The sequence below is a fragment of the Burkholderia sp. ZZQ-2 genome (assembly GCF_050768715.1).
GTDB classification, from domain to species: domain Bacteria; phylum Pseudomonadota; class Gammaproteobacteria; order Burkholderiales; family Burkholderiaceae; genus Burkholderia; species Burkholderia cepacia.
The window spans coordinates 1-42,335 of record NZ_LDVA01000300.1 but is presented as its reverse complement, the minus strand read 5'-3'; the positions used below and the strand labels follow the sequence as shown (position 1 = coordinate 42,335).

The 42,335-nt window shown below is 65.5% G+C and carries 38 protein-coding genes; 22 read left to right on the top strand and 16 right to left on the bottom strand.

Annotated features, from left to right (window positions below):
* Together ABY44_RS27240 and ABY44_RS27235 are read left to right on the top strand one after the other, a co-directional pair.
* A partial coding sequence (locus ABY44_RS27240) for a ferritin-like domain-containing protein (RefSeq protein ID WP_431642724.1) occupies positions 1-682 on the top strand: 682 nt, incomplete at its 5' end.
* 613 nt (positions 683-1,295) lie between these two features.
* Positions 1,296-2,288: a LysR substrate-binding domain-containing protein gene (locus ABY44_RS27235; protein ID WP_027792905.1), complete on the top strand. Its 993-nt coding sequence runs from the start codon at positions 1,296-1,298 to the stop codon at positions 2,286-2,288.
* 350 nt (positions 2,289-2,638) lie between these two features.
* On the opposite strand, the gene ABY44_RS27230 is transcribed toward ABY44_RS27235, so the two are convergent.
* Positions 2,639-2,944, bottom strand: a complete 306-nt coding sequence (locus tag ABY44_RS27230; RefSeq protein WP_059699639.1) for a DUF4148 domain-containing protein — start codon at positions 2,942-2,944, stop codon at positions 2,639-2,641.
* Between the two features lie 278 nt (positions 2,945-3,222).
* On the opposite strand from ABY44_RS27230, the gene ABY44_RS27225 reads away from it, so the two are divergent.
* The 4 genes from ABY44_RS27225 (at position 3,223) to ABY44_RS27210 (ending at position 6,584) form a co-directional block, all read left to right on the top strand.
* Positions 3,223-3,432: a hypothetical protein gene (locus ABY44_RS27225; RefSeq protein WP_060174508.1), complete on the top strand. Its 210-nt coding sequence runs from the start codon at positions 3,223-3,225 to the stop codon at positions 3,430-3,432.
* Positions 3,433-3,753: 321 nt separating this feature from the next.
* Positions 3,754-4,431: a response regulator transcription factor gene (locus ABY44_RS27220; protein ID WP_021160456.1), complete on the top strand. Its 678-nt coding sequence runs from the start codon at positions 3,754-3,756 to the stop codon at positions 4,429-4,431.
* 13 nt (positions 4,432-4,444) lie between these two features.
* On the top strand, positions 4,445-5,842 hold the full coding sequence (locus ABY44_RS27215; RefSeq protein WP_060174507.1) for a sensor histidine kinase: 1,398 nt from the start codon (positions 4,445-4,447) through the stop codon (positions 5,840-5,842).
* A 58-nt stretch (positions 5,843-5,900) separates the two neighbouring features.
* On the top strand, positions 5,901-6,584 hold the full coding sequence (locus tag ABY44_RS27210) for a response regulator transcription factor (protein ID WP_060174506.1): 684 nt from the start codon (positions 5,901-5,903) through the stop codon (positions 6,582-6,584).
* Between the two features lie 60 nt (positions 6,585-6,644).
* Here ABY44_RS27210 and ABY44_RS27205 read toward each other — a convergent pair whose 3' ends face one another.
* Positions 6,645-6,800 (bottom strand): hypothetical protein, encoded by a 156-nt coding sequence (locus ABY44_RS27205; RefSeq protein WP_162923038.1) that lies wholly within the window; start codon positions 6,798-6,800, stop codon positions 6,645-6,647.
* 69 nt (positions 6,801-6,869) lie between these two features.
* A complete protein-coding gene (locus ABY44_RS27200; RefSeq protein WP_060174523.1) occupies positions 6,870-7,142 on the bottom strand; it encodes a DUF4148 domain-containing protein in 273 nt (90 codons plus the stop codon).
* A 323-nt stretch (positions 7,143-7,465) separates the two neighbouring features.
* Here ABY44_RS27200 and ABY44_RS27195 point away from each other — a divergent pair, with 323 nt between their 5' ends.
* Positions 7,466-8,641 carry a porin gene (locus tag ABY44_RS27195; RefSeq protein WP_060174505.1) on the top strand — a complete coding sequence of 392 codons (1,176 nt, stop codon included), beginning with the start codon at positions 7,466-7,468 and terminating at the stop codon, positions 8,639-8,641.
* Positions 8,642-8,724: 83 nt separating this feature from the next.
* Here the strand turns inward: ABY44_RS27195 and ABY44_RS27190 are convergent, their stop codons facing one another.
* From ABY44_RS27190 to ABY44_RS27170, 5 genes are all read right to left on the bottom strand, one after another.
* Complete coding sequence (locus ABY44_RS27190) at positions 8,725-10,191, bottom strand: efflux transporter outer membrane subunit (RefSeq protein ID WP_060174504.1); 1,467 nt, start codon at positions 10,189-10,191, stop codon at positions 8,725-8,727.
* Complete coding sequence (locus tag ABY44_RS27185; RefSeq protein ID WP_059699632.1) at positions 10,184-11,389, bottom strand: efflux RND transporter periplasmic adaptor subunit; 1,206 nt, start codon at positions 11,387-11,389, stop codon at positions 10,184-10,186. Before ABY44_RS27185 ends, ABY44_RS27190 begins: the two co-directional genes overlap by 8 nt.
* On the bottom strand, positions 11,379-14,633 hold the full coding sequence (locus ABY44_RS27180; RefSeq protein WP_060174503.1) for an efflux RND transporter permease subunit: 3,255 nt from the start codon (positions 14,631-14,633) through the stop codon (positions 11,379-11,381). The genes ABY44_RS27185 and ABY44_RS27180 overlap by 11 nt, the downstream gene beginning before the upstream one ends.
* A 157-nt stretch (positions 14,634-14,790) precedes the next feature.
* Positions 14,791-15,465, bottom strand: a complete 675-nt coding sequence (locus ABY44_RS27175; protein WP_060174502.1) for a response regulator transcription factor — start codon at positions 15,463-15,465, stop codon at positions 14,791-14,793.
* A gap of 22 nt (positions 15,466-15,487) precedes the next feature.
* Positions 15,488-16,396, bottom strand: a complete 909-nt coding sequence (locus ABY44_RS27170; RefSeq protein ID WP_027792894.1) for a LysR family transcriptional regulator — start codon at positions 16,394-16,396, stop codon at positions 15,488-15,490.
* A 422-nt stretch (positions 16,397-16,818) separates the two neighbouring features.
* On the opposite strand from ABY44_RS27170, the gene ABY44_RS27165 reads away from it, so the two are divergent.
* Positions 16,819-17,193: a hypothetical protein gene (locus tag ABY44_RS27165; RefSeq protein ID WP_027792893.1), complete on the top strand. Its 375-nt coding sequence runs from the start codon at positions 16,819-16,821 to the stop codon at positions 17,191-17,193.
* A 75-nt stretch (positions 17,194-17,268) separates the two neighbouring features.
* Here the strand turns inward: ABY44_RS27165 and ABY44_RS27160 are convergent, their stop codons facing one another.
* Complete coding sequence (locus tag ABY44_RS27160) at positions 17,269-18,357, bottom strand: porin (RefSeq protein ID WP_060174501.1); 1,089 nt, start codon at positions 18,355-18,357, stop codon at positions 17,269-17,271.
* A gap of 232 nt (positions 18,358-18,589) precedes the next feature.
* On the opposite strand from ABY44_RS27160, the gene ABY44_RS27155 reads away from it, so the two are divergent.
* Positions 18,590-18,970 (top strand): hypothetical protein, encoded by a 381-nt coding sequence (locus ABY44_RS27155; protein ID WP_155638008.1) that lies wholly within the window; start codon positions 18,590-18,592, stop codon positions 18,968-18,970.
* 257 nt (positions 18,971-19,227) lie between these two features.
* Complete coding sequence (locus ABY44_RS27150) at positions 19,228-19,902, top strand: lytic polysaccharide monooxygenase auxiliary activity family 9 protein (protein WP_060174522.1); 675 nt, start codon at positions 19,228-19,230, stop codon at positions 19,900-19,902.
* A 98-nt stretch (positions 19,903-20,000) separates the two neighbouring features.
* Here the strand turns inward: ABY44_RS27150 and ABY44_RS27145 are convergent, their stop codons facing one another.
* The gene (locus ABY44_RS27145; protein WP_060174500.1) at positions 20,001-21,404 is read right to left on the bottom strand and encodes a GGDEF domain-containing protein; all 1,404 of its coding nucleotides are present in this window, start codon (positions 21,402-21,404) and stop codon (positions 20,001-20,003) included.
* 671 nt (positions 21,405-22,075) lie between these two features.
* On the opposite strand from ABY44_RS27145, the gene ABY44_RS27140 reads away from it, so the two are divergent.
* Positions 22,076-23,284: a chitinase gene (locus ABY44_RS27140; protein ID WP_408580755.1), complete on the top strand. Its 1,209-nt coding sequence runs from the start codon at positions 22,076-22,078 to the stop codon at positions 23,282-23,284.
* Positions 23,285-23,338: 54 nt separating this feature from the next.
* Here ABY44_RS27140 and ABY44_RS27135 read toward each other — a convergent pair whose 3' ends face one another.
* Positions 23,339-24,217: an SDR family oxidoreductase gene (locus ABY44_RS27135; RefSeq protein ID WP_060174498.1), complete on the bottom strand. Its 879-nt coding sequence runs from the start codon at positions 24,215-24,217 to the stop codon at positions 23,339-23,341.
* 185 nt (positions 24,218-24,402) lie between these two features.
* Between ABY44_RS27135 and ABY44_RS27130 the strand changes: the two genes are divergently transcribed.
* Positions 24,403-25,365, top strand: a complete 963-nt coding sequence (locus ABY44_RS27130) for a GlxA family transcriptional regulator (RefSeq protein WP_060174497.1) — start codon at positions 24,403-24,405, stop codon at positions 25,363-25,365.
* A gap of 76 nt (positions 25,366-25,441) precedes the next feature.
* On the opposite strand, the gene ABY44_RS27125 is transcribed toward ABY44_RS27130, so the two are convergent.
* Positions 25,442-26,374, bottom strand: coding sequence for a LysR family transcriptional regulator (locus ABY44_RS27125; RefSeq protein WP_060174496.1), 933 nt, complete (start codon positions 26,372-26,374; stop codon positions 25,442-25,444).
* Positions 26,375-26,582: 208 nt separating this feature from the next.
* On the opposite strand from ABY44_RS27125, the gene ABY44_RS27120 reads away from it, so the two are divergent.
* The 3 genes from ABY44_RS27120 (at position 26,583) to ABY44_RS27110 (ending at position 29,062) form a co-directional block, all read left to right on the top strand.
* On the top strand, positions 26,583-27,449 hold the full coding sequence (locus ABY44_RS27120) for an NmrA family NAD(P)-binding protein (RefSeq protein WP_060174495.1): 867 nt from the start codon (positions 26,583-26,585) through the stop codon (positions 27,447-27,449).
* Positions 27,450-27,668: 219 nt separating this feature from the next.
* Positions 27,669-28,076: an MAPEG family protein gene (locus ABY44_RS27115; protein WP_060174494.1), complete on the top strand. Its 408-nt coding sequence runs from the start codon at positions 27,669-27,671 to the stop codon at positions 28,074-28,076.
* A 47-nt stretch (positions 28,077-28,123) separates the two neighbouring features.
* Positions 28,124-29,062, top strand: a complete 939-nt coding sequence (locus ABY44_RS27110; protein WP_060174493.1) for a PLP-dependent cysteine synthase family protein — start codon at positions 28,124-28,126, stop codon at positions 29,060-29,062.
* Between the two features lie 637 nt (positions 29,063-29,699).
* Here ABY44_RS27110 and ABY44_RS27105 read toward each other — a convergent pair.
* Entirely contained in the window at positions 29,700-29,897 is a 198-nt protein-coding gene (locus ABY44_RS27105; RefSeq protein WP_155638007.1) for a hypothetical protein, read from the bottom strand.
* Positions 29,898-30,021: 124 nt separating this feature from the next.
* Here ABY44_RS27105 and ABY44_RS27100 point away from each other — a divergent pair, with 124 nt between their 5' ends.
* The 5 genes from ABY44_RS27100 to ABY44_RS27080 all read left to right on the top strand — a co-directional run bounded on the left by ABY44_RS27100 (position 30,022) and on the right by ABY44_RS27080 (position 36,716).
* On the top strand, positions 30,022-30,621 hold the full coding sequence (locus tag ABY44_RS27100; protein ID WP_060174492.1) for a LysE family translocator: 600 nt from the start codon (positions 30,022-30,024) through the stop codon (positions 30,619-30,621).
* Positions 30,622-31,118: 497 nt separating this feature from the next.
* A complete protein-coding gene (locus tag ABY44_RS27095; RefSeq protein WP_060174491.1) occupies positions 31,119-32,735 on the top strand; it encodes a tryptophan halogenase family protein in 1,617 nt (538 codons plus the stop codon).
* Entirely contained in the window at positions 32,735-33,820 is a 1,086-nt protein-coding gene (locus ABY44_RS27090; protein WP_060084748.1) for a monodechloroaminopyrrolnitrin synthase PrnB family protein, read from the top strand. The genes ABY44_RS27095 and ABY44_RS27090 overlap by 1 nt, the downstream gene beginning before the upstream one ends.
* 58 nt (positions 33,821-33,878) lie before the next feature.
* Entirely contained in the window at positions 33,879-35,579 is a 1,701-nt protein-coding gene (locus ABY44_RS27085; RefSeq protein ID WP_060174490.1) for an NAD(P)/FAD-dependent oxidoreductase, read from the top strand.
* A 24-nt stretch (positions 35,580-35,603) separates the two neighbouring features.
* Entirely contained in the window at positions 35,604-36,716 is a 1,113-nt protein-coding gene (locus ABY44_RS27080) for a Rieske 2Fe-2S domain-containing protein (protein WP_027792879.1), read from the top strand.
* A gap of 274 nt (positions 36,717-36,990) precedes the next feature.
* Here the strand turns inward: ABY44_RS27080 and ABY44_RS27075 are convergent, their stop codons facing one another.
* Positions 36,991-37,248, bottom strand: coding sequence for a DUF4148 domain-containing protein (locus tag ABY44_RS27075; RefSeq protein WP_027792878.1), 258 nt, complete (start codon positions 37,246-37,248; stop codon positions 36,991-36,993).
* A gap of 199 nt (positions 37,249-37,447) precedes the next feature.
* Here ABY44_RS27075 and ABY44_RS27070 point away from each other — a divergent pair, with 199 nt between their 5' ends.
* A complete protein-coding gene (locus ABY44_RS27070) occupies positions 37,448-38,125 on the top strand; it encodes a heavy metal response regulator transcription factor (protein WP_021160488.1) in 678 nt (225 codons plus the stop codon).
* Positions 38,122-39,621 (top strand): heavy metal sensor histidine kinase, encoded by a 1,500-nt coding sequence (locus tag ABY44_RS27065; RefSeq protein ID WP_060174489.1) that lies wholly within the window; start codon positions 38,122-38,124, stop codon positions 39,619-39,621. Before ABY44_RS27070 ends, ABY44_RS27065 begins: the two co-directional genes overlap by 4 nt.
* Here ABY44_RS27065 and ABY44_RS27060 read toward each other — a convergent pair.
* Positions 39,602-41,143, bottom strand: a complete 1,542-nt coding sequence (locus ABY44_RS27060; RefSeq protein ID WP_431642725.1) for an efflux transporter outer membrane subunit — start codon at positions 41,141-41,143, stop codon at positions 39,602-39,604. The genes ABY44_RS27065 and ABY44_RS27060 overlap by 20 nt on opposite strands.
* A gap of 30 nt (positions 41,144-41,173) precedes the next feature.
* Positions 41,174-42,335, bottom strand: a 1,162-nt coding sequence (locus ABY44_RS27055) for an efflux RND transporter periplasmic adaptor subunit (protein WP_431642712.1), incomplete at its 5' end; no start/stop codon positions are given.

Genomic DNA, 42,335 nt, shown 5'->3' with positions numbered 1-42,335 from the left:
GCACGACAGCGACTTTTCCGCGTTCATGAGCGTGTGGTTCTTCGAGGAGCAGAAGCATTCGCTCGTGCTGATGGAATACCTGCGCCGCTTCCGGCCGGAGATGGTGCCGACCGAAGAAGAACTGCACGCGGTGCGCTTCGAATTCGACCCGGCGCCGCCGCTCGAGACGCTGATGCTGCACTTCTGCGGCGAGATCCGCCTGAACCACTGGTACCGCTGCGCGGCCGACTGGCATACCGAGCCGGTCATCAAGCAGATCTACGAAACGATTTCGCGCGATGAAGCGCGCCATGGCGGCGCCTACCTGCGCTACATGAAGAAGGCGCTGAACAACTGCGGCGACGTCGCGCGCGCGGCGTTCGCGAAGATCGGCGTGCTGATGGCGTCGGCGCGCCGCACCGAGAAGCCGCTGCACCCGACCAACCTGCACGTGAACCAGGCGCTGTTCCCGCGCGATACCGTGCAGTCGCGCCTGCCCGATCCGGAATGGCTCGAGCGCTGGCTCGACGAACAGATCCGGTTCGACGGCGAGTGGGAAAAGAAGGTCGTCGAGCGGATCCTGCACAACCTGTCGATCCTGTTCGGGCGCACGTTCACGACCGCGCAGGAGCTGAACCGCTATCGCCGCGAAGTGACCGCGCGGGCGAACCGTGTGGCGGATGGCGTGGTGGACGGCGTATAGCGGATGTGCGTCCCGTCCAGCGTGGGCGGAACCGATTCCGGCCGGCAAGATGGCGTAGTGCGCACGATGTCCCGTATCCGGCCGGCGGGATATTCATTTCCGGACATAATGGGTTCATCAATTTCCTGTTATTGCATGATTCAATCGAATTTCATGCGTTTAGTATATTTTCATAAACATGAAATTCAGGATTTAAATGGTATTTCGCGTGTATGTTGGCGTGTGTTTTCTTTCCGTAATGCGGCAAATGAAATGATATGTCGGGTGATTGAAATTGTATTGTAGGCACGAGGCGCGATTCCGGTGTGGCGTCGAGATGTCCGCCGTGACATCGATTTCTGCCCGCAATACCATGTTTTGGTTGGTATTTTTCGGCCATTCCTCGCGTCATTCCACCCGGATAGTCATTTACAAAACCACTACTTAATAATGTTAATGTAAGAATATCGGGCCGACTAAAATCGATAGATAAATACGAGTGTCACGATTGAAAATAAGAATGATCAGCATCCATTCTTCAATATAAAATCGCTTCCGAATCCAAATAGGAGAAACGATTCAGGGGAACGAAAGGCGACTTGCCTGTCGATGGGTGCAACTTTGAGGCGGCGGTATGGCTAATGTGAGATTGGCAAAACGATTGAGAAGTATGCCTTCGCTGGATTTCCTGAGAGGCTTCGAATGCGCGGCGCGTCATTTGAGCTTTACACGCGCCGGGCAGGAACTGAACGTCACGCAATCTGCCGTGAGTCGGCAGGTCAAGGCACTCGAGGAGCAGCTCCGGATCGAGCTCTTTCACCGGCACATTCGATCGCTGACGCTGACCGACAAGGGACGGGAGCTGTACGACGCGATCTCGTTCGCGTTGTCCGACCTCGAATCGGTGATCGGCAAGCTGTCGTCGAGCGTGGGACAGCGCGCGATCTCGTTGTCGACGACCGTATCGTTCGCGGCGCTGTGGCTGATTCCGCGCCTCGGTTCGTTCCGCGCAAGCTACCCCGACATCGACGTGCGCGTATCGGCAACGAGCGAAATTGAGGATCTCAAGCGCAAACGTTTGCATTTGGCCGTGCGATATGCGGGGCCGTATACGTCGACGGACGATACGGACGTGCTGTTTCGCGAGCGCGTCGTGGCGGTCTGCAGCCCGAGCCTGATGGCGACGGCGGGCGACGCGGCGTCGATGAAACCGGAGGATCTTGAAAAGCACGTGCTGCTGCATCTCGACGATCCGCGCTGCGAATGGCCGTGGCACGGGTGGAGCCATCTGCTGAAGGAACTCGGCGTGCCGCGCCTGCGGCCCGCCGGCGCGCTGCATTTCAGCCAGTACGACCAGCTGGTGCAGGCGGCGGTCGACGGGCACGGCATCGCGATCGGGCGGCGGCCGCTGGTCGACGGGCTGCTGAAGCAGGGCCGGCTCGTCGAGTTGTTCGCGCACTGCACGGTCGCATCGGGCAGTTACGTGCTGGTGCAGAACCCGGATGCGTGCAATGAGTTCGACATCGCGGTGCTGACCAACTGGCTGCTCGAACAGGCGCACCATCCGCTCGCGTCGGGCCAGGAAGCGGCCGGCAGCAACGTGCTGCCGATGTATCGCGTCGGATAGGACGGCACGTGGCGTGCCGCCGCGCACGACGCCGGGGTGATTGACGCGCCATGCGGCGACGAGCGGCGGCGTGCCGCCGAACAGCGACACCGACACGTTGAAGCCGATCACGAGCGCGTGCGTGCTTGCCATACGGGGACAACACGCGATCGCGGCGGCCCGTGGTACCCGGTGAAATCGATCGTGCCGATCGTCGTGCGTCCGGCGACGTTCACGATCACGACGTTGCCTTCCGTCGCGATCCGCCCGTCGTTGGAAAAAACGGTCGCGTAGCGTGCACGGCATCGACGAAAAAAACGCGCGGCCGCGAGGCACGCGCGCAAACTCGGAGATCGTTCGCCGGTGGCGAGTCAGTTGCCGTTCGACGCGACGGTGTTGGCTGCGCCCGCGCAATCCTTCTGATACTCGTTCATCAGGCGCGCCTGCGCCGAATCGATATCGTCCGGATAGCTGCTCTCGTCGCCCGACGACGGGTTGTAGCCGACGGATTCCAGCTCGTTCAGCTCGTTGATCAGTTGCCGGTGGGAGACCGGGCCGTGCGTATGCACGAACGGATAGTCGTGGCATTGCGCCGGCGTGAGTGTCGGTGCGGCGTGCGCGGCGAAGCTCATCACGAGCAGCGCGGAACAGGCGAGGTAACGGGCGGGATGTTTCATCTTCGACTCCTGGGAAGCGTTGGGAACCGGCCGTACGGTGGATTGCCAACGTCGACCTCACGACACAGGTTAGGCACCGTGGACTATCGAAACGGCCGCGCGAAGATGAAACTAGTTTTATCCGGATCGACCGCGCGCGGAGGCGATCGTCGTCGTACGCATCGAACCTTAAAGAAACCTTCATGCACGCGCGACCGAACGGTTAGCCGTGCGGGCGTATCGTCGAACCCGTGATCAATCGACGCTGCGCACGGCGCGGCCCGCATCGGGGTAATGCAATGAAAGAGACCGTCAGGATGGCCGCGCTCGTCGCGCTGGTGTGCTCACCGGTGCTGGCGTTCGCGAAGGTGCAGGGAACGGGGCTCGCGATTGCCGACGTGACGCTCGCGCACGAGAAGGTCGAGCGTACGCAGCGTGTGGAGAACGCGGCACATCGTGTCGCTTCGCATCGCGTCGACCAGCCCGGCGCGGAGCCGCACCGAAGCTGATGCGCGATTCTTTACCGATACCTTTCGACGCGATCGGTTGCAACCGTCCGTGCGCGAAGGCGAAGGGCCGTGCGGCATCCTGTCGCAACAACGCGCGCCGGTAGCCCCGGCGGGCGTTGCCGCCGTATATGAAACTTTCTTCATGAAGTCGACGCGCACGATTTACGCGCGCGCGTGTAGTCTCCATCCGAACGCGCTCGCCCTTCGGGTGTCGAAGCGCGTGCGTCCCTTCGCTGAAGACGAGAATCGTAAATGGCATCATCAGTTTCCCCCGGTAACACGCCGGCCCTGCCCGACCGGCCGGCCGAGAGCGGTACGGCCATCGCGCACGTACTGACGATCGAAGACGACGAAATCACCGCGAACGAAATAGTCAGGGAGCTGCAAGGGCGCGGCTTCACGGTCGAATGGGTGGCGAACGGCCGCGACGGCATGGCCCGCGCGCTCGGCAACGAGTTCGACGTGATCACGCTCGACCGCATGCTGCCGGTCGTCGACGGCCTCACGATCCTGACCACGATGCGCAGCGTCGGCGTGCGCACTCCGGTGCTGATGCTGAGCGCGCTCGGCGATGTCGACGAACGCGTGCGCGGCCTGCGCGCGGGCGGCGACGATTACCTGACCAAACCGTTCGATCCCGAGGAAATGGCGGCGCGCCTGGAGGTCCTGCTGCGCCGGAGCCAGACCGCGCCGGCGCCGTTCGCCACGACGCTGACCGTCGGCCCGCTCAGGCTCGACCTGATTTCGCGCAAGGTGTTTCGCGACGGCGACGAAATCGCGCTGCTGCCGACCGAATACCGCGTGCTCGAATACATGATGCGCAATGCCGGCCAGACCATCACGCGCACGATGCTGTTCGAGGCCGTATGGGGCTATCACTTCGATCCCGGCACCAACCTGATCGAAGTGCACATGGGCCGGCTGCGCAAGAAGATCGATCCGCCCGATGCGAAGCAGATGATCCAGACGGTACGCGGCGCGGGCTACATCCTTGGCTGAGTCCGCAACCTTGATGTCCTCGACGGATCACGTCCAGCCGGCGCCGAAGCGTCACTGGTATTCCAGCACGTTCCGGCTCGTGTCGGTCTACGCGGTGACGTTTTCCGTGTCGGTGATGCTGCTGCTCGGCTTCATCGCATCGATCATCACGCACGACATGGAGCGCGAAACCGACGTGGTGATCGACTGGCAGATGATCTACTTCGATTCGCTCCAGGACAACCAGCTTGCCGCGGCCATCCAGCACCGGATCGAGCACGAGCGGATGCACACCAACTACTACGGGCTCTTCACGGCCGACGGCAGGCATGTCGCCGGCGACGTGCTGGCCATGCCCGACGGCATCCGGCCGGATCGCACCGGCGTGACGCTCGACCACACGATGACGATCGCGGGCGACCAGGTGCCGCCGGTCGTCCGCACGATGGCGGAGCGGCGCGCCAACGGCAACGTGCTGGTGCTCGGGCGCGACCTGACGCACATCCTGCGGATTCGTGCGGCGATCATCCAGGCGCTGGTCGGCGGCGGCCTGTTCTGCCTGGGCGCGGGCGTCGTCGGCGGCCTGATTCTCAGCGTGCGGCAGATGCGGCGCCTGAAGGAAGTCCGGCGCATCACGCAGCGCATCGCGCAGGGCGACCTCGGGCAGCGGCTGCCGATCGGCGGGCACGACGAGATCGACCTGCTGTCGCATCTGGTCAATCACATGCTCGAGGAAGTCGAGCGCCTGATGAACGAGGTGAAGGGCGTCTGCGACGGTATCGCGCACGACCTGCGAACGCCGCTCGCGCACGTGCATACGCTGCTTGCGCATGCGGCGGAGCGCGCGGACGGGCTCGACGATGCCGCGCTGGCGACGCTCGTCGCCCGCGCACGCAACGAGACCGACGTGCTGCTCAGCCGGTTTCGCGCGATGCTGCGCATCGCCGAAATCGGGTCGCTGCAGCGGCGCGGCGGGTTCGCCGAACTCGCGCTGGAAGATCTCGTCACGGACGTCGGGCAACTGTTCGAACCGCTCGCCGACAGCCGTGCCATCCATTTCGTCGTGCTCGTTGAACCGGTCGCGCGGATTCACGGCGATCGCGCGCTGCTGTTCGAGGCGCTCACGAACCTGCTCGACAACGCGCTCAAGTACACGACCTCGGGCGACACCGTGCGCCTCGAACTTCACGATACGCCGTCCGGTCCGCGTATCGACGTGGTCGACAACGGCCCGGGCATCGCGGCGAACGAGCGCGAGGCCGTGCTGCAGCATCGTTACCGCAGCCGCCGCACCGGGCACCTCGCCGGGGCCGGGCTCGGCCTGAGCATCGTGTCGACGGTCGTCAACGTGCACGACTTCACGCTGCGCATCGGCAATGCCGAGCCCGGTACGCGCGTGACGATCGAATGCTGGCCGAGGTCGCTCGCATGACGGTTGTCCGCATCCGGCTGCACGTGCGCGCGCATTGCCGCCGCGAAGGGGGCTGACGATGCGCGTGCTGCTCGTGACTTCGCCGCACCCGGAAGCATCGTGGCTGTACAAGGCGCTGCAGGAGAGTGGGCACAGCCTGCAGCGTGCGGACGATCTGCGCGACGGGTTGTTCCTCGCGTCGCAGGAGACGTTCGACGCGATCGTCGCGACCGCGTTCGAGCCGGGCAGCGATGCCGCGCTGATCGCGATGCTGCCGCGTTTCGTCGCCGACGGCGGCGGTGCGGCACTGGTGGTGCTGATCGGCCAGGCGTCGGCGCGCGAGCGCATCCGCGTGCTGCACGCAGGTGCCGATGCGTGTTTCGGTGCGCCGTATTCGTTCATCGAGCTGCACGAGCGCCTGCAGGCGTTGCAGCGGCTGGCCGGGCCGCGCGACACGGAAGGCCCGGTCGCGGCGGTGTCTATGCTGGAGACGCTCGCGCGCGAACTCAAGGACGGCAAGCTGCGCCTCGCCGTGACGCGGCGCGAATGCCTGCTGCTCGAATGCCTGATGCGCCATCCGAACGCGCCGGTGCCGCGCGACCAGTTGATCCGGTATGTGTGGCAGGACAAGGACGATGTCGACCCGTCGAGCGTCAATCTCGTGGTGTCGCGGCTGCGCCGCAAGCTCGCGCGGCATCTGCCCGATGTCCGGATCGATACGGTGAGCCGCTACGGCTACCAGGTGACGCTGCCGGACGCATAGCCGCGCGGCCCCCCCTGTACGAACGGGCGCGTTGCCGATGGCAGCGCGCCCGTCGTGCGTTTACGAGCCGAAGAACGGCACACAGAAATCGGGCGGGCCGACGCAATCGCCGGGGCCGTCGGGTTGCGCGCCGGCGCAGCCGGACAGCATCACGCCGGCCGCGATCGCGACGAGCGCAACACGGGCGGAACGAACGAGCAAGGGACGAAGCTTCATGAATGACGGGTGATGCGAGGGGTGGGCGGCGCGCGCCGGGCAGCACGCCCGGCCGCACGGCGGTGCGCATCAATGCGAATAGAGCGTGGAGTCCAGGTACTTGATCTGCCCGTCCTGTTCGGCGTGCACGAGTTCGGCGTAGACCTGGGCACGCGTTTTCTCGTGGATCGGCTGTCCGTACGGCGGCACCCACTGGCCGGCGGCCTGCGCGCCGGGCACGCCGTCCTTGGTGGCGGCCGGCGTCATCTGCATCGCGTGGGTACTCGTTTGCGCGAACGCGGGAACGGACAGCGCGGCACACGCGGCGAGCAGCGTGGAAGCGACGATCGTGGCGGTTTTCATGTTCGGAATCCTCATGATGATTGACTGGATCATCCCCGGTGCGGCCAGTCGATGCCGCGCATCGGGTTGAGGACAAGCATAGGGGAGGGGGGCTATCGGATCGGCATACGCAACGTGAAAAGAAATTCATGCGCCTATGCGTTCCGCACGGACATGAATGTGGCGTATCGCGAGGATGAAGAAGGTTTCATTTTTCGGGCCGTTTCGATAACGGCGCTGTCACGCCCGCTGCCTAAATTGTGCGCCATCGCATCGCGGACGGAGCGGCCGTTCCACACCGGGCCGGCGATGCGAGAAGACCGATCCACTCTAGCGAAACCATCATGAAGAAACTTCTGGCAATCCCGGCAGCGGTCGCGTGCCTGCTTGCAGGCGCGGCGCATGCACAGAGCAGCGTCACGCTGTACGGCACGATCGACGCGGGCCTGGACTACATCAGCAACCAGAAATCGGCGGCCGGCGCGGGGCCCGCTTACGGCGTGCAGAGCGGCAACGTCAGCACGTCGCGCTGGGGGCTGCGCGGCAACGAGGATCTCGGCGGCGGCCTGGCCGCCGTGTTCACCCTCGAGAACGGCTTCAACGTCGCGAACGGCAAGTTCGGCAACGGCGGCGACGAGTTCGGCCGTCAGGCCTGGGTCGGCCTCGCGAGCCGCCAATGGGGCACGGTGACGCTCGGCCGGCAATACGATTTCCTGGTCGACTTCGTCGCGCCGCTTTCGGCGACGGGCTCGGGATTCGGCGGCAACCTCGCCGATCACCCGTACGACAACGACAACCTCGCCAACGACACGCGGATGAACAACTCGGTGAAGTTCCGCAGTGCAGACTATGGCGGCTTGACGTTCGGCGGCGCGTACGGCTTCAGCAACCAGGGCGGCGGGTTCAGCAACAACAACGCGTACAGCGTCGGCGCGCGGTATGCGAACGGTCCGCTCGACGTGGGCGTGGCGTACCTGCAGTCGAACCAGCCGGGCGGCGTGAATGCGCCGAAGAACACCGGCGGATCGCTGAGCAGCTCGGACGGCGATGCGATGCTCGCGGGTGGACGCTGGCGCTCGTTCGGCGCCGGCGCGCACTATGCGTTTGATCATGCGACGATCGGCTTCGTCTATACGAGAACGATCCTGAACGACCCGCGCGAACTGTCGCAGGGCGGCGCATACGGCACCGTGAACGGCCAGTTGCTGACCTTCAGCAACTACGAACTGAACGGGCGCTACTTCCTGACGCCGGCCTTCTCGCTGGGCGGCTCGTATACGTTCACGCAGGGCCGTTTCGACGATGCGGGCCGCAGCATCGCGCCGAAGTGGAACCAGTTCATGCTGCAGGCCGACTATGCGCTGTCGCGCCGTACCGATCTCTATCTCGAAGGCGTGTATCAGCGCGTGACGGGCGCGGACGGTGTCGCGGTGCTCGGCAACGAGGGGATCTTCAATCTGGCCGCGTCGGGCAACGATCGCCAGGCGGTGGTCGCGGCCGGCATCCGTCACAAGTTCTGACCGGCCGGGCCCGCGAAAAAAAGCACCCGTCGCGATGACGGGTGCATCCAAACGCGACACGCTCCCCACGTGCCGCAACGGGCTCAGGTCGTCGAACGAGCCGGCGTCGCGACCGGCGCTTTCGCGCCGGACGCTGCGTCGTCGGCTGACCACCCTCCGCCCAGTGCCGCGATCAACCCGACCGCCGCCAACTGCCGGCGCGTATTCAGTTCCAGCATCGCCACCTTCGTCTCGAGCTCGGTGGTCTGTGCGGTCACCACGTCGAGATAGCTGACGACGCCGTCCCGATAGCGCGACATCGACAACTGCAACGTGCGTTCGGCCGCGTCGAGCGCTTCCTGTTGGCGATCGGCTTCGTCGCCGAGATGGTGCGTGAGTGCGAGGTTGTCTTCCACCTGCTGGCACGCGTCGAGTACCACCGCGCGATATTTCGCGCCGTTCTCGGCCAGCTGCGCGTGCGCCTGGGCCGTGAGCGCCTGGCGGCGGCCGCCGTCGAACAGCGTGAGCGCGAGGCTGGGCCCGATCGACCAGATCTCGTTCGGCGCCCTGAGCCAATGGCCGAGCCCCGAACTCTGGTAGCCGCCGATCAGCCCGAGCGTGATGTCGGGGAAGAACGCCGCGCGCACCACGCCGATCCGCGCGTTGGCGGCCGCCATGCGGCGTTCGGCGGCCGCGACGTCGGGCCGCCGTTGCAGCAGCGTGGCGGGAATGCCGGCCGGGATCGCCGGCAGATACGCCACGCTCAGGTCCGGCGCGAGCGAGAACGACGAGGCCGGTACGCCGGTGAGCGTCGCGATCGCGTGCTCGTACAGCGCGCGCCGTGCCCGCACGTCCTCGGCCGACGCGCGGGCCGAGTCGAGCTGCGTCTGCGCGCGCGAGACGTCGAGATCGGATGCGATGCCGCCCGCGTGCCGGCTCATCGTGAGTTTCAGCGCACGCTGGTACGTGTCGATCGTGTCGGACAGCAACTGCTGCTGCTGGTCGAGCCCGCGCAGGTTGAAGTACGCGTTCGCGAGGCTGGCCTGCAGGCTCAGCTGCACCGACGCGAGATCGTCGGCGCTGGCCTGCGCGTTCGCGCGCCCGGCCGCGACCTCGTTGCGCACCTTGCCCCACAGGTCGAGGTCGTAGTCGAAGCCTGCGTCGAGCGTGTTCGAGCCGTACACGTTCGGCTGGTTCGCGCCGCGCAGCGGGCGCGTGGCCGATTGCCGGTTGCTCGAGACCTGCGCGCCGAGGCCGATGGTCGGGAACAGCCCCGCGCGCGCCTGATCGAACAGCGCGCCGGCTTCGTCATGGCGGGCCACCGCGGCGGCCACGTCGGGGTTGGCGGCCGCCACCCGCGCTTCGAGCCGGTCGAGCACCGGATCGCGGAACGCCTTCCACCAGCCGTCGCGTGCGATGCGGTCGGCCGGCTGTGCCGGCTGCCAGCCGCCCGCTTCCTTGAATTGGGCAGGCAGCGCGGTCTGCGGCGGATGATAGACGGGCGCGAACGAGCAGGCGGAGAGGAACGCGATACTGGCGAGCATCGCGCAGAGCCGACGCGGGTTAGCCATTCGCACGCTCCGTGTCGCGCACGGCCGCCGCGACGGTGCCGGCCGGCGTCGCGAGCCGGACGCGGTCGCCCGCGGACAGCGAGTCGGGCGGGTTGTCGATCACGCGATCGTCGGGCGCGAGGCCGGTCGCGATCTGCACGTGCGTGCCGAGGTCGGTCGCGATCGTGACGGGCTTGAGCACCGCGCGATCGTCCTTGCCGACCACGGCGACCTGCAGGCCGGCCTGGCGGAAGATCAGCGAGCTGGCCGGAATCGTCAACGCGTGGCTGCTGCCGGCCGGCAGCGCGAAATGCACCTCGGTGTATTCGCCCGGAATCAGCTTGCCGTCGCGGTTGTCGACCATCAGCTGCACGAGCAGCGTGCCGGTCGAATCGGCGATCGAATCGTCGGTGTCGGCGAGCGTCGCATGGAAGGTCTCGTCCGGATGCTCGGGCACGGTCAGCGTCGCGCTCATGCCGGGGCGGATCGCGGCGGCCTCGTTCTGCGGCACGCTCACGTAGACACGCATCCGGTGCACGTCGGACACGGCGAACAGTTCGGGGCCGGCGCCGCCGCCGGCCGAGATCAGCTGGCCGATGTCGGTCTTGCGCGCGGTGACGACGCCGTCGAACGGCGCGACGATGCGCTTGAACGCCTCCAGCGCGTCGAGACGCCGCACGTTGGCCTCGTTGGCCGCGACGATCGCCTGCTTGGCGGCGAGGTCGCTGGTCTTCTCGTCGGTTTCCTGCTGCGACACGGAATCCTGCGCGAGCATCCTGGTCCAGCGCGCGGCCGTGGACGCGGCCAGCTTCTCGTTGGCGAGCGAGCTCTGCAGGTCGGCGCGCGCCTGCTGAAGCTGCTGGTCGAGCTCGGGCGTGTCGATCAGGCCGAGCAGCTGGCCCGACTTCACGTGCGCGCCGATATCGGTGTACCACGCGTGCAGGTAGCCCGACACCTGCGCATGGATCGGCGCGCTTTCGAACGCGGACAGGTGGCCGGGCAGCACGAGCGCGGCGCCGTCGCCGCCGGTCGTCGGCGTGTAGGCGACCACGGTCGGCACCGCCTGTTCGGCGGACCATCGGGTCATTTCCTGTTTCGCGTGCGCGCGGCCTGCGATGCCGGCCGTCACGATGCCGACCGCGACCAGCGCGGCGATCGTGGCGACGAGCTTGAGGTTGGGCAGCCGTTTCGGCGACTTGATTTCGATCTCAGTGGACATGGGAAGCTCCGGACGCGGAAGGGAAGGAAGCGCGGGGTGCGTCGTGTTTCAGCGCATCGCGCCGATGCACGAGGCTGAACACGACGGGAACGAAGAACAGTGTCGCGATCGTCGCGCACGCGAGGCCGCCGATCACGGCGCGGCCGAGTGGCGCGTTCTGCTCGCCGCCGTCGCCGAGGCCGAGCGCCATCGGCGCCATGCCGATGATCATCGCGAGCGCGGTCATCAGCACGGGGCGAAAGCGCGTGAAGCCGGCTTCGAGCGCCGAGGCGAGCGCGTTGCCGGTTTCGGCGAGGCGCTCGCGCGCGAAGCTGACGACGAGGATCGCGTTCGCGGTGGCCACGCCCATGCACAGGATCGCGCCGGTGAGCGCGGGCACCGACATCGGCGTGTGCGTGGTGAACAGCATCCAGACGATGCCGGCCAGCGCCGCCGGGAGCGCGGAGACGATCACGAACGCATCGGCCCACGAGTGGAAGTTCACGACGATGAGCAGGTAGATCAGCACGATGGCGCCCGCGAGCCCGAGCAGCAGGCCGGTGAACGCGCTGTTCATGGTCTGCACCTGGCCGCGCAGCGTGACGGTCGAGCCCTTGGGCAGGTCCTTCGCGGTGGCCTTGACGATGCTGCCGATGTCGGCGGCGACGGCGCCGAGGTCGCGGCCCTGGGTGGTCGCGTAGATGTCGAACAGCGGTTCGATGTTGTAGTGCGACACCACCGCGTTGCCGACGCCGCGCGTGATCGTCGCGAGACCGCCGAGCAGCTGCGACTGGCCGTTCGCGCCGGTGACCGGCAGGTTCTGCAGCGCCGACAGCGTGGTCATCCGGTACTGCGGCGTCTGCGCGACGATCGGATAGGACACGCCGTTACGCGGATTGAGCCAGTAGGTCGGGTCGACCTGGCTGGTGCCCGCGAGCGTCGCGACCACCGAGTTCGTCACGTCCTGCTCGGTGATGCCGAGCTGGTCGGCACGCGTCCGGTCGACCGCCACCGTGAACTGCGGATAGGTGCTGGCCTGCTGGATGCGCGGGTCGGCCACGCCGGCGATCAGGCGCAGCTTGCGGTACAGCTCCCGCGCATAAGCGAGGTTGGCCTGCTGGTTGGGGCCGGCCACCTGCAGGTCGACCGGGGCCGGTGCGCCGAAGTTGAGGATCTGGCTGACGATGTCGGCAGGCAGGAACGAGAACGTGGTGCCCGGATAGGCGCGCGGCAGGCGTTCGCGCAACTCGCGCACGTAGTCGGCGGTCGGCGCGTGGTCGTGCGACAGCGAGATCAGGATGTCGCCGTCCTGCGGTCCGAGCGTGCCGCTGTTGTTGTAGGTCAGGTTGATCCCGCTGTTCGGCAGGCCGATGTTGTCGACCACTTCGCGCAACTGCGCGGGCGGGATCACGCCGCGAATCGTGTTTTCGATACGGTCGAACTCGGCGGCGGTTTCCTCGACACGTGTGCCGACCGGCGCACGCACGTGCAGCGAGATCTCGCCCGAGTCGATCGTCGGGAAGAAGTTGCGGCCGAGCCACGGGACGAGCAGGAACGATGCGGCCACCACACACAGGAACGCGACGACGAACGGCTTGCGGCGCGTGAGCGCGAGGCCCAGCAGGATCCGGTACGACGCGCGCACGGACTCGAAGCGGCGCTCGAATGCACGCTGGAAGCGCACCAGCGGATTGCGCGACGGCGGCGCGTCGTGCGCGCCGGCATGGCCCGCATGCGAATCCATGATCGCCGCGAGCTCGCCCGACGCATGGCCGGCCGACGCGTGCGGCTTGAGCAGGTATTGCGCGAGCATCGGCACGAAGGTGCGCGACAGCACGAACGACGACATCATCGAGAAGATCACCGCCTTCGCCATCGGCACGAACAGGAAGCGCGAGATGCCGTCGAGCATCAGCATCGGCACGAACACGATGCAGATGCACAGCAGCGAGACGAGTGCCGGCATCACGATCTGTTTCGCGCCGTCGACGATCGCGGTGCGCGTGTCCTTGCCCTGTTCGAGGTGCCAGTTCACGTTCTCGATCGTCACCGTCGCGTCGTCGACCAGAATCCCGACCGCGAGCGCGAGGCCGCCGAGCGTCATCACGTTGAGTGTTTCGCCGGTCGCCGCGAGCAGCGCGATCGCCGAGAGCACGGCCAGCGGGATCGACGCGGCGATGATCAGCGTCGAGCGCCACGAGCCGAGGAACAGCAGGATCATCAGCGAGGTCAGCGCGGCGGCGATGATGCCTTCGCGCGCCACGCCGCTGACGGCGCCGTTCACGAAGGTCGACTGGTCGCCCATCGTGACGAGCTTCAGGCCCGGCGGCAGCGTCTGTTCGACCAGCGGCAGCTTCGCCTTCACGCCCGCGATGATGTCGAGCGTCGATGCCGAGCCGTTCTTCAGGATACTCATCAGCACCGCGCGGCGGCCGTCCACGCGCACGATGTTGCCCTGCGGCGGATAGCCGTCACGCACATGCGCGACGTCACGGATATAAATCGTCGTGCCGTCGACCGACTTGATCGGCAGGTCGTTCAACGCGTCGAGCGAGAGCGGGCTGTTGTTGAGCTTGATGTTGTATTCGAAGCGGCCGATCTTCTGCGTGCCGGCCGGGATGATCTGGTTCTGCTGCGCGAGCGCGTGCGCGACGTCCTGCGCCGACAGCCCTTTCGACTGCAGCGCCTGCGGGTCGAGGTCGATCTGCACTTCACGTGACTTGCCGCCGTACGGCGTCGGAATCGCGACACCGGGCACCGACAGCAGCTGCGGTCGAATGAAGTTGACCGCGTAATCCGCCAGCTTTTGTTCGTCGAGCGTGTTGCTGGTCAGCGCGATCTGCAGCACGGGGACGGTCGACGCGTTGTAGTTGAGGATTTGCGGCGGCGTGGTGCCGGGCGGCATCTGTTTGAGCACGGTCTGCGAGATCGACGTGACCTGCGCGGTCGCCGTGCGGATATCGACGGTCGGCTGGAAGAAGATCTTCACGATGCCGTAGCCGCGGAACGATTGTGACTCGATATGCTGGACGTCGTTGACCGTCGTGCCGAGCGTGCGCTCGTAATACGTGATCACGCGTCCGGACATGTCGTCCGGCTGCAGGCCGGCGTAGTTCCAGACGACGCTGATCACCGGAATGCGGATATCCGGGAAGATGTCGATGGGCGTGCGGAGTGCCGCGAGCGGACCCGCGATCAGGATCAGCAGCGCCAGCACGACGAACGTGTAGGGCCGGGTGAGCGCGAGCCGGACAATTTTCAGCATGGGGTGCTGCTCCGTTCAAAAGCGTCGTGAAGAAGAGCCGGATGCGCGCGGCTTCGGGAAAACACCGATACGCAGCCGATGACCGCATTCTGCGGAGCGGCCCCTAACAGCCGGTCGCTAAAAAGATGAAAGAAGTTTTAGGTGGCGGCGGCCGGATTCAGCCGAGCATGTAGCCCGAGCCGCGGATCGTGCGGATCAACGGTGCCGCATCCGGACGGTTCACCTTCTTGCGCAGGCGGCCGACGTGGACGTCGATCAGGTTGGTGCCCGGATCGAAGCGGCAGCCCCACACCGCCTCGAAGATCATCGTGCGCGTGAGCACGCGGCCGGCGTGGCGCATCATGAATTCGAGCACGCGCAATTCGGTCGGCAGCAGCGCGAGCTCGCTCGCGCCGAGCGTGACGCGGCGCCGCACCAGGTCGAATGCGAGCTCGCCCGCGCGCAGGACCGTCTCGACCTGCGCGCCGCGCGGCCGGCGGCGGATCAGCACGTCGATGCGCGCGCACATCTCGTCGAGCGAGAACGGCTTGACGAGATAGTCGTCGCCGCCCGCGCGCAGCCCCTGGATGCGCTGGTCGACGTCGGACATCGCGCTCATCACGAGCACCGGCGTGTCGAGGCCGACGCCGCGCATCGTCGCGAGAATCGTGAGCCCGTCGAGATCCGGCAGCATGCGGTCGAGCGTCACGACGTCGTAGTCCGCACTCATCGCCCTGGCCATGCCATCGCGGCCGGTGCGCGCGACGTCCACCTGGTGGCCGGCGGCGCGCAGCGTCTGGGTGATGTGATCCGCGATCAGCGGATCGTCTTCGATCGTCAGGATGTGGGGCATGGACGGAGCGGCCCGGGCGGAATCAGGCGGCGGCGCGCTCGGGCGCGCGATAGTGTTCGACCACGTAGTCGATGAAGCTGCGGACCTTGGTCGACAGATGGTTGCGGCTCGGGTAAAGCATCGAGATGCAGCGCGCGCCGCCGTTCACTTCGTAGCGTTCGAGCAGCGGCACCAGCGCGCCGCGTGCGAGATCGTCGGCGACGAGCGGGTGCGGCAATTGCGTGATGCCCATGTGATTGAGTGCCGCGATCCGCACCATCATGCTGCCGGTCGAGGCCAGCGCGTTGCCGGTGTAGACGCGGTAGGAGCCGTCGACGTCCGAGAACTCCCAGCTGCGCGCGGTGCCGTTCGACACGGTCAGCAGGCTGTGTTCGTTCAGTTCGACGGGATCGTTCGGCGTGCCGTGGCGCGCGAGGTACTCGGGCGACGCGACGACCACGTCGCGCACGCTCGTCAGCATCCGCGACACGAAGGTCGCGTTGACGAGGCGGCGATCGTCGCAGAAGCAGACGTCGTAGCCGCCCTCGACCATGTCGACGTGCGTGTCGAACGTGGTCACGTCGAACCGGACGCGCGGATGCCCGTCGCGATACGCCGACAGCAGCATGCCGAGGCCGGCCGCGACGGAGGTCGCCGACGCGGCGATCCGCAGCGTGCCGCGCGGGTCGCGCGTGACCTGCACGAGGTTCGATTCCATCTCGTCGAGCTTCTCGATGATCGAGCGGCAACCGTCGAGATATTCGCGGCCGGTCTCGGTGAGGGACAGGCTGCGGGTCGTCCGGTTCAGCAGTCGCATGTTCAGGTGCGCTTCGAGCATGCCGACGCTGCGCGTGACCGCGGCCGCCGACATCCCGAGCTGGCGCGCGGCGAGATTGAAACTCGACAACTCGACTACACGCGTGAACACGCGCATCGCTTGCAGTTGGTTCATGGTCCGCCGAAGGAAAGAATTGACCGTTCGCATGCGCCGCCGACGCATCGCTCGATGCGTGCCGCCGCGCGTGACCGGCGAGGTAGCGAGCCGATTATGGGATGCGGGCCGGCGCCGGACGCTTAAAAAACGACGCGGAATGGATGAAATTTCGTTTAAGGAAGCGGCGGACGAGGCGGGGGGCGAGGCGTGCGCGAGCGGGGCGGCGTTCTCGCCTGACGCTGCGATTCACTGAACACGCGTGTCGTCGAAGGTATCGACCATGCCATCGAGATCGTCGTGCGTCGTGACGGCGAATACGCGATTGTCGCAACGGCAGTCAACCTAAAAATAAATTCATGAAGCTGCATCAAATCTTCAGGTGCGCGCGCGACGCGGCTGCCGATAATGGGCCGATACGAGTAGCCACGAGGAACGCAATAATGACGCAGCCGCTGAGTATCAAGATGATCCAGGAGCACGGCAAGCCGGTGGTGCTGGTGTCGGTCGAACGGGGCGCCGCGGTGCTCGATCCGGAGGACGTCGACGCGGTCATCCAGTATCTGAGCCTGTTGCGCGCGTCGATGCAGCCGGCCGTGCCCGAGATGCCGCCGCGCGCGCAGCAGTTCGTGACGGAGATGGACCCGTGCTGGTATGCGGAGCGCCATCCGCTGTACGGCGGCGCGGTGCTGTTGCTGCGGCACACGGGGCTCGGCTGGGCGAGTTTCGCGCTGCCGCCGCGGAGCCTCGAGCGTCTGCACGGGTCGCTCACGCAACTGCTGGAGGACGAGCAGATGGTGGTCAGCCTGCCGAACTGATTCGGCGCGTGGGTCGATCGCGCCGGCCGGGGCCGGCTTCCGGTACACGGGAAGCCGGCCCCTTCGCGCGATCGCCTAGAACGTGTGGCGCAGCCCGATCCGGCCGACCGCCTGCCGGCCGCTCGACGACGGATCGAAGCCCGCGACCTGCGCGACGGCGCCGCCCGACGCCATCTGCAGTGCCGCGAGTGCATAGATCGCCGTGCGCTTCGACAGCTCGTACTCGGCGCTCGCGTTCAGTTGCCGGTAGTCGGGTTCCTGGCCGGTCGCGTGGTCGCGGCCGGTCGTGTAGGTATAGCCGAGGCCGAAGTTGAGCTGGCTCGTGGCGGCGAGCGTGCCGGCGATCTCGTAGTTCTGGAACTTCACGTCCTGCGCGTCGTCGCCTTGCTGGAAATCGACGTTGGTGAAGTTGCCCATCAGCTTGACGTTGCCGATCTGGTACGACGCGCCGGCCGCGAAGATGTTCTGGCTGCGCGCGTTCATGAGCGCGTCGCCGTACACCGCGTTCGTGTATCCGCCGCCGTTCTGGTAGCTCTGCACAGCCTGCTCCGGATCGTTGACGCGCAGGTAGCCGACGCCGGCCGAGAACGGCCCGTTCGTGTAGGCGAGCGCCGCGCTGTACGCGGCGTTGTCGGAGAAGCGGCCGGGCTGCCCGCCGAACGAGTAGAGCGCCTCGGCAGTGAAGCCGGCGATCGTCGGGCTCGTGTATTTCACGGCATTGCTGATCGCGAAGCCGTTGTCGAGGTTGTCCATGTCGTTCGGGTGCGAGAAATACCAGCCCCCGTAATAGTCGTTCAGCGAATACGGCTCGATCAGGTCGACGATCGGATCCCACTGCCGGCCGAGCGTCAGCGTGCCCATGCGTTGGTCGGACAACCCGACGTAAGCGTTGCGCGAGAACGCGAGGCCGCTGCCGAGCCCGCCGTTCGTGGAATTGAAGCCGCTTTCGAGATCGAAGATCGCGGCGAGCCCGCCACCGAGATCTTCCTTGCCGCGCAGCCCCCAGCGGCTGCCGGCGCTGACGCCGCTCGCCATCTGCCACAGGTGCTGGCCGTCGACGTTCGACGCGAAGTCGATCCCGGTGTCGATGACGCCGTACAGCGTGACGCTGCTTTGCGCATGCGCGTGGGAGAACAGGCCGCAGCAGGCGAGTGCGCACGTCATGCGCAGCAGCCGTGTCGTTTTATTCATGGATGAAGGTCTCGAACGTAGGTTGACGGATATTGTTCGCAGTCCTTGTTTAAAGGGCTGGTCGTCGAGAATATAGCTGCGTCAAAAGCGTGCGGATCGGCAATTCAGTCTTTCAGATTTTGCGTTGGTTTCGTGCCTGTGGGCGGTCGACAACGCGGGCGTTGGGCGCTGTGGGTTGTTCGCTTCGGGGTGGGGGCTTGGGGGGATGACTCCGCGCTTCGCAACGCGACCGACATTGACGACATCGATGCGCAGCGCGCCAGCGTTTGAATATGCCCGGATCTGGAGGCTCCCGGTCGACGATGGCCTGCGAGCTATTTTCAGATCAGGCGTAATTTTCAGCGAAACAATGATTCGTCCCGATCCGGATTTTGAATTATTGGCGGGTTTTATCCAGTTCAAATATCAATCGACGAATCAAATTATTGAGCAATGGAGTCGGCCATTCCGGTGGCCTCCGAACGCGAAATTCCGGGATCGATCATTCACGATCGTCAAACACCAGAATCCGCGTTACGTCAGGGTTGAAGGGCGAAGAAACCAGGAATGGATGATTCGATGCCGCGAATCAAATGATTATCAATGACGGACGTTTATTTTTCCGGTTTTTGCGGATAAGGTTCGACTCGGTGAAAGTGATTTGTCAGGAAGCACGGCGATTGATCATTGCTTGCCGCGGTTTCATTCGACCGCCGCTTTCGCCGATCAGCATGCGCGACGATGCGTCGACAGGAATCTCTTCGCGGAATCCTGCGACAGGCTCGATGTGCGCATATCCGTTTCGACATTCATGCCATGAGAGGGCTCATGAACCAGAACATCCGCAGCTACGTTGCTTTCGTCATGCCACGCGCGCTGGCCGGTGCGGCACTGCTGGTCGCGGCGGCCGGTGCGCACGCGCACGGCCGTTTGACCGAACCGCCTTCGCGCATCGTGCTGTGCACGCAAGGCCAGAATCCGAACTGCCCTGTCGACGCGTGGCACGCGAACGCGATGGAGAACGGCAAGTTCTTCCCCGCGACGCAAAGCGGCCTGCCGGACCCGTTCGCGCCGGACGACGCGAAGAATGCCGCACCACCGAAGGACGGCGAAATCGCCGGCGCCAGCACGAATGGCCCGCTGCCCGTGCTGAACGAGCAGTCGCCGGGCCGCTGGCAGAAGATCCCGCTACGGCCGGGCGCGGTGCAGAATTTCAAGTGGGAATTCAGCGCCGTGCACAAGACGCGTCGCTGGAACTACTTCATTACACGCGCCGACTGGAACCCGTCGGAAAAGCTCACGCGTGCGCAGTTCGAGCCCACGCCGTTCTGCACGATCCAGAATCCCGGCCAGCCATACTGGAACCCGAACGCGAACCTGGTGCCCCAGCAGCCGACCATTCACGCGTGCCGGCTGCCGATGCGTAGCGGCTACCACGTCATCCTTGCAGTCTGGGAAGTCGCGGATACGGCGATGGCGTTCTATCAGGTCGTCGACGCGATCTTCACCAATGGCGATACGACACGCAGCCCGTTCTGATCCGGCCGCGACATGACGCGCCCGGCGATGCCCGGCGCGTCATGAGTTGAAGAACCCGTGTGAGGAGCGCGGTGAGCGGCACTGACACGGCAACCGGCTTACCCGGCGACCACCTGGTTGCGGCCTTGATGCTTCGCGCGGTACAGGCGTTCGTCGGCCTTGCGCAGGATCGCGTCGATCGTCTCGCCGTCCCGGCCGAATTCGGAGGCGCCGACACTCACGGTGACCTTGATCGGTTCGCCGATGCCTGCTTCGAACGGCGCGCCGGCGATTGCCGCGCGGATGCGCTCGCCGATCGACCGGGCCGTGTCCAGCGCGGCTTGCGGCAGCAGCACCATGAATTCCTCGCCGCCTACCCGCGCGACGCCATCGTACGGCCGGATCGCATCGGTGCATTTGTCGACGAAGCGTTGCAACACCTGATCGCCCGCCTGATGCCCGTAACTGTCGTTGATCGCCTTGAAGTGGTCGAGGTCGAGCGCGAGCAGCGAGAACGGCGCGCCGTTGCGCTTGGCCCGGTTGATTTCCGCTTCCACGCTTTCGATGAATTGCCGCCGGTTGGTCGCGCCCGTGAGCGGGTCCGTGGCCGCCAGGTGCTCGAGCTTTTCGTTGGTCCGTTGCAGCGCCTGCAACGCACGCTCCGTCCTGGCCATCGCGTCCCTCAACCGGGCAAACAGTTCTGCCTGGCTGTAGATCTTCGAAAACGAACGGGTCGTTTGAAAGGCCTGCACCACGCCGAAACTGAGCAGGAAGAAGCCGGCTGCGAAAATCGCATGCGCGAGCCACCACATGTGATTCCACGGCCGCCCGAGGATGAAGGCGAGCGACGAGAGTGCGAACGACGTGACCGAAATGCCGTAGATCGTCATCAGCGGCGAGCGGATGCGGCGTACGACCAGCGCAACGACGTTCACGGCCGAGAGCAGCAGTGCGCCGCCTTCCATCGACAGGCGCACCCACAGGTTGCCGGCCACCGGCGAGAAGGCGATCACGGCGACCGCGACGTCGACGAGTCCGAACAGCGCGAGCCAGGGCAACCAGATGCGGGGATCGGCGCGGGTCGTTGCGCTGTCGGCCTTGTGACTATAGGTGAGCTGCCCGACAAGGATCAGGATCGACATGGTCAGGCGCGATGCCGGCCCGTACAGCAGGAACAGCCAGATGTTGTGATGCGCCATGCCGGTGAACAGGCCGTGCAACGCATAGATGACGGAAAAGCCCAGAAAGCCCAGCGTAAGCCAGCGAAGCAACGGCTCACCCGACAGGCGATAGCAGCGCCAGCAGACATACGTGACGAACGCGCCTTCGAGCGTGGCGGCCGCGATCGCCAGCTCGTGAAAGGCGTGATTCTCGAATTTCAGCGACGGGTCCTGGAAGAAGTACAGGTAGGCGATCAGATAGGCGGGCAGCAGCGCGAAGCCGACCAGCAGGAGCCTCGCGTACACCCGGGTGACCAGTTGGGTGGTGCGGGTCGACGCTTGGGGGGCGAGATCGACAGTCATGTTCGGCCTCCGGGTTCGGTGGATGCATCAAGGACGGCTACGTGACGTCATCGCGGGTCGGCAGCCAATACGATGAAGCCCGATCGCGTCGCCTGAATTTCGTTGTTTTGAACAATCAGCCAAATGGCTGCGGGATATCCGGTTAAATTATCGAATGGCGATAATTGCAATATGGCAATGCGATCGCGTGAATATTTCTGATTTCGATACGGGTGAAAATACTCGATTCAAGGGTTGATGCCTGACGATTATGTAGTATAACCAAACGAAACGCGGGCGTCGGATTGAAGCATCACTACATCGGCCGTCGAAAGACCGGTATCCGCCGCCGCGTGGCAGGCACGCTATCCCAGGCCTGCGTGACGGCTTCACGTACCGCCTGCATCGCGCGTGTGACGGGCATCCGGTCTTGCGCGAAAGTGGCGTGTACATGCTTCACCAGCATAGACCGAAGTCGCAGTTTTTTCGTCGTAGATATAAGAACAAAATCAATATCGAAATTTGTCTTCGGATGGCAATTTGTAAGGTTGATTTCTCTTGAATTCGACCTGGGCGGAGCGTTGTCAATCGAAAGTGGAAGCCGCCGGGTGGAGGAGTCGAAAGGCTGATCTGATCACGATGTTGATTCGGTAGTCCGTATCAATGGTGCAGACGCTTGCCGTCCGCATGACGTGGCGGGTTTTCGTTACGCCCGTGTGGACGGAGCGCGTCTTCCTGAAATCTTCCCCGGCATGTATCGCGTGAAAGACCGATGCCGGCAATGCGTAAAACGCAATGAGGGCGTGAAAATGAAGAGCAACCGATCCGGAATCATGCAGCGATCGACCTTGAAGGGCGCGCTGGCGCTTCTGCTGGCATGGTCGTCCTTCGGCACCGGCACCGCCGCGGCAGCCGGGACGGGTACCGGCACGGCGCCGGCGTTCGTTTATAGCCCGTACAAGGACGCGACGATTTCGATGAACTGGAACACGAACGTCATCTCGTCGAACGTCACCGGTCAGATGCGCCCGGTGCTGTCGGTGCTGCCAGCCGGTGTCCGCACGCTGACGCTCGCGTTTGCGACCGGCGAATGCGGCAGCGAGAACTGGGCGGGCGTCGACGGCGGCGCGATGGCGGCCGCCAATGTGCCGCTTTTCACTGCTGCCAATGTGAATTACGTGATTTCCACCGGCGGCGCGGCCGGCATGTTCACGTGCGGGTCGGATGCGGGCATGGCGGCCTTCATCAATCGTTATGCGTCGAACAACCTCATCGGGATCGACTTCGATATCGAGGGCGGGCAGACACAACAGGTGATCGACGATCTCGTCCGGCGCGTGGCGGTCGCCCAGCAGAATTATCCCGGCCTGCGCTTCAGCTTTACGCTCGCGACACTGGCCCCTTCCCAGCAGGGCGCGACCACGGCCGGCTCCTGGGGCGCTAGCGCCCCCGACAGCTTCAACGTGTATGGAGACTGGGTCATGCAGGCGATCCAGGCGTACGGCCTGAAGAACTACACCATCGACCTGATGACGATGGACTACGGGTCGGCGGGGGCGGGGAACTGCGTGGTCGCGAACGGCACCTGCCAGATGGGACAGTCGGCGATCCAGGCGGCGATGAACCTGCACGATCACTGGGGCGTGCCGTACAGCCAGATCGAGCTGACGCCGATGATCGGCGGCAACGATGTGAGCGGCGAAACCTTTACGCCGGCCGATGCGGACACCGTTGCGCAGTTCGTGAAACAGAATGGCCTCGTGGGTGTCCACTTCTGGTCGTTCGACCGTGACGTCGATTGTCCGCCCGGCGCCGCATCGTCGACGTGCAACTCCATCGGCGGCGTCGGTACGCTCGGTTATACGAACCGGTTTGCCAACGACCTCGCGCCCGGCAATTGAACGAAGCGGGGGCAGCGCGTCGGATCGGTGTCGGCTTCCGCGTCGAGCGTACCTTCAGGCCGCGGCGGATCGCCCTTTCGGCTCGGCGAGGTGTGCCAGCCCGAGGCCCTCGAGCACCTGCGCCTGAATCGATGCCGCTTGGGCGTTGAGGGCGTCAGCGCCGAATGACTCGCCCACGATCAAACGCGGCGGGCGAGTACCGTTGGCTTGTGCGACAAGCTGCACGATCGCGTCGGCGACGTCGTGCGGGTTCGGCGCGTGGTCGCTCGCGAACAGCGCCATGAGCGTCTCCACCATCTTGTCCGGAATCGCGCCGGCCTCGCCGTAGCCGGGTATGCGTGCGGCGTCGGCGGGCCGCTGCGCGCTGGCGAAAATATTCGTCGGATAGTTGCTGGGTTGAACGAGAACGACGTCGATGCCCGACGTCGACAACTCGTAGCGGTAGCTGTCGGTCAACGCTTCGAGCGCGAACTTCGATGCGCCATAAAGACCGAAGAACGGAAACGTCACGCGGCCGAGTATCGAGCCGATGTTCACGATCAGGCCTTCGCCCAGTTTCCTGAAGGTTGGCAGCACCGCCCTCGACGTTCGCTGGATGCCGAATACATTCACGTCGAAGAGCGCCTGTACCTGCTGTGTCGTGAACGCCTCGGAAATACCCGCTGATCCGATACCTGCGTTGTTGACGAGGACGTCGAGATGCCCGGCATTTTCCAGCACGGAAGCCACGCCTCGCTCGACGGACGCATCGTCCGCCACATCCAGTTCGATGACGTGCATGCCTTTCGCTTGAAGGGCTTCGGCATGCGGCCGGTTTCGGCCGGCGATGTCGCGCATCGACGCGAATACCCGGTGCCCGGCCGCCGAGAGCCCTTCTGCAGTGTGGCGGCCGAAGCCGCTGCTGGCGCCGGTTATCAGAATAGTTTTGGTCATGTCGAGTGTGTTCCAGCAAAACAAGGTTGGAGAGCCGCAACCGAATCAGCGCGAGCATGTCCGACGCGGTCGAGATGAAATGGGCGACGTCATTGGAGAACTCTTCGCCGCATTGCAGTGCAGTCTAGGTTTTTCACGGAAAGCGGGCTATAGTCGCAAATGACATTAATGGATGCGTTTACGACATGAGATTGTCCATTCTGGCGCTCGAAGGGCTGTTCGACACCGGCCTGACGGTGCTTTTGGATACCTTCGCGATGGCCAACGAACTGGCTGCCGCTCAGGGCTTTGCCGCGCCGCCCTTCGACGTCGGAGTGGTCGGCGTACGCAGACGCGTCCGTACCGCGCACGGACTGTCCATGCTGGCGGAGCCCGCAAGCAGCGCACGCCATGCCGACTGGGTGGTCGTGCCCGCGCCTGGCATCAGGCAGCCGGAGCGCCTGATCGAGGCGCTGGAGCGTCCGGACGTGCGCGATGCAATGGCGCACCTTCGGGCGTGGCATGCCGATGGCGTCGGCGTCGCCGCCGCTTGCATCGGTACGTTCGTGCTGGCGGAAGCCGGGCTTCTGGATCATCGCGAGGCGACGACAACCTGGTCGCTCTCGCCCTTCTTTCGTCAACGTTATCCTGCGGTCGATCTGAACGATTCACGCATGGTCGTCGCCGCGGATCGCTTGGTGACGGCGGGATCGGCCATGGGTCATCTCGACCTTGCGCTGTGGTTGATGCGTCAGGCGAGTCCCGAACTGGCCACGCTCGTTGCCCGTTTCATGCTGATCGACAAGCGTTCGTCGCAGGCCGAATACATCATTCCGGATTACCTTGCCCATGCGGATCCGCTGGTCGCTCGATTCGAGCGATGGGCCCGCGAGCATCTTTCCGCGGGTTTTTCGCTTCAGGCGGCGGCCGCCGCATTGGCCGTCGGACCGCGCACGCTGCAGCGCCGTACCGAGGCGGTACTTGGGAAGTCGCCATTGGCGTTCGTCCAGGATCTCCGCATCGAACGGGCACAGAATCTCGTGTCGATGGGTTACGACCTGGAGACGATTGCGAGCGAGGTCGGCTACGCGGATGCGGCGACGTTGCGGGCCTTGTTGCGTCGCAGGCTCGGCCGTGGGGTGCGGGAATTGCGCGCCAGCAATCGGTAGCGTCCGGCCTTGAAAAGCGGCGTGCCGTACGCGGCGAATGCCGAGCCACGGGGCCGTGGGCGCCGCCGGAACGGGACTAGCGCCTGCCGGCGCGCCCGTGAATACCCGTCAGTTCGACCATGAAATCCAGGAACGCCCGGGTCTTGGCCGGCACGTGATGCCGGGATGGGTAGTACGCATATAACGGATACCGCTCGTCGGCCCATTCGGGAAAGAGATCGATCAACCGGCCGTCGGCGATCAGCGGCTCGGCACCGAGCAGCAGCATCTGCGCAATGCCGGAACCGGCGAGGCACGCGCTGAGCAGGGCGCCTGGATCGTTGACCGTGAGGCGTCCCCGGGTGTCGACCACGATGCGTTTGCGCCGACGATGGAATTCCCAGGCGAACGGCTTGCCTGTCTCCGGGTTGCGAAATTCAAGGCACCGGTGGCTCCGGCTTTCGAGGTCCTCGGGTTTGGCCGGCCGTCCCCGGCGAGCGATGTACGAGGGCGCCGCGACCGTCACGACGCCGGTATCGAGCAGCTTTCTCGCAATCAGGCTGGACGATCGCGGTTCGCCGAATCGCACGGCGAGGTCGAAGCCGTCCATGACGAGGTCGCCCAGGCTGTCTCGCGCGATGAGCTCGATTTCGAGGTCGGGATGTGCGTCCATGAACGCATCGAGTTGTTGCCCGAGAATGGCCCGGTAAACGACGGGATCCAGATTGATTCGCAGCTTTCCGCGCACGACGGAGGCGCCGCCTGCGGCCGCCGCGGCCGCTTCCTCCAGCCCGGCAAGATGCGGCATGACCTGCTCGTAAAACCTGCGGCCCTCTTCAGTCAGCGACACCGACCGCGTCGTTCGATTGAAAAGCCGGATGTTCAGCCTTCTTTCCAGTCGTGCAATCGCTCGACTGACGCCCGGCGGCGTCATGCCTATTACGTCGGCCGCAGCCGCAAACGTTCCGGCATCGACCACGGCGGCGAACACGCTAATGCTGCCGGACAGTTTCTCGCTACTGGATCTCATGGTTGTTCGAGTGCATACGGTGGCGGATCGCGGGCGACCCGCTGAAGGCCGCCACGCCGACGCCGGACAGCGCAGCAATGCCGGTCGTCTGCGTCGATCATGCCGAATTAGTGACGCGTTGTCACTTATCTGCTTCCATCCATGTCGTTTTGTTTCGCTCGATGTTTGGCCAGAATGCGACCGACGTATTCACACACGGAGAACGAGCATGTATGCGATAACAGGAATCACCGGCAAGGTCGGCGGCGCATTGGCCAGCGAGCTGCTGGCCTCGGGGCGGCCGGTGCGCGCGGTCGCGCGCGACACGACGCGGGCAGGGGCGTGGGCGGCGCGCGGGTGCGAGATTGCGACTGCCTTCATGGAAGACCCATCGTCGCTCGCCGCCGCGTTCACGGGCGCTGCGGGCGTTTTCATCCTGCCGCCTTCGGAGTTCGATCCGGAGCCCGGGTTTCCCGAGGCGCGGAAAGTGATCGAGGCCGTGTCCGCGGCGCTTCTGAAGGCGCGCCCCGAAAAGGTCGTTTGCCTGTCGACGATCGGTGCACAGGCTGACGAGCCCAATCTGCTCACGCAACGCACGCTGATGGAACAGGCGCTGCGCGAGATGCCGATGCCCGTGACGTTCCTGCGGCCCGGCTGGTTCATGGAGAACGCCGCGTGGGACGTCGCGTCCGCGCGCGACGAGGGCGTCGTCGCCAGCTACCTGCAGCCGCTCGACAAACCCGTGCCGATGGTCGCCACCGCGGACGTAGGTCGCGTTGCGGCCGAACTGCTCCAGCAGACCTGGCGCGGTGTGCGTGTCGTCGAGCTCGAGGGCCCGCGCCGCGTGAGCCCCGACGATCTTGCACTCGCCTTCGCTCGCGTTCTGGGCCGGCAGGTGCGCGCAGAAGGCGTCGACAGGCGAACGTGGGAAGCGCTGTTCCGTGCGCAGGGCATGAAACATCCACTACCCCGCATGCGCATGCTGGACGGCTTCAACGAAGGCTGGATCGATTTCGAAAGTAATCCGGAAGAAATCGTGCGCGGTCACATCGCACTGGATACGGTTCTTGGCGAGCTTGTGTCGCGTGCGGTCTGAATGAATTCGGTGGGCGACGTGTGGCGCGTTGGTGCTACGCGCCAACGATGCATCGTCGCGGTCGAACGACTGTCGGATTCCATGTCGATCGGGTGTCGCGATTGTCGCTATTAATGTCATTTGTGACTATGGATCAGACCTCGTCGCGAGTCTAGACTGCGAAGCGTTTCCGGCATCCGCAGATCTCTGCTGCACCTTCTGTACGACAAGGCCAATCCGATGACATTTTCGCCAGAACTTCACCTGCTGACGCTCACCGCAATCGCAACGCTGCTGATGTGGATTCCGTACATGCTGGCCAGGATCATGACGCGTGGCCTGATGGCGGCCCTGAACAATCCCGATCCGTCCCGTCCGCCCGATCCGCCGTGGGCGGAACGCGCACGGAGCGCGCATGCGAACGCGATCGAGAATCTCGCCGTGTTCGCCCCGCTCGTGCTGATGTGCGCAATGACGGGGGCGAGCGGCCCGGCGACGGTGTTCGCGGCCAAGCTCTATCTCGGTGCCCGGTTGGTTCACTACGTGGTCTACGCCGCCGGCATTCCCGTTGTTCGCACGATCGCCTTCCTGGCCGGCTTCGCGGCGACGCTCACGTTCGCTGTTGCGTTGCTCGGACAAGCGAGCTGACCCCCACGCACTTGCGTTTCACTTGCCTGCTTACTTCAGAGGTCACCATGAAATCGACTCCCGGCAACATCCTCGACACGATCGGCAACACGTCACTCGTCCCGTTGCGAAACGTTGTCCCGAAGAACGGCGCACGCCTTTTCGTCAAGCTCGAAAGCCAGAATCCAACCGGCAGCATGAAAGATCGGATCGCGCTCGAAATGATCGAAGCTCCCGAGCGGGATGGGCGTCTGAAGCCCGGCGGCGCAGTGGTCGAATACACCGGCGGCAGCACAGGTGTGTCGCTGGCGCTGGTGTGTGCCGTCAAGCGGCATCCGCTGCATCTGGTTTCATCGGATGCGTTCTCGAAGGAAAAGCTGGATCACATGCGCCTGCTGGGCGCGAAGCTGACGCTCGTCGCCAGCGACAACGGCAAGCAAACCGAGAAGCTGACGAAGGACATGATTCGCGAAGCGCATCGAATTGCCGGCGAGACGAGCGCATACATCACGGCGCAGATGGAAAACACCGATCAGCTCAACGCCTATACGAAGATGGCCGACGAGATCTGGGAGCAGACCGGCGGCCGCCTCGACGGCTTCGTCCAGAGCGTCGGCACGGCTGCGTCGCTGCGCGGGATTTCGCGGCGCTTGCGCGAACACGATGCACGCATTCGGATCGCCGGTGTGGAGCCGGCCGAATCCGCGGTACTGTCGGGCGGCCCTACCGGCGCGCACAAGATCGACGGGATCGGCGCGGGTTATGTCGTGCCGCTTTGGCGCGACGGGATTGCTGACGAGCTCGAGCGTGTCTCCACGGAGGAGGCGAGAGCCATGGCGTTCCGACTGGCCGCCGAAGAGGGGTTGTTTTGCGGTACGTCGACCGGAGCCAACGTAACTGGCGCATTGCGACTCGCCGAACGGCTTGGCCCGGACGCCACGATCGTGACGATCATGTGCGACACCGGCATGAAGTACCTGAAGTCGTTCGCGCCAACGACGGGCTGACGGCCATTCGTCGTAGCCGCATCGTTTTGCACCGAGACCGGTTTCGTCTGGCGCAGCAGGTGAGCGGCGATCAACGCGACCGGCACGGCGCCGACGATCCAATGGCGGGCATGGCGCCGTGCGGGCGGGAAGGCCTCGGGTTCACTCACGTCCGCCTCACGCACGGATGATGCATCGCTCTACTGGATGACATGAAAGGATTCCTGATAATAAAGCGGTGGAGCGAATGAAAAGGGACGGCGTCTGCGACGCGGCCGTCCACCGTTGATCGACGATCGACCGGTGCCGTATCGGGATGCGCGTGCGTGTGCGACGGTGGACAGTCGTTACGGTTGGTCGGCAGCGGTGTGTCGGCTTCGGCATCGATCGGTTGCTGGCGGACTTCGGCGCGCGTGAGCGACGCCGGCGTGGATGGTGCGAAAGTCTGCGTGCCGAACGGCAGGGTCGGTGCCTGTTATGAACCAATAGAGATCCAGCCATTGGCGGATTTGACCCATGACATATTCAGGGTGACGCGCAGGTGACGTTTGTTTCACCGCGCGGTTCTTGTCTGGGCTATTGGAACCATTTTGATCATCGTGACCCGATTAAGCGATTAAGAACACGTAATTGAATCAATCACGCGGAAAGTTGCGCTTTACTTTTCAGCATGAAAAATGTGTGATTGAGTAACATTGGTTGCGTCTATTTTTAATATCGGGCTGGCATTTTCAGGCGCAGCATAATTCGGATCGGCGACGTACAATTCGCTGCGAAACGGTAATGCCGTGAAAAATGCGCCATTTCCCCAAAGCTCCTCGAACCCGGCTGGTTTTCTCTTGATCGCCGTTGGCATGGTTGCCGGGCACCGCTGGCGCCTGTTGCGAACGCCGACAGCGGCCCGAATGCAGAATGACCCACAACCGATACGACAGCTCGCCTCGACGCATGGCGACCGTCATCGACACCAAGGAAGCAAGATGCCGACATTCCAGGTGATGTTGAAGATGGCACTCTACGTTTCGCTGGTCCTGGCCACGCCAGGCCCGACAAATACCTTGTTGCTGTCCTCGGGAATCAAGGTCGGCTTCCGGCAATCGTCGCGACTCCTGGTGGCGGAGGCATCGGGCTACGGCTTCGCGATATCACTGTGGGGCTTCTTCCTGGCGACCTTCGCGGCCACGCGGCCCTGGCTTTACGATGTGCTGAAGCTGGGGAGTTCGGCCTACATCTTCTATCTCGCCCTGCAGCTATGGAAAAGCCCGCATCTTGACGGCATCCGGTCGGGCACCATCGGCTTTCGCGACATGTTCGTCGCGACGACCATGAACCCGAAGGCGTTGTTGTTCGCCACGGCGATCTTTCCCCCGCAGGCTTTCGTATCGGTTCCGTTCTATCTCTGCTCGATCGCGGTCTTTACGGCGCTTGCCGTGACGATCGGTTCGATATGGCTTGTCGTCGGCGGCGTCCTGACGGCGCGCCGGTCGCTGGCCACCCATACCGGAACGCTGCTTCGCGGCGCGTCGGTCGTGCTGGCGATGTTCGCGGGCACGCTGGCGTTTTCCGTACTCAATCGCTAAGGCCTGTCGGGCAGCACCCCTCTCGTCGCCGCGAGCAGGTCAAGTTCGCCGAAATGCGCAAGGGTCGACATCATTGTTTCGCAAATGGTGCCGACCTTATTCGTTTCCCGTTAATTGGGTAGTTCATTTATCGTTTTTATACAATAAACGGGTGTGTTGGATAAAAATGAAATGTTGATTTTTAGAAATGTAAATGCTCATCCATAAAATATCTCGCCGATATTTTATGGATTGAATATTTCTCTGGAGCAATGAAAATTGATATGAAATTTTACGAGGTATGCCGTCGTGAACGCTGTTAAGGTGTATCGGACGGGTTACGCGAACGGTATGGAAAACTTCGGGGGGGCTGAAGTTTCATGTGCATTCGATGCGTTAATGGAAATTTCCGCATCGGCAAGCCAATCCATTCATGACGCGTTACCGGACGATTTACGAGTTCAGCTCGATCAGGCGGCACCATCCCTTCAGGTTTCAAATCCTATGAGAACCGTGTCATGAGCAACCCGATCAAGAATATCGTCATCGTGGGCGGCGGCACCGCGGGCTGGATGGCCGCTTCGTACCTCGTCCGGGCGCTCCAGCAGCACACGAGCATTACGCTCGTCGAGTCCGCGGCGATCCCCCGGATCGGCGTGGGCGAGGCGACCATCCCGAGTCTGCAGAAGGTGTTCTTCGACTTCCTCGGGATACCGGAGCGGGAGTGGATGCCCCAGGTGAACGGCGCGTTCAAGGCCGCCATCAAGTTCGTGAACTGGAGGAAGTCCCCCGAGCGCTCGCGCGACGATCATTTCTACCACTTGTTCGGCACCGTGCCGAACTGCGACGGCGTACCGCTTACCCACTACTGGATGCGCAAGCGCGAACAGGGCTTCCAGCAGCCGATGGAGTACGCGTGCTACCCGCAGCCCGGGGCGCTCGACGCCAAGCTCGCACCGTGCCTGTCCGACGGCACCCGCCAGATGTCCCACGCGTGGCACTTCGATGCGCACCTGGTAGCCGACTTCCTGAAGCGCTGGGCCATCGAGCGCGGGGTGAAACAGGTGATCGACGAGGTCGAGCAGGTTCACCTGAACGAACGCGGCTACATCGCCAGCCTGTCCACCAAGGAAGGGCGCACGCTGGAGGCGGACCTGTTCATCGACTGCTCCGGCATGCGGGGGCTGCTGATCAACCAGGCGCTGAAAGAGCCCTTCATCGACATGTCCGACTACCTGCTGTGCGACAGCGCGGTCGCCAGCGCCGTGCCGAACGCCGATGCGCGCGTGGGAGTCGAGCCGTACACCTCGGCGATCGCCATGAATTCGGGGTGGACCTGGAAGATTCCGATGCTGGGCCGGTTCGGCAGCGGCTACGTCTTCTCGAGCAAGTTCACGTCGCGCGACCAGGCCACCGCCGACTTCCTCAACCTCTGGGGCCTGTCGGACAAGCAGCCGCTCAACCAGATCAAGTTCCGGGTCGGGCGCAACGGGCGGGCGTGGGTCAACAACTGCGTCGCGATCGGGCTCTCGTCGTGCTTCCTGGAGCCGCTGGAATCGACGGGAATCTACTTCATCTATGCGGCGCTTTACCAGCTCGTGAAGCACTTCCCCGATACCTCGTTCGACCCGCGGCTGGCGGACGCATTCAACGCCGAGATCGTCCACATGTTCGACGACTGCCGGGATTTCGTCCAGGCGCACTATTTCACCTCGTCGCGCGACGACACGCCGTTCTGGCTCGCGAACCGGCACGACCTGCGCCTCTCGGACGCCATCAAGGAAAAGGTTCAGCGCTACAAGGCAGGATTGCCGCTGACCACCACGTCGTTCGACGATTCGACGTACTACGAAACGTTCGACTACGAATTCAGGAACTTCTGGTTGAACGGAAACTACTACTGCATCTTTGCGGGCTTGGGGCTACTGCCCGACCGGTCGCTGCCGCTCTTGCAGCACCGGCCGGAGTCGATCGACAAGGCCGAGGCGATGTTCGCCCGCATCCGGCGCGAGGCCGAGCGTCTGCGGACGAGCCTGCCGACGAACTACGACTACCTGCGGTCGCTGCGCGACGGCGGCGCGGGGCTGTCTCGCAGCCAGCCCGGGTCGACGCTCGCGGCGCCGGAAATCCTGTAGTGGAGCGCACCCTGGACCGCGCATGCGCATTCGCGGCGACGCACGCCGCGGTGGCGGCTTGCGATCCGCTGCGGGCGCGGGCACTCGTTCTGCAACTGCCGGGCCTGAACCGTCAGAAGGACGTGCCCGGCATCGTCGGCCTGTTGCGCGAGTTCCTCCCGGTGCGCGGCGTGCCCGCCGGCTGGGGCTTCGTCGAAGCCGCCGCAGCGATGCGGGACATCGGGTTCTTCCTGGGCTCGCTCAAGCGGCACGGCCACGAGCCCGTGGACGCGGTGCCCGGGCTCGAGCCGGTGCTGCTCGACCTGGCGCGCGTGACCGGCCTGCCGCCGCGCGAGACGCTCCTGCACGTGACGGTCTGGAACCCCGCGGCGGCCGACGCGCAGCGGAGCTACACCGGGCTGCGCGACGAAGCGCACCTGCTCGAGAGCGTGCGCATCTCGATGGCGGCGCTCGAGGCGGCCATCGGGATGACCGTCGAACTGTACGACGTTCCCCTGCGGTCGCCGTCGTTCGCCGAAGGGTGCGACGAGCTGGCGGACTATCTCCACAAGATGGTCGAATCGATCGTTTACGCCTACCGCTATATCTCGGTGCAGGTCTTCTACGACGAGCTTCGCCCGTACTACGAACCGATTCGGGTCGGGGGCCGGAGCTACCTCGGCCCCGGTGCGGTGGAAATGCCGCTCTTCGTGCTGGAGCACGTGCTGTGGGGGTCGCAATCCGACCACCCGGGTTATCGGGAATTCAAGGAGACGTACCTGCCCTACGTGCTTCCCGCGTTCGGGGCGATCTACGCGCGGTTCGCCGGGGCGCCGTCGCTCGTCGACCGCGTGCTCGACGAGGTGCAGGCGACCGGCGCGCGGAGTGAGCCCGTCGTGGCCGGGCTGGCCGCCCTCGACCGGGTCTTCGAGATCCTGCTGCGCTTCCGCGCGCCGCACGTCAAATTGGCGGAGCGGGCGTACGAGGTCGGGCGAAGCGGCCCGACGATCGGCAGCGGAGGGTACGCGCCCAGCATGCTCGGCGATCTGCTCACGCTCACGCGTGCCGTGCGGTCCCGCCTTCGCGCCGCGCTCGACGAGCCCTGACACCCGACGCCCGACGCGTGCGGCCATGTGTTCCATCTCACAAGGAGAGTGTGCCCTCATGACTCAAAAGAGCCCCGCGAACGGGCGCGACAGCAACCACTTCGACGTGATCATCCTCGGGTCGGGCATGTCCGGCACCCAGATGGGGGCGATCCTGGCCAACCAGCAGTTTCGCGTACTGATCATCGAGGAGTCGTCGCACCCGCGCTTCACGATCGGCGAATCGTCGATCCCCGAGACGTCCCTGATGAATCGCATCATCGCCGATCGCTACGGCATTCCGGAGCTCGACCGCATCACGTCGTTCTACGCGACGCAGCGTTACGTCGCGTCGAGCACGGGCATCAAGCGCAACTTCGGCTTCGTGTTCCACAAGCCCGGCCAGGAGCACGATCCGAAGGAATTCACGCAGTGCGTGATTCCCGAACTGCCGTGGGGCCCGGAGAGCCACTATTACCGCCAGGACGTCGACGCCTACCTGTTGCAGGCCGCGATCAAATACGGCTGCACGGTGCGCCAGAAGACGAACGTGACCGAATACCACGCCGACAAGGACGGCGTCGCGGTGACCACCGCCCAGGGCGAACGGTTCACCGGCCGGTACATGATCGATTGCGGCGGGCCGCGCGCGCCGCTCGCGACCAAGTTCAAGCTCCGCGAAGAGCCGTGCCGCTTCAAGACGCACTCGCGCAGCATTTACACGCACATGCTCGGGGTCAAGCCGTTCGACGACATCTTCAAGGTCAAGGGGCAGCGCTGGCGCTGGCACGAGGGAACCCTGCATCACATGTTCGCGGGCGGCTGGCTCTGGGTGATTCCGTTCAACAACCACCCGCGATCGACCAACAACCTGGTGAGCGTCGGCCTGCAGCTCGACCCGCGTGTCTACCCGAAAACGGACATCTCCGCGCAGCAGGAATTCGACGAGTTCCTCGCGCGGTTCCCGAGCATCGCGGCGCAGTTCCGGGACGCCGTGCCGGTGCGCGACTGGGTCAAGACCGACCGCCTGCAATTCTCGTCGAGCGCCTGCGTCGGCGACCGCTACTGCCTGATGCTGCATGCGAACGGGTTCATCGACCCGCTCTTTTCCCGGGGGCTCGAGAACACCGCGGTGACCATCCATGCGCTCGCGGCGCGCCTCATCAAGGCGCTGCGCGACGACGACTTCTCCCCCGAGCGCTTCGAGTACATCGAGCGCCTGCAACAGAAGCTCCTGGACCACAACGACGACTTTGTGAGTTGCTGCTACACGGCGTTCTCGGACTTCCGCCTGTGGGATGCGTTCCACCGGCTGTGGGCGGTCGGCACGATCCTCGGGCAGTTCCGGCTCGTGCAGGCCCATGCGAGATTCCGCGCGTCGCGTGACGAGCGCGACCTCGATCACCTCGACAACGACCCTCCGTACCTCGGATACCTGTGCGCAGACATGGAGGGGTACTACCAGTTGTTCAACGACGCCAAAGCCGAGGTCGAGGCCGTGAGCGCCGGGCGCAAGGAGGCCGGGGAGGCCGCGGCGCGGATTCACGCCCTCATCGACGAACGCGAGTTCGCCAGGCCGATGTTCGGCTTCGGGTACTGCATCACCGGGGCCAGGCCGCAACTCAACAACTCGAAGTACAGCCTGGTGCCGGCGATGAAGCTGATGCACTGGACGCAAACCAGCGCGCCGGCAGAGGTGAAACGGTACTTCGACTACAACCCGATGTTCGCGCTGCTCAAGGCGTACATCACGACCCGCATCGGCCTGGCGCTGAAGTAGCCGACCGACACCGCCAGGAAAACGATGAACGACGTTCAATTCGATCAAGCGGTCGCCACTGAGCAAGCCCCGGGGGTGTACGACGCGACCACGCGCGTGGCCGCGAGCTGGTACGTCGCGATGCGCTCGGACGACCTCAAGGACAAGCCGACGGAGTTGACGCTCTTCGGCCGTCCGTGCGTGGCGTGGCGCGGTGCGACGGGGCGGGCGGTGGTGATGGACCGCCACTGCTCGCACCTCGGCGCGAACCTGGCCGACGGGCGGGTCACGGACGGGTGCATCCAGTGCCCGTTTCACCACTGGCGGTACGACGAGCAGGGCCGGTGCGTTCACATCCCCGGGCACAGCCAGGTGGTGCGACAGCTGGAGCCCGTTCCGCGCGGCGCGCGTCAGCCGACGTGGGTCACCGCGGAGCGGTACGGCTACGTGTGGGTCTGGTACGGCTCCCCGCAGCCGCTGCACCCGCTGCCCGAAATCGCCGCGGCCGACGTCGACAACGGCGACTTCATGCACCTGCACTTCGCGTTCGAGACGACGACGGCGGTCTTGCGGATCGTCGAGAACTTCTACGACGCGCAGCACGCGACCCCCGTGCACGCGCTCCCGATCTCGGCCTTCGAACTCAAGCTGTTCGACGACTGGCGGCCGTGGCCGGAGGTCGAGCCGCTGGCCCGGGCGGGCGCGTGGTTCGGTGCCGGGATCGACTTCACCGTGAACCGGTACTTCGGGCCCCTCGGCATGCTGTCGCGCGCGCTCGGCCTGAACATGTCGCAGATGAACCTGCACTTCGACGGCTACCCCGGCGGGTGCGTGATGACCGTCGCGCTGGACGGAGACTTCAAATACAAGCTGCTCCAGTGCGTCACGCCGGTGAGCGACGGCAAAAACGTCATGCACATGCTCATCTCGATCAAGAAGGTGGGCGGCGTCTTGCGCCGCGCGACCGACTACGTGCTGTTCGGGTTGCAGACCCGACAGGCCGCGGGGTACGACGTCAGGATCTGGAACGGGATGAAGCCGGACGGCGGCGGCGCGTACAGCAGGTACGACAAGCTCGTGCTCAAGTACCGCGCGTTCTACCGGGGCTGGGTCGACCGCGTGGCCGAGACGGGCGCTCGACCGCACCGCCGCGAGTGAGCGGCGAGGCGTGAGGCGGCGGCCGGGAGCCGGCCAATGAGCAGGATCGCGCCGGAAAGGCATGCGGCCGGCATGCCCGGGCCGAGCACGGCCCGTTTTTTCGCAATCATCGTTTCACGTCGTCGGACGGGCGGGCGGCCGTCGGGCCGGTGCGCTCGAGCGCTTGAGCGACAAGGATTTCGCGGGCCCGGCTGCGGGCGCCGCGAAATCCGCCGACAGGCGCCGGGTCGGCGCGCGATCCGGCTGCCCACCGGCTGCCGAACAGATGCGGAGATCAAGAGCCGGCCGATGCCGTCGCGACCGGCGCCGCATCGGGATGCGCGCGCGCGTAAAGCTGGCGATTGCGCGCGATCTGCGCCTGCGACGGCGGGTAGTCGTTCCGGTCCGTCGGCAGCAGGCCGCCGGCTTCGGCATTGATCAGCTGCTGGTAGATTTCGGCGCGCGTGAGCGGCGCCTGCGTGGACTGGGCGAAGGCCTGTGTACCGAACGGCAGGCTCAGCGCGGCAACGACAAAGGCAGTGAAGAGTTTCATGGCGATTCCCTGGTGGTTGAACGAACGGGCGAGTGGGGCGGCCCCACGTATCCCATTCTGGTTGCCGCGGCAGTCACGACGCTGACCCGCCGATTACAGTTTTGTAATCCGCCCGTTTCGCGCTTGCACGATGCGGCTCGCGCGCCGCGTTTCCCGGTAACATCGGCGCATGTCACCACCCCATGCGACGGAGCCGACCATGCGCATCCTGATAGTCGAAGACGAACCGAAGACCGGCGCGTACCTGAAGAAAGGGCTCGAGGAATCCGGCTTCAGCGTCGATCTCGCGAAGGATGGCGGCGAGGGCCTGACACTCGCGCAGGAGGAAAGCTACGACGTGATCGTGCTCGACGTGATGCTGCCCGTGCTCGACGGCTGGAGTGTGCTCAAGCGGCTGCGCGACACGCACGCGACGCCCGTGCTGTTCCTGACCGCGCGCGATGACGTGCAGGATCGCGTGCACGGCCTCGAACTCGGCGCCGACGACTACCTCGTGAAGCCGTTCGCATTCGTCGAGCTGCTTGCGCGGATCCGCACGCTCGCACGGCGCGGGCCGCCGCGCGAGACGGAACGCATCGCGGTGGGCGACCTGGAGATCGACGTCGTGCGCCGCCGCGTGAAGCGCGGCACCGTGCGGATCGACCTGACGCCGCGCGAATTCTCGCTGCTGCAACTGCTCGCGCGCCGGCAGGGCGAGGTGCTGAGTCGCACGCAGATCGCGTCGTATGTGTGGGACATGAATTTCGACAGCGACACCAATGTCGTCGAAGTCGCGATCCGGCGGCTGCGCGCGAAGATCGACGACGATTTCGCGGTCAAGCTGATCCATACGGTGCGCGGCGTCGGCTACGTGCTCGAACCGAAGGACGCCGCATGACGCTCGGCCGCTCGATCGGCGCGACGCTCGCGCTCGCGTTCGGCGCGACCATGCTCGCCGTCTTCGCGCTTGTCGGCACCTATGTGTATACGGCCCTCGAGCGGCAGGTGAGCACGCAGGACGACCTCGATATCGTGCTCGCCGCGCGGCACACGCGCCGGCTGGCGGGCGAGCTCGATTCGCTCGACGCGGTGCGCACGCATGCGGACCGGCTGACGAGCCAGGTGCTCGGCAACGCGGCGCTGTCGATCGCCGTCGTCGACGGGCAGGGCAACGTGCTCGCGCGCCACAACGTCGAGCGTACCGGGTTCGAGGACTCGCCCGAGCCGGCGGCAGCCACATCGACGCCCACCTCGCCCACCTCGCCCGCGCTGCCGGCATTGCCCGACGCCGCGCTGTTCCCGCCGCACGCGACGCCGGTGCCCGCGAACGAACGGATCACCACCGACCGGATCGCGACCTGGACGGCCGCCGGCGGCGTGTCCGTGCGCGGCGTCGTCAGCGACGCGCAGTTGCGCGACCACTCGACGATCCGGATCGCGATCGCGCGCAACATGAGCGATCGCGCCGCGATGCTCGACGGCTACCGTGACCGGCTGAAGATCGCCGGCGGCCTGGGCGCGCTGTTCGCGATGCTGCTCAGCTACTGGCTGATCCGCACATCGCTCGCGCCGCTGCGCGAGATCGTCGCGAACACGGGCAGGATCACCGTCGACAAGCTCGATACGCGGCTCGACGCGTCGCGTGCGCCGCGCGAGCTGACGGCGCTCGTCGACGCGCAGAATGCGATGCTCGGCCGCCTGCAGCAGGCGTTCGGACACCTGTCGCAATTCAGCGCGGATCTCGCGCACGACCTGCGTACGCCGCTGAACAACATGCGCGGCGCGACCGAGGTGGCGCTCGCGCGACCGCGTTCGCCCGACGAGTACCAGGCGCTGCTCGAATCGAATCTCGAGGAATACGACCGTCTCGCGCGGATGATCGAGAACGTGCTGTTTCTCGCGCGCGCCGAGCATCCGGGTTTCGTCACGCGGCAGCGTGCGTTCGACGTGCATGACGAACTGGAGCGTATCGCCGGCTATTTCGAAGGGCTGGCCGACGAAGCGGGATCGACGCTGCGCGTCGACGGGCACGGGCAACTGACCGCCGATCTCGAACTGTTCCGCCGCGCGGTCAGCAACCTGCTGGCCAACGCGCTGCGCTATACGCCGGCGGGCGGCGTCATCACGCTGCGTGTCGACGAAACGGCGGATGCGGTGCGCGTCGTCGTCGCGAACCCGGGCGAGCCGATCGATCCCGCGCTGCTGCCGCGCATCTTCGAGCGTTTCGTGCGCGGCGACCCCGCGCGCAGCGGCGGCGTGCCGGGCGGCACGGCCGGGCTCGGCCTCGCGATCGTGCGCTCGGTGATGGAATTGCACGGCGGCACCGCACGCGTCGAAAGCGACGCGGCCGGCACGCGCTTCATACTCACGTTCGTCAGGACGCCGACGGCGTAGCGGCCGCGTGCGCGGCGGCCGTTGCGTGCGCATCCATATCCGTATCCTTGTTCCAGCCGCCGCCGAGCGCCGTCAGCAGCGCGACCGCCGCCTCCATCCGGCGCGCGGCGATCTGGTCGGCCAGGCGCCGGTTCGACAGCGCGATCGTCTGCGCGGTCACGACGTCGAGATAGCTGACCGCACCGGCGTTGAAGCGGTTGGTCGTCAGCTTCAGCGACAGGTCGGCCGCGTCGGTCGCGCGCTGCTGGCTGTTCGCTTCCGATGCGAGCGCATCGAGCGCGGAAAGCTGATCCTCGACCTGCTGGAACGCGGCCAGCACGGTCTGCCGGTAATCGGCGACCACGCCGTCGTACTGCGCATGCGCGGCGTGCAGCGACGCGCTGCGGCGCCCGCCGTCGAACAGCGTGCCGGCGAGCTGCGAGCCGAGCGACCAGAACAGGCTCGGCGCGGTGAGCCACGGCGCGAAGAACGAACTTTCGAGCCCCGCGCTCGCCGACAGCACCAGATCGGGAAAGAACGCGGCGCGCGCCTCGCCGATCTGCGCGTTCGCGGCCGCGACGCGCCGCTCGGCCGCCGCGATGTCGGGCCGCCGCTCGAGCAGTTGCGACGGCACGCCGGCCGGGATCGCCGGCACGTCGAATGCCTGCACGCGCGGCGGCAGCGTGAAGGTCGACGCGCTTTCGCCGACCAGCGTCGCGAGCGCATGCTGAAGTTGCGCGCGCGACGCGTCGATGTCGGTGTCCTGCGTCTGCGTCGATTCGAGCTGCGTCTCGGCTTGCGCGACGGCCGACGCGTCGATCGCGCCGTCCGCGAGTTGCTGCTTCAGCAGCTTCAGTGCATCGGCATACGCGCGCACCGTTTCGTCGAGCAGTTGCTTCTGCGTGTCGAGCGAGCGCAGCGCGAAATAGTCGGTCGCGAGCTCGGCCGTGACGGACAGCCTCACGGCCTGCAGGTCGGCCGCGCTCGCGTCGGCATTCGCCTGCGCGCCCGTCACGGCGTCGCGCACGCGGCCGAACAGGTCGGGTTCCCAGCTCGCGGCGACGCCGGCCTGGTAGTCGGGCGTCGTCTTGCCGGCGAGCGACGAGCCGAGCTTGTTCTGCGACAAGCGCGAGCGGCTTTGCGCGACGCCGGCCGTGACGGTCGGCAGGAACCCCGCACGCTGGTAGCCGACCATCGCGCGCGCCTGCTGGAGATCGGCGACGGCTTTCTTCACGGTCTGGTTCGAGATGTCGACGCGGGCTTCGAGCGCGTTCAGTGCGGCGTCGTCGAAGACGGTCCACCACGGGCCGCGCGACGCGGCATCGGCGGGCGTGGCGACGTTCCAGCCGGGTTGGGAGACGGGGGCGGCCGAAGCCGGTACGCCCGAAGCCGGTATGCCCGTAGCCGGTACGCCCGCATAGTGCGCAGGCACCGCGACGGCGGGGGGCGAGTAGGCGGGTAGCGTCGAGCATGCGGTCAACGCGGCGGCGATGCCGAGCGCGACGACGCGGCGCGCGAACGGGAGCGGATGAAAGAGGCACATGGTGGAGATCTCTCGGGTTGTCATGAACGGTCAGCTGCGGGCCTTCGTCGACGTCGCAACCGGCGTCGACGCGGGCGCCGCGACGGCGGCCGGTGCTGCCGCGGCCGCTACCGCGTGAGGCGCCGCCGGCACACCGGTAGCCGAGCCGGCCCGCGCAGCCGCCTGCGCCGCGCCGGGCTCGACCGCCACGATCTTCACGGTCTCGCCGTCGGCGATCGAATCGCCCGGGTTGTCGATCACCCGATCGGTCGCGGCCAGCCCCGCGACGATCTCGACGTGCGTGCCGAAATCGCGGCCGATTTGCACGGTCTTCAGCGCGGTGGTGCCGTTCGCGGCGACGGTCGCGACCGTCACGCCGTTGGGCCGGAACAGCAGCGCGCTGACCGGCAGCTCGAACGCGGGCGCCGCACTCGCGACGAGCAGGTGCGCCTGCGCATACGCGCCCGGCATCAGCGCGCCGTCGTGGTTGTCGACGTCGATCTCGACCCGCAGCGTGCGCGTCACGGGATCGATCGCGCCCGCGCTGCGCGCCACGCGCGCGGCGAAGCGCCGGCCCGGATACTGCTGCGTGGTCAGGTACACGGGCGTGCCGGCCGACACGCCGGCCGCGCTGTCCTGCGGGACGTCGACGAAGACGCGCAGCGTGTCGGTCTGCTCGAGGTGGAACAGCTCGCCCGACAGCCCCGGGCTGCCCGGCGTGCCGCCCGCCGTGACGAGCGTGCCGACGTCGACGTTGCGCGCGGTGATGACGCCGTCGAACGGCGCCGTCACCGATTCGTACGACACGAGTTCGTTCAGATGGGCGGCATTCGCCTGCGCGGAGGCGAGCATCGCGCGCTTCGCGTTCATGTCGGCGACCTTCGTGTCGGTGTCCTGCTGCGATACCGACTGCGTCTTCAGCATCTCCTGCCAGCGCTGCGCGGTCGATTTCGCGTAGTCGTAGTTCGCCTGCGCGGTCGACGTGTCGGCGTGCGCCTGGCGCAACTGCGCGTCGAGGTCGGGCGCCGTGATCTGCGCGAGCGTCTGCCCGGCTTTCACGTGCGTGCCGATATCCGCGCTCCAGTGCGCGATATAACCGCTCGTGCGCGCATAGATCGACGCTTCCGCGTACGGCATCACCGCACCCGGCAGCGTGAGCGTCTGGTCGGCCGGCGCGGCGCCGGGCCGGATCACGGACACCGGCAGCGCCTGC

What these genes read in the sequence shown, in the direction of transcription:
- ABY44_RS27235 (WP_027792905.1), top strand. Translation starts at nt 1,296, where the DNA reads ATGGCTAATGTGAGATTGGCAAAACGATTGAGAAGTATGCCTTCGCTG.
- ABY44_RS27230 (WP_059699639.1), bottom strand. Translation starts at nt 2,944, where the DNA reads ATGAAACATCCCGCCCGTTACCTCGCCTGTTCCGCGCTGCTCGTGATG.
- ABY44_RS27225 (WP_060174508.1), top strand. Translation starts at nt 3,223, where the DNA reads ATGAAAGAGACCGTCAGGATGGCCGCGCTCGTCGCGCTGGTGTGCTCA.
- ABY44_RS27215 (WP_060174507.1), top strand. Translation starts at nt 4,445, where the DNA reads ATGTCCTCGACGGATCACGTCCAGCCGGCGCCGAAGCGTCACTGGTAT.
- ABY44_RS27210 (WP_060174506.1), top strand. Translation starts at nt 5,901, where the DNA reads ATGCGCGTGCTGCTCGTGACTTCGCCGCACCCGGAAGCATCGTGGCTG.
- ABY44_RS27205 (WP_162923038.1), bottom strand. Translation starts at nt 6,800, where the DNA reads ATGAAGCTTCGTCCCTTGCTCGTTCGTTCCGCCCGTGTTGCGCTCGTC.
- ABY44_RS27200 (WP_060174523.1), bottom strand. Translation starts at nt 7,142, where the DNA reads ATGAAAACCGCCACGATCGTCGCTTCCACGCTGCTCGCCGCGTGTGCC.
- ABY44_RS27195 (WP_060174505.1), top strand. Translation starts at nt 7,466, where the DNA reads ATGAAGAAACTTCTGGCAATCCCGGCAGCGGTCGCGTGCCTGCTTGCA.
- ABY44_RS27190 (WP_060174504.1), bottom strand. Translation starts at nt 10,191, where the DNA reads ATGGCTAACCCGCGTCGGCTCTGCGCGATGCTCGCCAGTATCGCGTTC.
- ABY44_RS27185 (WP_059699632.1), bottom strand. Translation starts at nt 11,389, where the DNA reads ATGTCCACTGAGATCGAAATCAAGTCGCCGAAACGGCTGCCCAACCTC.
- ABY44_RS27180 (WP_060174503.1), bottom strand. Translation starts at nt 14,633, where the DNA reads ATGCTGAAAATTGTCCGGCTCGCGCTCACCCGGCCCTACACGTTCGTC.
- ABY44_RS27175 (WP_060174502.1), bottom strand. Translation starts at nt 15,465, where the DNA reads ATGCCCCACATCCTGACGATCGAAGACGATCCGCTGATCGCGGATCAC.
- ABY44_RS27170 (WP_027792894.1), bottom strand. Translation starts at nt 16,396, where the DNA reads ATGAACCAACTGCAAGCGATGCGCGTGTTCACGCGTGTAGTCGAGTTG.
- ABY44_RS27165 (WP_027792893.1), top strand. Translation starts at nt 16,819, where the DNA reads ATGACGCAGCCGCTGAGTATCAAGATGATCCAGGAGCACGGCAAGCCG.
- ABY44_RS27160 (WP_060174501.1), bottom strand. Translation starts at nt 18,357, where the DNA reads ATGACGTGCGCACTCGCCTGCTGCGGCCTGTTCTCCCACGCGCATGCG.
- ABY44_RS27155 (WP_155638008.1), top strand. Translation starts at nt 18,590, where the DNA reads ATGACTCCGCGCTTCGCAACGCGACCGACATTGACGACATCGATGCGC.
- ABY44_RS27150 (WP_060174522.1), top strand. Translation starts at nt 19,228, where the DNA reads ATGCCACGCGCGCTGGCCGGTGCGGCACTGCTGGTCGCGGCGGCCGGT.
- ABY44_RS27145 (WP_060174500.1), bottom strand. Translation starts at nt 21,404, where the DNA reads ATGACTGTCGATCTCGCCCCCCAAGCGTCGACCCGCACCACCCAACTG.
- ABY44_RS27135 (WP_060174498.1), bottom strand. Translation starts at nt 24,217, where the DNA reads ATGACCAAAACTATTCTGATAACCGGCGCCAGCAGCGGCTTCGGCCGC.
- ABY44_RS27130 (WP_060174497.1), top strand. Translation starts at nt 24,403, where the DNA reads ATGAGATTGTCCATTCTGGCGCTCGAAGGGCTGTTCGACACCGGCCTG.
- ABY44_RS27125 (WP_060174496.1), bottom strand. Translation starts at nt 26,374, where the DNA reads ATGAGATCCAGTAGCGAGAAACTGTCCGGCAGCATTAGCGTGTTCGCC.
- ABY44_RS27120 (WP_060174495.1), top strand. Translation starts at nt 26,583, where the DNA reads ATGTATGCGATAACAGGAATCACCGGCAAGGTCGGCGGCGCATTGGCC.
- ABY44_RS27115 (WP_060174494.1), top strand. Translation starts at nt 27,669, where the DNA reads ATGACATTTTCGCCAGAACTTCACCTGCTGACGCTCACCGCAATCGCA.
- ABY44_RS27110 (WP_060174493.1), top strand. Translation starts at nt 28,124, where the DNA reads ATGAAATCGACTCCCGGCAACATCCTCGACACGATCGGCAACACGTCA.
- ABY44_RS27105 (WP_155638007.1), bottom strand. Translation starts at nt 29,897, where the DNA reads ATGCCAACGGCGATCAAGAGAAAACCAGCCGGGTTCGAGGAGCTTTGG.
- ABY44_RS27100 (WP_060174492.1), top strand. Translation starts at nt 30,022, where the DNA reads ATGCCGACATTCCAGGTGATGTTGAAGATGGCACTCTACGTTTCGCTG.
- ABY44_RS27095 (WP_060174491.1), top strand. Translation starts at nt 31,119, where the DNA reads ATGAGCAACCCGATCAAGAATATCGTCATCGTGGGCGGCGGCACCGCG.
- ABY44_RS27085 (WP_060174490.1), top strand. Translation starts at nt 33,879, where the DNA reads ATGACTCAAAAGAGCCCCGCGAACGGGCGCGACAGCAACCACTTCGAC.
- ABY44_RS27080 (WP_027792879.1), top strand. Translation starts at nt 35,604, where the DNA reads ATGAACGACGTTCAATTCGATCAAGCGGTCGCCACTGAGCAAGCCCCG.
- ABY44_RS27075 (WP_027792878.1), bottom strand. Translation starts at nt 37,248, where the DNA reads ATGAAACTCTTCACTGCCTTTGTCGTTGCCGCGCTGAGCCTGCCGTTC.
- ABY44_RS27070 (WP_021160488.1), top strand. Translation starts at nt 37,448, where the DNA reads ATGCGCATCCTGATAGTCGAAGACGAACCGAAGACCGGCGCGTACCTG.
- ABY44_RS27065 (WP_060174489.1), top strand. Translation starts at nt 38,122, where the DNA reads ATGACGCTCGGCCGCTCGATCGGCGCGACGCTCGCGCTCGCGTTCGGC.
- ABY44_RS27060 (WP_431642725.1), bottom strand. Translation starts at nt 41,143, where the DNA reads ATGTGCCTCTTTCATCCGCTCCCGTTCGCGCGCCGCGTCGTCGCGCTC.